Below are 55,286 nucleotides of genomic sequence, written 5' to 3' on the forward strand. Positions count from 1 at the left end.
GCACCAGCTATTACGCCCTGAAGGACCGGGCCCTGCTGCAGCCGGGCGAGACCCTGCTGGTGCTGGGCGCGGCCGGCGGTGTCGGTGCTGCGGCAGTGGAACTGGGCAAGGCGATGGGAGCCCGGGTCGTGGCCGCGGCCTCGACCAATGACAAGGTCGAATTCGCGCTGGAACTGGGGGCCGACAACGGACTGATCTATCCGTCCGGCAAGATGGATCGCGAGGCGCAGAAGCAGCTGTCGGGCGAGTTCAAACTGGCCACGGGCCGGGACGGGGCCGACGTCGTCTATGACGCGGTCGGCGGCGACTATGCCGAGCCGGCCTTGCGGGCGATGGACTGGAACGGCCGCTATCTGGTGGTCGGCTTCCCGGCCGGCATCCCCTCCCTGCCGCTGAATCTGACCCTGCTGAAGTCGGTGTCGGTGGTCGGGGTGTTCTGGGGCGCGGCGGTAATGCGCGATCCGGCCGCCCACGCCGCCAACATGGCCGATCTGATGCGGCTGTGGAGCGAGGGCAAGATCAAGCCGCGGGTCAGCCGCACCTTCCCGCTGGAACAGGCCCATCTGGCAATCCAGGCCCTGGGTGATCGCAGCGCCATGGGCAAGGTCGTGGTGACGGTCGAGTCCTGACCGCGGGCGACCGCTCAGTCGGCCTTGAGCCGGTCCAGGGCGGCGGCGGCGGCGTCGTGGTGCCGACGTTTGATGTTGGCCCCCAGCATGGCGATCATGGCCGCGATGACGGCCGCGTCGTCGGTAAAACCGATACCGGCGAAGACGTCGGGTATCGCGTCGATCGGCATGACGAAATAGGCCAGTGCGCCCAGCATCAGTCCCTTGGCGGCCGCCGGGGTCTCGGGGTCGCGGGCCGCGAACCAGACGCTGAGCGCCTGGTCGGCGAACGGGATGCGGGCGGCGGTACGCCGGATCTTGGGCCAGAAGCCGCGCGCCACTCGGGACTCATTGACGCGCTGCACCGACGGAATCAGGGCGCGGGACGGGTCCAGCGCGGCTTCGGGGTCGGCAGGTTTGGCATTGTCGGTCATGGCGGCTAAAGCCCCGCGATACGCATTCGTTCATTCCAACATAGGACCTCCCGCCATGAAACTCGACAGTTCGATCGCCGCAGTCGTCACCGGCGGGGCCTCCGGTCTCGGTGAGGGCACGGCCCGCGCCATCGCCGCCACCGGCGCGAAGGTCGCCCTGTTCGATCTCAATGAGGAAAAGGGCGAGGCCATCGCCAAAGAGATCGGCGGGGTGTTCTGCAAGGTCGACGTGACCTCCGATGAGGATGTCGCCGCCGCCTTCGCCAGGGCCCGTGCCGCCCACGGCCAGGAGCGGCTGACGGTCAACTGCGCCGGTATCGCCATCGGCCAGAAAACAGTCTCGCGCAAACGCGACACCGGTGAGATCCGCGCCCACGACATGGCGGCGTTCGAGCGCACGGTGCGTATCAACCTGTTCGGCACCTTCCGGGTGCTGAGCCAGTCTGCGGCCGGTATGATGACGCTGGAGCCGATGGCCGACGGGGAGCGAGGCCTGGTGGTCAACACGGCCTCGGTGGCCGCCCAGGATGGCCAGATCGGCCAAGCCGCCTATGCGGCCTCCAAGGGCGGCGTCTATGCCATGACCCTGCCGGTCGCCCGCGACCTGGCCCAGGAAGGCATCCGGGTGAACACCATCCTGCCCGGTATCATGTGGACGCCGATGATGGCGGGTATGGACCAGAAGGTTCAGGACGCCCTCGCTGCCGCCATCCCCTTCCCCAGCCGCCTGGGCACGCCCGCCGACTATGCGTCGCTGGTGCTGGAGCTGGTGCGCAACGTCTATATCAACGGCGAATGCATCCGTCTGGACGGAGCGATCCGGTTGGCCCCGCGCTGATCGCCAGAGGCGATCAGCTTCTCCTTTGGGCGCTATGGTCGCGACGCGGTCGCTCCCGACCTGAGCGCATGCGCGAAGCGCCACGCCGTGTCGGGTCGAGACGGCGGAGCCGTCTGATCACGGCGAAAGGAATGGTCGGGTCGGGAAGGCGGAGCCTTCTGATCACGGCGAAACGAATAAAGGGGCTTGCGAGGGGGCGGGGGTGTCCGCTATACGCCCGCCTCTCGACGAGACGGATCGCCCGTGCAGGGCCCGTCGCGGAGTGCGGGCGTAGCTCAGTGGTAGAGCACAACCTTGCCAAGGTTGGGGTCGAGAGTTCGAATCTCTTCGCCCGCTCCAGTCGAGACCTTCCTTTTGGGGCACCAGCGCCCGCGACGTGGTCGCGCGCGGCTTGAGCGCCGCAACCCCATAGGCGGTTTGAGTTTGCCAGGGTTGGGGTGGAGAGTTCGAATCTCTTTGCCCGGCGCAGCGCGGTTTCCCGTGCCCTTCGCCCGAGACTTAGACAGCCCGCCCAGACCTGTCGTGGCGATCCATTTTACCCGGACCAATCGCCGCGTTTGGTGCCTCATTCCGTTGAAGGCTGCGGCCGGGACGGCGACTCGCTCCATAGGCGTGTCACAATCCTGCGGTTCGCCTCTTGCAAGGTGTCGCGGGCGAGGCGCGCAGGGCGCCACTTTGGGACGGATCGCGCATGTTCATGGAAGGTGAGGTGAACTGGGTTCTGCTGTTGGGCGGCACATGTGCCGTGCTGGCCGCGATTACCCTGGTCTCCCTCTGGTTCGCTCTGAGCCACCGCGTGCAGCACGTCAGCACCAGTGATCAGCTGGACATGGTCCAGAAGGTCGCCGACGCGGCTGACCGGAGGTTGCTGGAAACCCTGAATGCCATCCCCGTCGCCCTGGTCGAGACCGACCGGGCCGGCAAATTCATCTTTGCCAACCGGGCCGCTCACCAATTGCTGGGACGGCGCGACGCCGAACTTATCGGCCTGCGCTTCCACTCCGCCACCTGGGGCATTACCTATCCGGACGGCCGCCCGGTGCCGCCGGACCTGTTGCCCAGCGCCCGGGCCTTGCGCGGTCAAACGGTCAAGGGCTTCCAGCATCTGATGGCTAACCCCGCGACCCGTCGCAAGATGCTGGTCTCGGTCACTGCCATGCCGATCGAGGATGCGCGCGGCGATGTCACAGGCTCGATCGCCGCCATCGTCGAGACCGAAAGCCTGACCCAGCCCGAGCCAGCCCCGGTCGAGATGATCGAGGTTCCGGTCGCGTCGTCGGACCCGCTGACCCGCCGGGTGTTCGAGGCCGCCTCCAGCGCCCTGGTGGTGATCGACGCCGACGGCCGCATTCGCGAAGCCAACCGGACCGCTCTCGGCGTGCTCGACGTGGCCGACGACCTGACGGGGCGACCCTTTATCGACGTCTTTATGGATGCAGAGGAACGGTCCGCCGCGCGCGACGTGCTGCAGGCGGCGCTGACGCCCGGCAGCGAGGTCAATGAACAGATCCTGTCCGGCGTGGCTTCGGATCGTCCGATCCGCTGGTCCCTGCTGCCGCTGCTCGATGAGTCCGGCATGCCGGATGCGGTGCTGCTGGCCGGCGAGCGCGCCGACGGCAACGGGACGGCGGATGCGGCGGATGCGGCGGCTGAAGCGGCGGCAACGGTCGAGATCGTCACGGCCGAGGCCGCCGATCGCGAGGCGACACTGGTTGCCGAGGCTGCGGCGGCACGGCATGAAGCCGAACAGGCGCGCGCTGAGGCCGAAACTGCCCGTGCCGCGGCCCTCAAGGCCGAGACGGACGCCCGGGCCGAACTGGAAGGGGGTCGCCGCATGGAGAGCGTCGGCCGGCTAACCGGCGGTGTGGCGCATGATTTCAACGCCCTGCTCGGCGTCATGACCGGCGCGCTGGACATGATGCTGCGCCAGGCGGACGATCCGGGCCGCATCCGGCGTCTGGGCCAGGCGGCGCTTGCCGCAGGCCGCAAGGGTGAATTGCTGACGCGGCGACTCACCGCCTTCTCCCAAGGCGACGATTCGCCCGTCCTGCAGGTCCTGGACCCGGGCGTGCTGCTGCGCGGTCTCGAGGGCAAGCTGCGCGATCAGGCCGGTTCGGGTATCGACCTGATGATCGAAGGACCTTCGGAAGAGGTTCAGGTCCGGTTGGACCCGGTCGCCTTCGACGGCGCGGTCCGGGCCCTGCTGGCCAATGCGATCGAGGCGCTCGACGGCCAGGGGTCAGTGGCGGTCCGGTTGGAGGCCCTGATGGAGGGCGGGGTCAAGCTGAGCGTACGGGATTCCGGTCCCGGCATGGACGCCGAACTGGCGGCCCGCGCGGTCGAACCCTTCTTCACCACTAAGGACGGGGCCGCCGGTCTGGGTCTGTCCCAAGCCTATGCCTTCGCGCGTCAGTCGGGTGGGGTCCTGTCGATCGACAGCCGGCCCGGTGACGGGGCCGAGGTGGCCATCACCCTGCCGGCCGCCACCTGAGGTCGGGGCGACCGGGGTCTGGTCTCGACCCCGAAACAGTGGTTAGCCTTGTCCCGAAACGGGAGGGTCAACCATGAAACTGCTGCGCTTCATCCTCGTCCTGGTCGTCATCGCCTACGCCGGCTGGCTGGTCTGGCCGATCGTGTCCCCCTTCCTTGAAGGCGCGTCGCCCGGAGCCGCCTCGATGCGGGCCGGAGCCGAGGCCGGTGCCGGGGGCCTGCCCACGGCGGTTCTGTGGATCGCGGCCGCCGTCCTGTATCTGGTCGCCGCCCTGATGCTGGGCTCGGGCAACCCCAAGGCGGCGATCGCCTATTTCCTTGGCTTCATCGCCGATGCGGCCCTGCGTCTGGCGCTCGACAGCGGCAGCGCGGGGGGCGAGATTGCCGCCCGGTCGGCCGAGGCCGTGGGGCCGGCGACAGCCAGCCTGGGCATCGACCCGACCTGGCTGGTTCTGGGGGGCCTGCTGGTGCTGGGCGGGCTGGTCGCTGTCGTGAGCCGTCGCCGACGGCGGCACCGGACGCCGGGTCAGCTGACGATCTGAACCGCCCGCGCGGTCTTTTGCGCGCTGCAACCCTGTTTGATCGCTGAAGACGCCCCTATATCGGTGGCGACGGTTGACGCCGACAGGGCGGAGGCTAGTTTCCGCGCGCTCTCCCCGCGCCCGTTCGAGACCCAGAGGATTTTATGGCTGAAGCCCCTTCGTATGACGTCATCATCATCGGTGGCGGGCCGGGTGGCTACAATGCCGCGATCCGGGCCGGCCAGCTGGGCATGAAGGCCGCCTGCATCGAGATGCGCGACACGCTCGGCGGCACCTGCCTCAATGTCGGCTGCATGCCGTCCAAGGCTCTGCTTCACGCCTCGGAGATGTACGACGCCGCCAATACCGAATTCGCCACCCTGGGCATCGAGGTCAGCCCGAAGCTGAACCTGGTCCAGATGATGAAGCAGAAGGCCGAGAGTGTGGAGGCCCTGACCAAGGGCATCGAATTCCTGTTCAAGAAGAACAAGGTCGACTGGGTCCGGGGTCGTGGCCGCATCACCGGACCCGGCCAGGTCGAGGTGACCGCCGCCGACGGCAAGACCAGCACCTTGTCCGCGAAGAATATCGTCATCGCCACCGGCTCCGAGCCGACCCCGTTGCCGGGCGTGGCCTTTGAGGCGGACAAGGTCATCGATTCCACCGGCGGCCTGTCGCTGTCGGTGGTGCCGAAACACCTGATCGTTATCGGGGCCGGCATCATCGGCCTGGAGCTGGGGTCTGTGTGGCGTCGCCTCGGAGCCCAGGTGACGGTCGTCGAATATCTGCCGCGCATCAGCCCCGGCATGGATAGCGACCTGGCCAAGGCCTTCCAGCGTGTCCTGACCAAACAGGGCATGACCTTCAAGCTGGGCTCCAAGGTCACCGCCGCCAAATCGGGCAAGGACGGCGTCGAACTGACCGTCGAACCGGCGGCAGGCGGCGACGCTGAGACGCTGAAGGGCGATGTCGTCCTGGTCGCCATCGGACGTCGTCCGTACACGGAAGGTCTCGGTCTTGAGGCGGTTGGCATCGAACCCGACAAGCGCGGCGTCATCGGCAATGACCATCTCCGCACCGGCAAGGACGGGGTCTGGGTTATCGGCGACGTCACCACCGGTCCGATGCTGGCCCACAAGGCCGAGGAGGACGCCGTCGCGGTTATCGAACTGATCGCCGGCAAGGCCGGGCACGTCGACTACAATCTGGTGCCCAGCGTGGTCTACACCTATCCGGAAGTGGCCTGGGTCGGTCAGAGCGAGGACCAGCTCAAGGCCGACGGTGTCGCCTACAAGGTCGGCAAATTCCCGTTCAGCGCCAACAGCCGCGCCAAGATCAACCATGAGACCGAGGGCTATGCCAAGGTGCTGGCCGACGCGACCACCGACCGGATTCTGGGGGTTCACATCCTGGGGCCCCAGGCCGGCGAAATGATCGCCGAGGCCTGCATCGCGATGGCCTTCGGCGGCGCGTCGGAAGACATCGCCCGCACCTGCCACGCCCACCCGACCCGGTCCGAGGCGGTCAAACAGGCGGCCATGGGCGTCGAGAACTGGACCATGCAGGCCTGACCGTCGGAGCCTAGCCTTCCGGTCGGTTCAGCGCCCGGGTCGAGGGCGGGCGGCGGCCCGTGAAGGCTACGGCATTGTCCGGGAAGTCCAGCGTCACCTCGCGGAAGCGACTCAGCACATCGGCCCCGAGCAGCAGGGCCGGCCGGTCCGCCATCTCCAGGGTCTCGAAGGCGTGGAGATCGGCGAACAGCAGCGGGGTCGGGCCCAGCCGGGTCAGGCCCAGCCTCAGGTCGTCGACCTGCAGCAGTTCAGCGTTCAGACGCTGTCCCGTTACGCCATAGACCGGCACCGGCCGGGGCGCGCGTCGTCGGTTCGGATTACGGGCCGAGATCGCATCGCGCAGCGCCAGATTGCCGATTGAATACTGGGCCCCGCTGTCGACGAAGGCGGACGTTGTCTGGCCGTCGACCTGCACCTGGGTCAGGACCAGCTGGCCATAGCGCCCCCGGACGGTATTCATGCGGCCCCGGCGGATGCGTGAGCCGGTCTGGACGTCCCCGCCCAAGACAATGCGAACCCCGCGCAGGGTCAGGGTAGCCGTGCGGCTCGCGACATCGAACCTCAGGCGGAAACGGCTCAGCACATCGAGGCCGATCAGGCCGTCCGCGCCCAGCTGGTCGCGCTGGAACACCGGGCATCGGAGCTGCGAGAAGCCCATGCCATTGAGCTCGAGACGCTCGACCAGGACGGTATTGGCCATCGCCGCCTCGGTGATGCCGTGGACCAGGACCGGATCGCCGGCGGGCAGACCCAGTCGATCGGCGACGGTATCGGCAATCGAGGTCGTGCCCGCCCCGGTGTCGATGACGAAGACGAAAGGGCCCTGTCCATCCAGATAGACCCGGGCCCCGACCCGGTTGAACAGATTGGTCAGCAGTCGGATCTCGGCGACATCCGGTCCGGGCGCGAGGGGCACCGTGTCCTGGGTGTTGTTGTCCCTGGCGGCTACGGGTGAACTGCTGAACCCTCCCAATGTCGCGCCGAGCCCGGCGAGCAGGAGTCTGCGATCAGGGTCGGACGGTCGATCAGCGGTCAGAGCGGGCTCCCCGTCAGTTTCGATCGTTATGTTAGGCCGGGTTCTGACGGCTTGGCGAATCGGCGGCGGTCAGCGACGCGGGTGGGCGGCCGAATAGGCTCCCAGCAGGCGTTCCGCGTCGACGGCCGTGTATTTCTGGGTCGTCGACAGGCTGGCATGGCCCAGCAGTTCCTGGATGATACGCAGATCGGTCCCGGCCCCCAGCAGATGGGTGGCGAAGCTGTGGCGCAGGGCGTGCGGCGTGGTGCTGTCGGGCAGGCCCAGCCGGCCGCGCAGGATCTGGACCGTGGCCTGGACCTGGCGCGGGCTCAGCGGCCCGCCGCGGCGCGCCCGGAACAGGGCGTCGGACGGCTGAAGCGGAAACGGCAGCAGGGCCAGATAGGCGTCCACCGCCGTGCGCACGACCGGCAGGACCGGCACCAGTCGCGTCTTGCCGCCCTTGCCGGTGATGCGCAGGGTCTCGGGCACCGGGGCATCGGCACGGCTCAGCGACAGGCCTTCGGAAATTCGCAGGCCGCAGCCGTACAGCAGGGTCAGCACCGCCCGGTCACGCGCCGCCTCCCATGGGGGCAGGTCGGGATCAGCTTCGGGCTCATGCAGCAGGCCGCGGGCCTGGTCCTCGGTGATCGGGCGCGGCAGGGTTGGCTTGACCCGCGGGCCACGTACCAGCGCCACCATCGGCGACGGTGTGTCGAGCCGCCGGTCGAGGAAGCCGTGAAAGGTGCGGATCGCCGACAGGGTCTGGCTCAGTGAGCGGGCGTTCAGTGGATGGCCACCGCTGCGTCGCTCGGCCAGATGGGCGCGAACCTCGGCGGCGCTGACCGTGCCCAGGTCGACGAGCCGCTGGGGCTCGCCGCGGTGGCGCTCCAGAAAAGTCAGATAGTGCCGCCCGATGTGGCCATAGGCCTCCAGCGTCCGGGGCGACAGCCGGCGTTCGTGGGCGAGGTGCTCGAGCCAGGCCGACAGGGCGGCAGCGGCGGTCAGTTCAGGATGGGCCATCGTTCGGCCGTGCGTTCGACGACCCGGGCGATGAAGGCCACCAGCTCGCAGCCCATCTCCGGCGTGAAGCCATCCGCCTCGGGCGAGGCAAAGGCACACAGGGCCGGGCGGCTGGCGGCGTCGGCCCCGGGGAAATGGGGGGTCATGCGGATCAGGGCGACCGACTTGACCGTGTTCTCCGGGGTATTGAACAGGTCGAGGCCGTCGAAATCGGGGCCCAGCCAAGTCAGGCCGTGTTCGCCGAGCAGACCGTCGACGCCGCCGGCCTCGAGGCTGCGCCAGCCGAACGGCACCCCGCCCGGCTTTTCAACGGCAATCACGGCCCCGGTCAGGCCAAAGCGGCCCTGGGCCACGGCATCAAGGCGGCGCGCGAGGTCCGACGGGTTGCGCGCCTCCAGCAGGTCGAGCGCCGCGACATGAGTCTGGGTCTGGGCGGCGAAATTGGCACGGGCCACAGCCTCGATGCGTTTGCGGGCGTCGGCCTCGCGCTCGGCGGCGGCCTCCAGCCGGGTCAAGGCGGCGCGACCGAACTCGACGACGTTGCGGCCATGCGGCTTCAGCCCGATTTCTTCCAGCAGGGAACGGTCGTCGAGCAGGAATTGCGGATGGGTCTGCAGCCAGGCGCGAATCTCGGGCCAGTGCGGCGCATCGGTCTCGACGTCGGGGAAAAGATCAGGCGTACCGTTCAACAAGATCTCTCCAGGACCCCGTCAGGGGCGAGACTACAGAATCGACTGACCGGTCTTGCCCCAGTCTGCCAGAAAGGCATCAAGACCCTTGTCGGTTAACGGGTGCTTGATCAGGGCCTTGAAGGTGTCGGCGGGCAGGGTCGCGGCGTCGGCCCCGGCCAGGGCAGCGGCGGTCACCTGCTCGGGATTGCGCAGCGAGGCCGCCAGGATTTCGGTGTCGAAATCGTGGATGTCGAACAGGGTGCGGATATCGTCCAGCAGACCGATGCCGTCGGCCCCGACGTCTTCCAGCCGGCCCACGAAGGGCGACACGAAAGTGGCCCCGGCCTTGGCGGCCAGCATGGCCTGGGCGGCCGAGAAACACAGGGTGACGTTGGTCCTGATTCCCTTGTCGGCGAAGACGCGCGTGGCCCGAAGCCCGTCCCAGGTCAGGGGTAGCTTCACCACGACATTTTTGGCGATCGCGGCCAGCTTGTCGCCCTCGCGGACCATGGTCTCGAAATCGGTCGCCACGGCCTCGGCCGAGATCGGCCCCTCGACGAGGGCGCAAATCTCGGCGATGACCTCGGCGATGTTGCGACCGGATTTGGCGATCAACGAAGGATTGGTGGTAACGCCGTCCACCATGCCCGTGGGGACCATGTCCTTGATGACGGCGACGTCGGCTGTGTCGAGGAAGAGTTTCATGCCGGTGGTTCTAGCCGAGGGGGACAAACAGTGAAAGTCGCCTCGGTGCTCATCCCCCTGCCGGTGGCCGAAGCCTTTGACTACGAGGTTCCTGAGGGGCTGGACGTCGAGCGCGGGGACCAGGTCACCGTGCCGCTGGGACCGCGCCTGATCCGCGGCATCATCGCCGAGGTGCGCGAAACCACGGGATCGAACCGTCGCCTGAAGGCGGTGGAGGGCGTGATCGATGAACCGCGCCTTCCGCCCCGGACCGTCGACTTCGTCGAATGGGCCGCGCGCTGGACCCTGAGCCCGCCCGGCGAGATGGCCGCCGCCGCCCTGAAGGGGCTGCGCGCGCCTCGGCCACGGCCGGAGCGCCGAGTGCAGAGAGTCGAAAACCGGATGCCGGGTCGGGCCACCCCGGCGCGGAGCGCGGTGCTGGAGGCGCTGGGCGGACGCATGCTTGCGGCCGCCGACCTGGCCCGCGCCGCAGGGGTCTCGGCCGGTGTCGTCAAGGGGTTGGTCGACGAGGGGGTGCTGGAGGCCGTCGAGATCACGACTGAAACTGCCTTCGACGCGCCCGACCCCGATCATGCCCCGGCGACGCTGAACCCGGATCAGGCGGCGGCGGCCGACGCCATTGCCGCGGCCACGGCCGAGGGCGGCTTTGTCCCCTTCCTGCTGGACGGAGTCACCGGCTCGGGCAAGACCGAAGCCTATCTGGAGGCTGTGGCCCGGACCCTGCGGTGGGATCCGACGGCCCAGGTGCTGATCCTGCTGCCCGAGATCGCCCTGACCCAGGACTTGATCGCCCGGATCACCGCCCGCTTCGGCTCGGCCCCGGCCGAATGGCATTCGGGCGTGACCCCGCCGCGCCGTCGTCGGGTGTGGGAGGCAGTCGCCGCCGGGGCCTGCCCGATCGTGGTCGGCGCGCGCTCGGCCCTGTTCCTGCCCTATCCGAACCTGAAGCTGATCGTCATCGACGAGGAGCACGACGGCTCGTTCAAACAGGAGGACGGTCTGGTCTACCACGGCCGCGATCTGGCCGTGGCCCGGGCCCGGATCGAGGGGGCGACGGTGGTGCTGGCCTCGGCCACCCCGTCACTGGAGACGCTGTGGAACGCCCAGGGCGGGCGCTACGGTTGGCTGAAGCTGGCAGCGCGGCACGGGACAGCGGTCCTGCCCGACATTTCCCTGCTGGACCTGCGCCAGAGCCCGCCCGACCCCCAGACCTGGCTGTCGCAGCCCCTGCGCGAGGCGATCGGCGAAACCTTCGCCCGGGGTGAGCAGTCCCTGCTGTTCCTCAATCGTCGCGGCTATGCGCCCGTGGTGCTGTGCCGGGCCTGCGGACACCGGCTGACGGCCCCGGACACCGACAGCTGGCTGGTTGAGCATCGCTATACCGGGCGGCTGGTCTGTCACCTGACCGGCTTCACCATGGCCCGGCCCAAGGCCTGTCCATCCTGCGGGGCGGTCGACTCCCTGGTCGCTGTCGGCCCCGGCGTCGAGCGGGTCGAGGAGGAGGTGCGCGCCCTGTTCCCCGAGGCCCGCACCGCCGTGTTCAGCTCGGACACCGTGCCCGATGCGAAATCGGCGCGGGCCCTTATCCAGAGTATGGTCGTCGGCGAGATCGATATTCTGGTCGCCACCCAGGCTGCGGCCAAGGGTCACAACTTCCCCAACCTGACCCTGGTCGGGGTGGTCGACGCCGACCTGGGCCTGCGCGGCGGTGATCTGCGCGCGGCGGAACGGACCTTCCAGCTGCTGACCCAGGCCACGGGCCGCGCCGGACGGGCTGACCGGCCCGGTCGGGCCCTGTTGCAGACCTGGACGCCCGACCACCCTGTGCTGCAGGCGCTGGCAGCGGGGGATCGTGACGGCTTCGTCGCCGCCGAACTGGCCGAACGCGAGGCTGCGTCCCTGCCGCCCTATGGCCGGCTGGCGGCCCTGATCCTGTCAGGTGAGAACGCCGTGGCGGTCGAGGCGACGGCCCAGGCCCTGGCCCAGGCCATTCCCAATGCCGAACGGCTCGAGGTCTATGGCCCCGCCGACGCGCCGCTGGGCCTGATCCGCGGGCGGCGACGCAAGCGGCTGCTGGTGCGGGCCGATCGCGATGTCGACCTGCAGGCTTTCCTCCGCGCCTGGCTGGCGCGGGTCAAGGTGCCGGGCTCGGTGCGCCTGACCGTCGACGTCGATCCCTACAGCTTCCTGTAGGGGCCGCCACGTCGCGGGATATCAAACGCCGGGTTCGGCAGTCTCGGTCCGGTTCAGCGCCGCCTGTTGTTCCGCCTGCGCCGCGTGCTTTTTCTCGGCGGACCGGCGACTCATCATGTTGAGTCCCTCGACCAGACCCGAGAAGGCCATGGCGGCATAGATGTAGCCCTTGGGCACATGGACACCAAAGCCGTCGGCGATCAGCACCATGCCGATCATCAGCAGGAAGCCCAGGGCCAGCATGACCACGGTCGGGTTCTTCTCGATGAAGTTGGCCAGGGGTGTCGCGGCCAGAAGCATGACGCTGACCGCGACGATCACGGCGGCCATCATGATCGGCACATGATCGGTCATGCCGACGGCGGTCAGGATGGAATCGATCGAAAAGACCAGGTCGAGCAGGATGATCTGGACGATGGCCGATCCGACGTTGTTGATGACCACGTCCTTCTTGTCGAGCATGCCCGGTGTCGGGGCCGGATCGACCGTATGGTGGATTTCCTTGGTGGCCTTCCACAGCAGGAACAGGCCGCCCGCGATCAGGATCAGGTCGCGCCAGCTGAAGGCGGTCTCGAACAGGGGCGCACCATGTTCGATCGGGCCGGTGATGCCGAGATCGAACACCGGCTGGGTCAGGGCGACGATGAAACCGATCGTCGCCAGCAGACCCAGGCGCATGATCAGGGCCAGGCTGATACCGATGCGACGCACGCGGCCGCGATCCTTCTCCGGGAGTTTGTTCGACAGGATCGAGATGAAGACCAGATTGTCGATCCCCAGCACCACCTCCATGACGATCAGGGTGGCCAGAGCCAACCAGGCGGCCGGATCGGTGAGCAGGGGCGTGATGCTGTCGAACATGAAAAGTTCCTGAAAAGGGCAGGGCGCTAGGTAGCGAGCCGACGTTCGTCCAGCAAGTCGGGATGCCGCCCTCGACAACGAGCTGGATATCCGGCTGTTCCGGAGTGGGTGCGGCCGCGACGATCCGATTGCGTCGGTTGCGAGCGGGAAAAGCCCATGCTATCAGGCGCCCGGCTTCCACGGGGCGTTTCTCACGAAACGGCCCTTGGCGTGCTTTCCTAAGCATTTCAAGCCTTTGACCGGCACGCACCCCGTCGCCGGTCGCGACCCGAACGCTTCGATCTACGCTTTCCCTTGGGCGGACCTTATAAGTGGCTGACGAATTCAGAACGACAGAAGTCGGCGAGCGCTATGCAAGAGCGCTGTTCGACCTCGCTGGTGAGACCGGGCGTCTCGATGCTGTGCGCGCCGATCTGGCCGCCCTGCGCGCCGCCTGGGGCGAGAGCGCGGACCTGCGCCGTCTGGCCAGTTCGCCGGTCATCTCGGCCGAGGACCAGCGTCGCGGCCTGGTCGCCGTGGCCGAGAAGGCCAAATTCGACGCCACCACCGTGAAATTCCTCGGCCTGCTGGGCCAGAACCATCGCGCCGGCGACCTGCCGGCCGTGATCGCAGGCTTTGACGCCCTGTATGCGCAACAGGCCGGCATCGTCGCCGCCGAGGTCGTTTCGGCCTCCGCCCTGGATGCCGGGCAGCTGCGCACCATCAAGTCCGCCCTGGCCAAGGCCCTGGGCAAGGACCCCGAAATGACCGCCCGCGTCGATCCGTCGCTGCTGGGTGGACTGAAGGTGAAGGTCGGCTCGCGCCTGTTCGACGCCTCGCTGAAAACCAAGCTCGACCAGATGAAGTTCGCCCTGAAACGGGCCTGATCCAACACCAATTGACGACCGGACCCGAGGGTCCGGACCCAAGAGACGAAAGCCAGAGAGCCCACCATGGACATCCGCGCCGCCGAAATTTCGGCCATCCTCAAGTCGCAGATCGCCAATTTCGGCGTGGAAGCGGACGTGTCCGACGTTGGACAGGTTCTGTCCGTCGGTGACGGCATCGCCCGCATCCACGGTCTGGACAATGTCCAGGCCGGCGAGATGATCGAATTCCCCAAGGCCGGGGTTAAGGGCATGGCCCTGAACCTAGAGCGCGACAACGTCGGCGCCGTGATCTTCGGCCAGGACAACCAGATCGCCGAGGGCGACGAGGTTCGTCGTCTGGGCGAGATCGTGGACGTTCCGGTCGGCAAGGGGCTGCTGGGCCGTGTCGTCAACCCGCTGGGCGAGCCGATCGACGGCAAGGGCCCGATCGAGTTCACCGAGCGTCGCCGCGTCGACGTCAAGGCACCGGGCATCATCCCGCGCAAATCGGTGCATGAGCCGATGCAGACCGGCCTCAAGGCCATCGACACCCTGATCCCGATCGGCCGCGGCCAGCGCGAGTTGATCATCGGTGACCGTCAGGTCGGCAAGACCGCCGTGGCCATCGACGCCATCCTTAACCAGAAGAGCACCAACGCCGCCGCCAAGGGCGAGGGCGAGAAGCTGTACTGCATCTATGTTGCCATCGGGCAGAAGCGCTCGACCGTGGCCCAGATCGTCAAGACGCTCGAGGAGCGTGGCGCGCTGGAATACACGATCGTCGTCGCCGCCACGGCGTCCGAGCCGGCCCCGCTGCAGTTCCTTGCCCCGTTCTCGGGCACGGCCATGGGCGAGTTCTTCCGCGACAATGGCATGCACGCCCTGATCGTTTATGACGATCTGTCGAAACAGGCCGTTGCGTATCGTCAGATGTCCCTGCTGCTGCGCCGCCCGCCGGGCCGCGAAGCCTATCCGGGCGACGTTTTCTATCTGCACAGCCGCCTGCTGGAGCGTTCGGCCAAGCTGAATGCCGACTATGGCTCGGGCTCGATGACCGCCCTGCCGCTGATCGAGACCCAGGCCAACGACGTGTCGGCCTATATCCCGACCAACGTCATCTCCATCACCGACGGCCAGATTTTCCTGGAATCGGACCTGTTCTACCAGGGCATCCGCCCCGCCGTGAACGTCGGCATCTCGGTGTCGCGCGTGGGTTCCTCGGCCCAGACCAAGGCGATGAAGAAGGTCGCCGGTTCGATCAAGGGCGAGCTGGCCCAGTATCGTGAGATGGCCGCCTTCGCCAAATTCGGTTCGGACCTCGACGCCTCGACCCAGAAGCTTCTGGCCCGCGGTGCCCGCCTGACGGAACTCCTGAAGCAGCCGCAGTACTCGCCGCTGACCATGGAGGAGCAGGTCGTCTCGGTCTACGCCGGTACGCGTGGCTATCTGGACGGTATCGCCGTCGGCGACATCGGCCGTTTCGAGACCGAACTGCTGGCCCGCATCAAGTCGTCGAACGCCGGCCTGCTGGACGGCATCCGCGCCAAGAAGGATCTGACCGCCGAGCTCGAAGCCGAGCTGAAGTCGGTGCTGGACGCCTTCCTCAAGACCTTCGCCTGAGCCTGGTCGGATAGCGAGAAAGTAGCGCCGGATGGCCAGCCTCAAGGAAATGCGCAATCGGATCGGAAGCGTGAAGTCCACGCAGAAGATCACGAAAGCCCTGAACATGGTCGCCGCGGCCAAGCTGAAGCGTGCCCAGGATCAGGCTGAAAGCGCCCGCCCCTATGCCCGCAAGATGGCCGCGGTCATCGCCAACCTCGCCGCCGGCGTGTCCGGTGACGGGGCCCCGAAACTGCTGGCCGGCACGGGTTCGGACCAGAAGCACCTGATCGTCGTCGCCACTGGCGACAAGGGTCTGGCGGGTGGTTTCAACACCAACGTCATCCGCGCCGCGCGCGAGCGCATCAAGACCCTGATCGACTCCGGCAAGGACGTTCGCATCATCGCTGTGGGCCGCAAGGTTCGCGATGGCCTTGGCCGTCTCTACGGCGACCGGATCGTCCGCACCTTCGAGATGAGCGATCACAAGATCGTCGGCCTGCCCGCCGCCGAGCCGATCGCCGCCCTTATCGCCGAGGAGTTCGAGACCGGCAACGCCGATGTCGTGACCCTGATCTACAGCCGCTTCCAGTCGGTGATCTCCCAGGTGCCGACGCCGAAACAATTGATCCCGGCCGTCGTCGACGGTGACGCGCCGCCGATCAATCTGAACGGCGCGGCCTATGAGTATGAACCGTCGGAAGAGGAAATCCTCGAGACCCTCCTGCCGCGCAACATCACGACCCAGGTGCTGGCCGCCCTGTACGAGAACCAGGCCAGCTTCTTCGCGGCCCAGATGGCCGCCATGGACAACGCCACGCGCAATGCGGGCGACCTCATCAATGCCCTGACGCTGAGCTACAACCGCAAGCGTCAAGCCCAGATCACCACCGAACTGATCGAGATCATCGCCGGCGCCGAAGCCCTCTGATCCGATTCCCGCCCTGATACGCCACGCACGACCTTCCGAACGGAACGAACCGATGACCGACACCACCAAGAAACCCGCCGCCAAGAAGCCCGCCACCAAGGCCGCTCCGAAGGCTTCCAAGGCCGCCGCGACCGGTAACACCGCCTTCACGGCCGGAACCGGCACGGGCAAGATCGTCCAGGTCATCGGCGCCGTCGTCGACGTCGAGTTCACCGGTCAGCTGCCGGCGATCCTCAACGCCCTGGAAACCCAGAACGTCGACCAGAAGACCGGCAAGCCCTTCACCCTGGTTCTGGAAGTCGCCCAGCATCTCGGCGAGAACATGGTCCGCACCATCGCCATGGACACCTCGGAAGGCCTGACCCGTGGTCAGGCCGTGGTCGACACCGGCACCTCGATCCTGGCTCCGGTCGGCCCCGGCACCCTCGGCCGCATCATGAACGTGGTCGGCGCGCCGATCGACGAACAGGGCCCGATCAAGACCACCATGTACCGTCCGATCCACCGCGAGGCCCCGAGCTTCGAGGAGCAGTCGACGTCGTCGGAAATCCTCGTCACGGGCATCAAGGTCATCGACCTGATGTGCCCCTATACCAAGGGCGGCAAGGTCGGCCTGTTCGGCGGTGCCGGCGTGGGCAAGACCGTGACCATGCAGGAACTGATCAACAACATCGCCAAGGCCTACGGCGGTTATTCGGTTCTGGCCGGCGTGGGTGAGCGCACCCGCGAAGGCAACGACCTGTATCACGAGATGATCGAGTCCAACGTCAACGTGGACCCGGCCAAGAACGGCGGCTCGACCGAAGGCTCCAAATGCGCCCTCGTCTACGGCCAGATGAATGAGCCTCCCGGTGCCCGTGCCCGCGTCGCCCTGACCGGTCTGGCCCAGGCCGAGTATTTCCGCGACGAAGAAGGCAAGGACGTCCTGCTGTTCGTCGACAACATCTTCCGCTTCACGCAGGCCGGCTCGGAAGTGTCGGCCCTGCTGGGCCGTATTCCGTCCGCCGTGGGCTATCAGCCGACACTGGCCACCGAGATGGGCAACCTGCAGGAGCGCATTACCTCGACCAAGAAGGGCTCGATCACCTCGGTCCAGGCTATCTACGTCCCCGCCGACGACCTGACCGACCCGGCCCCGGCCGCCTCGTTCGCCCACCTCGACGCGACGACCGTGCTGAACCGCGACATCGCCGCCCAGGCCATCTTCCCGGCCGTCGACCCGCTCGACTCGACCTCACGCATCATGGACCCGCTGGTCATTGGCGAGGAGCACTACCGCGTGGCCCGTTCGGTCCAGGAAGTGCTGCAGCAGTACAAGTCGCTGAAGGACATCATCGCCATCCTCGGCATGGATGAGCTGTCGGAAGACGACAAGCTGATCGTTTCGCGGGCCCGCAAGATCAGCCGCTTCCTGTCGCAGCCGTTCTTCGTGGCCGAGCAGTTCACCAACGCGCCGGGTAAATTCGTGTCGCTGGAAGACACGATCCGTTCGTTCAAGGGCATCGTCGCCGGCGAATACGACCACCTGCCGGAAGCCGCCTTCTACATGGTCGGCGCCATCGAGGAAGCCGTCGAGAAAGCCCAGAAGCTCGCTGCCGAGGCGGCCTGATCCATGGCCGGCAAGCTGCAGTTTTCGCTGGTTTCGCCTGAGCGCGAGGTCTTCAACGGCCTCGTCGATCAGGTCGACGCCGCCGGCGTCGAGGGCGATTTCGGTGTCCTGCCGGATCACGCCCCATTCATGACCGCCCTGCGCGAAGGCCGGGTCACGGTCATCGACGGCAATACGCGCCGTGCGTTTGACGTTCAGGGCGGCTTCGCCGACGTCAACGCCGAAGGCCTGACCATCCTGGCCGAGCACGCCGTGGAAGTCGCCGCGGCTTGACCCCGGCCGACGCCCTCGGCGTCGTTGGCGTCCTGTTGATCCTGATCGCTTATGCCGGGGCCACGAGCGGCAGGCTCGACGCCCGGCGCGCGCCCGCCCTGCTGCTGAACCTGGCCGGGGCCCTGCTGATCCTCGTGTCGCTGTATTTCGACTTCAACCTGTCGGCGGTGCTGATGGAGGGGGCCTGGGCATTGGTGGCCATCATCGGCCTGGTCCGGCTGGCGATTGGCGCGGTGCAGAAGGCGGATTAATCTCGGAGACCCGATTCGGAGCTCTCCATGCTTGAACTGCGCCCCAACTGCGAATGCTGCGACCGCGACCTGCCGTTCGACAGTGCTGACGCCCGAATCTGCTCGTTTGAATGCACCTTCTGCGTCGCTTGTTGCGACGGTGCCCTGAAGGGCGTCTGTCCAGAATGCCACGGCGGTCTCGTGGCCCGGCCCATCCGGCCGGCGCGACTGATTGAAAAATATCCGGCGTCGACCAAGCGGGTGCCCCTGCCCAGTGGCACTTAGCGACCTAGGCGATCAGCGGCGCGAAGGCGGCCACGACCTTTTCGTAGGTCGCGCGCTTGAACGGCACGATCAGGTCGCAGGCCTCGTCCAGCCGGCCCCAACGCCAAGCGTCGAACTCGATCTCGCCATGGGCCTCCAGATCGATCTCTGAGTCCGGGCCGGTGAAGCGATAGGCGAACCATTTCTGCTTCTGGCCCAGCCAGCCGCGCGCCTGTTTGGTGCCGCCGTATCCGTCGGGAAAATCATAGGCGATCCAGCCGTCGGTGGCCCCCAGCGGCACGACCGAGAGGACGCCGGTCTCCTCGAACAGCTCGCGCCGGGCGGCGACCTCGAACGCCTCGCCGTCGTCGACGCCGCCCTGTGGGAATTGCCAGCAGTGAGGGGTCTGGTTGCCGGCGCGCCGCCCGTACCAGACGCGCCCGTCCGGGTGGAATAGGACCACCCCGACATTCGGACGATAGCGGGACAGGTCGCGGTCGGAAGCGGTCATGCCCTCCCCCTTAGCCTGTCGGTGGAGATGCGGTCGAGCGTGTTAGCGCCCCGGACGCTGGGCCATGGCCGAAGCGGGGGCCAGTTGCAGGCCGCGCGCCTCGAGCCCGGCGCTCCAGCGGGCCACGGCCTCGACCGTCACCGGATAGCTGAAACCGGTGCCCAGCGCCTGGCCGCGGGCCTTGGCCAGGGCCTCGATGGCATTCAGCTGGCCGACGATGGCGGTCGGCGACTGGGTCTGGTCGATGACCCGGTCGGCACTGGCGCGGGACCAGGCCCCGGGTTTGCGATTGGCCGAGCCGTCATCGAGGAAGGCCACGCCGCGACGGCGCAGCACGCTCATGAACTCCGTCATGCCGGTGTCCGAGGTCATGAAGCGGTCGCCCAGATAGTTGGTGACGCCGAAATAGCCGGTCGCCCGACCCAGCAGCCAGGCCATCCGGGCCTGGACGTCACTGGCGTCGGCATCGGCCAGCAGGGTGTAGGGGCCCGGATCGTTGTCCGGATAGCCGGTCGGCTCCATCGGGATCTCGATCATCACCTCATGGCCCTGGGCCCGGGCCAGGTCGATCCAGCCCTGCAGGCCCTCGGCATAGGGGACGAAACTCAGGGTGACCTCGGCCGGCAGGCGTTCGATGGCGGCGCGGGTGGTCACGGCGTTGAGGCCGAGGCCGCCGACGATCACCGCCACGCGCGGCTTGCCGTTGGGGCGGAACGGGCGGGCATAGGCCTGGGCGGGCACCTGGCCGTCGGTGGCGATCATCGGCAGGGGCCCGCTGGGGCCCGGCTGGCTGAGCCCGGCGATCGGGGCGGCGGCGAGGGGCTGCGCCTCGCGTCGCGGCGCTGTGATGTTGGATCCGCCCGAAACGGTGGCCCCGTCGGGCAGGGTGATCAGGGCCTCGCCGCCGGCCGCGCCGGTCGGGTCGAGGGTCGCCTCGGCCAGGGTCAGGTCCTGATACAGGTCCATGGCCCCGGACGAAAAGGCGTCGAGACCGGTCGGAACCGGCGGCGGCGCGACGGCTTCGCGGGTCAGGGACACGCGGGCCGACGGCGTCCCGGCGCGCGGGTCACCGAGCACAGTCAGGAACAGGGCCGCGGCCCCCAGCAGTAGCAGCCCCGCGCCCGCCACGGCGGCCGGGGGCTTCTTCATCACGGTCAGGACCGGCCGAGCCCGTTCACGCAGGCTGCGGCGCGCCGGTGGCGTTCCGGCGGCGGCAGCAAGGGCGGATTGGCGTTTGGCGAATAGGGACAAGTCGGTACGCTCGGGTCAGGGACCGTGCGCACGGTCCTCATCGCGAGTCAGAGTGCCTGACGCCGGTTAAGAAACCCTAACGCGGCGTTCACCATGCGGTCGCGGCTCAGTCGGACGGGGCCGCTGCGGTGACGGCACCGGCCGCTCCGGCGGGCAGGGTGACCACGACCCCGGCCGGCGCGGCCGCCAGACGGTCCAGATGCCCACCGGCCCGCAGCACGTCAAAGGCCCGCTGCAGCTGGTAGTCGGTGTCCTCGTCGAAGTCTTCGCCGGGCGCTTCATAGGGCGTGTGGGCCCCCTTGCGTTCGGCCCCGATCGAGGCGTCCAGCGCCGTGGCATAGGCGGCTTCGGAATAGATGAAGCTGGAACGCGACACGATCCGCGCCTCGGCGGCCGAGCGGGCCACTTCAAGGTCGGGTTCGATGCCGATCTTCTGGATCGAGCGTCCCGACGGCGTGAAGTAGCGCGCCGTCGTGATCGACAGCGCCCCGTCCGCGCCGCCGCGCAGCGGGATCACGGTCTGGACCGATCCCTTGCCGAAGCTGGTCAGGCCGACCAGCGTGGCCCGCTCCTGGTCCTTCAGCGCCCCGGCGACGATTTCCGAGGCCGAGGCCGAGCCGTAGTTGATCAGCACCACCACCGGCAGACCGCCGGTCAGGTCGCCCGGACGGGCGGCATAGCGTTCGATCTGGTCCGGCTTGCGCCCGCGCTGGCTGACGATCTCGCCGCGCTCGAGGAAGGCGTCCGACACGTCGATGGCCGCGGTCAGCAGACCGCCGCCGTTGTTGCGCAGGTCCAGGACATAGCCCTTCAGGGCCGGATTCTCGCGTTTGAGGCGCGAAATGGTCTCGGTCAGTTCGCGCCCGGTATTTTCGTTGAAGGTGGCGATCCGCAGATAGCCGAAATCACCCTCGACCCGGCCGGTGACCGATTCCACCTTGATGACCTCGCGGGTCAACGTGACCTCGAGCGGGTCTTCGCCGTCGCGCAGGAAGGTGACGTCGACCGAGGTGCCGATGGCTCCGCGCAGCTTTTCCGACACCTGGGTCACAGTCAGGCCGGCCGCGTTCTGGCCGTTGATCGACTGGATCACATCCCCCGCCTGGACACCGGCGCGGGCAGCCGGTCCGTCATCCATCGGCGAGATGATCTTCACCAGTCCGCCCTCGGAGGTGATGGTCAGGCCGACGCCGGAATACTGGCCCTCGGTGCGCTCGCGTAGGTCGCCGTAGCCGGCGGGCGGCAAATAGTTGGAGTGGGGGTCCAGCGCCGTCATCATGCCGGCCAGGGCCGCTTCAATCAGCTTCTTGTTGTCGACCGGCACCACATAGGCCTGCTCGGTCAGGGCCAGAACGTCGCCGAACAGCTCGACCATCCGGAAGGTTTCGTTGCGCGGGGTCTGGGACACGGTCGCGGCGCTGACACCCACCAGGGTGAGAACGGCACAGCCGACGAGAAGCAATTTACGCATTCGGTCTTTATCCAGTGGGCCTGCGATGGCCCGTTCGTCACTCACAAGCGATGTCGTCGCGACCAAATCGTGGCCGTGTCGGGTTAAGGGCGATAAAATCAGCGTCATCGCCCGTTGGGAAGCGGTTTCGCCTGCCCCGGACCTGAGCCGTCCCGGTCATTGCAGCCAGGGGGCCGGATCGATTGACCGTTCGTCGCGCCTCAGACCGAAATAGACCTCGCCGTTCTCGCCGCTGCGCCCCAGGGTCTGGCCGTCGCTGACCCGGTCCCCGGTCGTCACCGACAGGTCCTCGAGCCCGGCTACTACCGCGCGCCAGCCCGGACCCAGGTCGAGGATGACCACCTGACCCCAGTCGTCCAGCGGGCCGGCATAGGCGATCCGACCGGTGGCGGGGGCCGCCACCTCGGCACTGTCGGCCCGCCAGCGCCAGCCGTCACTTCCGGCACCGAAGCGTTCGGACGGACGGCCACTGACCGGAGCGGTCAGCCGGCTCCTCCCGGCCGGCAGCCGTGCTGTGCGACTGACCGATTCGGGTTCGCCGGTCGGGACGACCCCGCCGAGACTGCGGATGCGGGCCTGCAATACACCGGCCGCGCGTTCGGCCTGCTGGGCCTCGCTGCGCAATATGGCCTGCAGGGCGCGCTTGCGGGCCGACAGGCTCTCGATCTCGGCCCGGCGGTCGCCCTGGGCACTCTCGACGGTGAACAGTCGTTCGCTGGACAAAACCGCCAGCCGCCGTACCCGGGCGATTTCGGTCTGCTGGTCGGTCAGGACCTGGACCCGGGCCCGCATCTCGGGAGCCATGGCCTTGAGCAGGATGGCGGCCCGCACCGTGTCGGTCGCACGCGACGCCGGGATCAGCAGTGGCGGCGGCGGGCGACGACTCATCATCTGCAGGGCCGACAGCAGGCGCGACTGCCGCCCCCGGACGCGCGACAGGTCGGCGGTCAGGGCGGCTTCCCGCGTGCCCAGTTCGCGCAGTCGGGTCCGCTGGGCGGCGATCTGACGGTCGTCGGTGTCGACGGTCGTCCGCAATCGGGTCAGTTGGCGGTCCAGATCGGTGATTTCGGCTGCGGCCTCGGCGGCCTCGGCGCGCAGGCGGCGGGCGCGGGCCTGTTCGTCGCGGAATTCGGCCTGCAGGCGTGGCACCTCACCGACGGGCGCGGGCTGGCTGACGGCCGGGGCGGCGACGATCAAGCCGAGGACAGTGAGGATGAGGGCGCGACGCATCAGTCGCGATGATAGGGCGAACCCGCCAGGATGGTCACGGCCCGATACAGCTGTTCGGCCAGCATGGCCCGGGCCAGGGCGTGGGGCCAGGTCTGGGGCCCGAAGGCCAGGGTCGAGGCGGCGGCGTCCAGCACGCTGCGGTCAAGGCCGTCGGCCCCGCCGATGGCGAACACCAGTCGTCGCTCGCCGCGATCGCGAAGCTCGGCGACATGGTCGGCGAAGGCGCGTGAGTGCCAGGTGCGGCCGCGTTCATCGCAGGCGATCAGATGGGAGCCCTCGGCGGCCTTGAGGATCAGCTCGGCCTCGGAGGCCTTGCCGGCCTTGCGCGGTTCCAGATCGACCAGCTCCATCGGTCCCAGACCGAGGGCGCGCCCGGCCAGACTGGCGCGGTCGGCATAGTCGGCGGCCAGAGTCGCCTCCGGCCCGCGTCCGGGCTTGCCGATCGCGAGGATGGCCAGCTTCATTCAGATGAACTCAGGTGGAGGAGACGCGGTGACCGCTGTCGACCGACCAGATCTTCTCGATGTTGTAGAAGGTCCGTACCTCGGGCCGGAACAGGTGGACGATGACGTCACCGGCATCGATCAGCACCCAGTCGCAATGCGGCATGCCCTCGATCTTGGCCTTGCCGAGCCCGAATTCCTTGACCGTGCGCTGGAGGTGGTCGGCCAGGGCACCGACGTGCCGGTGCGATCGCCCGGAGGCGACGATCATGGTGTCGGCCATCGGGCTCTTGCCCTTGAGGTCGATCAGAACAATGTCTTGGGCCTTGTCCTCGTCGAGCCTGGACAGGATTGCCTGTTCCAGGGGAGTCGAGCCGACGGGAAGGGGAGCCTGCAGACCGTCTTCGGAATGGATGGATTCGATCGGGTCCATCTCATGCGCCGCGTTCGAGGTGGCGCTGTCTTGCGCATCGTGCGCGGGCGAGGGGGTCAGCGGAGGGCTCCGGGGAGGTTCAATAAAGGGGCCTTCTAGCACGAACCGCGGCCGCCGTCACGCGGTCGGCAACTGCAGGCGTTCGGCCCGGATCGCGGTCGAGGATCGCGGGTTCAGCGGGGCCGGCAGATAGGTCCAGGCCGGGGTCGTGGCGGTTGCCAGCAGACGCGCCTGTTCGGCCGGCAGCCGAAACGCGGCGAAGCGCCGCGCCGCCGGGGCGGTGCGGCTGTTCAGCAGGCTGCCCGGACGGGCGATCACCGCCACCGGCATCAGTCGCATGATGTCGGTCCAGCCCCGCCACAGGTGGAAGGTGGCCAGGTTGTCCGATCCCATCAACCAGACAAAATGAACGCCCGGATGTCGGGCGGACAGGGCGCGCAATGTGTCGACGGTCCAGCCGGTGCGGATGCGGCTTTCGACGTCCGAGACCACCATCGCGTGGCCTGAGGCCGCCGTGGCCGCCGCGGCCCGGGCCGAGGCCATGCGCTCGGCCAGCGGGGCGGTGTCGGCGCTGTCCTTCAGGGGATTTTGCTTCGACACCATCCAGATGACGCGGTCGAGATCAAGCCGCCGCATGGCGGTTTCGGCGACGTGGGCGTGGCCGTCGTGGGCCGGGTTGAACGACCCGCCGAACAGTCCGACGCGCATGCCCGGAGCCAGGTTGAGCCCGTCTCTCAGCGCCCCCGGACGGGGACCGAAGGCCTGTGCGGCCGGACCGGCATGAAAGAAGGACAAGGCGGGCTCGCGCGGACTTATGCTCACAGATGAGCTAACACGCGCCCGCCCCCCTGTCGCGCCTCTATCTTCGTCTCCCCGTCATTGCCGGGAAGGCCGGGTTCAGGGCCGGGTCTGGCCCTTGCCGCGGATGGCATATTTGAAGCTGGTCAGCTGCTCGGCACCGACCGGGCCACGGGCGTGCAGCCGGTCGGTCGAGATGCCGATCTCGCCGCCGAAGCCGAACTCGCCGCCGTCGGCGAACTGGGTCGAGGCATTGGCCAGGATGATGCCTGCATCGGCCTCGGCCAGAAAACGTTCGATGGCCTTGTCGTCGGTGGCGATGATTGATTCCGTGTGGCCCGAGCCGAAGCGCGCCACATGGTCTAGGGCCGCGTCGATGTCATCGACGACCCGGATGGCGATGATGGCCGCCAGAAACTCGGTGCTCCAGTCCGCCTCGCTGGCGGCAATCGCATCCGGCACCAGGGCGCGGGTCGCTTCGTCGCCACGCAGCTCACAGCCGGCGGCGGTCAGGTCGGCGGCGATCAGCGGCAGCAGACTGTCGGCGACGGCCTTGTCGATCAGCAGGGTCTCGGCCGCACCGCACACCGAGACGCGGCGCATCTTGGCGTTGACGGCGATGGCGCGGGCCGTGGCCGGATCGGCGCTTTCGTGGACATAGACGTGGTTGACGCCTTCCAGATGGCCCAGCACCGATACCCGGGCGTCGGCCTTGACCCGCTCGACCAGCGAGCGTCCGCCGCGTGGGATCAACAGGTCGATCGACCCGTCCAGTCCGGTCAGGATGTGGCCGACGGCGGCGCGGTCGCGCGTGGTGACGATCTGCACCGTGTCGGGCGACAGGCCGGCTCCCTCCAGTCCTTCGACGAGGGCGGCGTGGATCGCCAGGTTGGAGCGCAGGCATTCGGACCCGCCACGCAGGATCACGGCATTGCCGGCCCGCACGGCCAGGGCGGCGGCATCGGCGGTGACGTTGGGGCGGCTCTCGTAGATGATGGCCAGCACCCCGATCGGGGTGCGGACCCGGGCGATATCGAGCCCGTTCTCGGGCGTCCAGCGCGCGGTTTCGACCCCGACGGGATCGGGAATGGCGGCGATCGATTCCAGCGCCCCGATGACCCCGTCCAGACGGGTTGCGTCCAGTGCCAGCCGGTCCATCATGGCCGTGGCCATACCCTTGGTCTTGGCGGCGTCCAGGTCGGCGGCATTGGCGGCCAGCACCTGATCGGCCCGCTTGCGCAGGGCCTTGGCCATGCCGGCGATGGCGCGGGTGCGAACCTCGGGCCCGGCCAGGGCCAGGGCGCGGGCGGCCTTGCGGGCCTTCTGCCCCATGGCGGACATTTCGGCGGCGAGGGCGTCTTCGGGCGGGGTCGGGGCGGTGGCGGCGGCGGCGATCTGTGTCATTGTCATGCCTCTAAGGTTGTCTCTTTTGCCCCGAATTCAAGGGTTGAACGCCCTGGAGAGAAATCGGTTGAGTTGGACAAAGTCCAACTCGGCTCAGATTTCTCTCCGGCTAGAATCTGGACCATTTTTTGGATTCAGGTCGGTTCGACCTGAAACAAAAATGGTCTAGCGCAGGGCCAGATCAGCCGTGTGCACGACCTCCGGTCCGGCCTCATAGCCCAGGGCGGCCTTAAGTCCTGCCGAGCGGATGCCGATGATTTTCGACAGATCGTTGGCGTCGAAACGCACCAGGCCGCGGGCGATCTCGACGCCCTTTTCGTCGAGGATTTCGACCGGGTCGCCCTTGCCGAAATCGCCGGTCGCCGACTGCACACCGACGGCCAGCAGGGACTTGCCGCGCGCCAGGGCCCGGGCGCAGCCCTTGTCGACCACCAGTTCACCGCGCGTCGCCAGCGAACCGCCGATCCACTGCTTGTAGGCCGCCTTCACCGTGGTCGAGGCGGCGATCAGCGTGCATTTGCGCCCTTCTTCCAGCGTCAGTGACCCCTTGGCCTTGGGTCGGCCTGCGGCGATCAGGGTCGCGCAACCGGCCTCGGCGGCGATGCGCGCGGCCATCAGCTTGGTCGCCATGCCGCCGGTGCCGACGCCGGCATCGGCATTGGCCCCGGTGGCCATCGCCTCGATCTCGGGCGTCAGGACATCAATATAGGGGATGTGGGTCGCATCCGGATCGACGCGCGGATCGGCGGTGTACAGGCCGTCGACGTCGGACAGCAGGATCAGCAGGTCGGCGCTGATCATCTGCGCCACCCGGGCCGCCAGCCGGTCATTGTCGCCATATTTGATCTGTTCGGTGACGACGGTGTCGTTCTCGTTGAGAATCGGCACGGCCCCCATGTCGAGCAGGGCCCCGACCGTGGCGCGGGCGTTGAGCCAGCGACGGCGGGTCTCGGTGTCGTCCCGCGTCAGCAGGATCTGGGCGGTGATGATGTCGTACGGATCGAACACCGACTCCCAGGCGTGCATCAGCATTGACTGTCCGGCGGCGGCCGAAGCCTGTTTCTTGTCGAGGCCGGCTCCGCGGGCCTTGGAGCCGAGACGGCGACGGCCGAGGGCCACGGCCCCGGACGAGACCACCATCACCTGCTTGCCTTCGGCCTTCCAGCCGGCGATGTCGGCGGCCAGACCCTTGAGACGCACCATGTCGACCGCATTGGTCTTCTTGTCGACCAGCAGGGATGAGCCGATCTTGACCACGATGCGGTCGGCGGCGGCGATGGCGGTGGCGGCCAGCGGCGGATCAGACAGGGTCAAGGGGCCCACTCCTCAGGCGCGGCGACAATGACGTCGCCCAGTGAATCGATCTCGCCGCGGGTCTTGCGAACCTCGGCCCAGGCGGCGCGCAGCAGTTCGGTGACCCCTTCGCCGGATACGCCCGAGACCAGCATGGGTCGGCGACCGGCGACGGCCTCCAGCTCATCGGCCTTCTGTTCGCGCATTTCCGGGGTCAGGGCGTCGATCTTGTTCAGCGCCAGGATCTCGTTCTTTTCGGCCAGGCCCTCGCCATAGGCGTCCAGCTCGGTGCGGATGATCTGCCAGGCCGCGGCGACATCGTCCTGGGTGCCGTCGACCAGATGGATCAGCGAGGCACTGCGCTCGACATGGCCGAGGAAGCGGGTGCCCAGACCCGCACCGTCACTGGCCCCGGCGATCAGGCCGGGGATGTCGGCGATGACGAACCGTTCGGACGGCGAAAGGTCGACCATGCCCAGATTGGGCACCAGTGTGGTGAACGGATAGTCGGCGATCTTGGGCCGGGCCTCCGAGGCGGCGGCCAGGAAGGTCGACTTGCCGGCATTGGGCAGTCCGGCCAGGCCGATGTCGGCGATCAGCTTCAGCCGCAGCCAGATCCAGCGTTCCTGGCCCTCCTGGCCCGGATTGGCGTGGCGCGGGGCCTGGTTGACCGGGCCCTTGAACCGGGTGTTGCCCCAGCCGCCGTTGCCGCCGCGCAACAGGCATTCACTCTTGCCGACCTCGTCCATGTCCAGCAGGACGGTTTCCTTGTCGTCATCCAGCACCTGGGTGCCGACCGGGACCTTGAGCACCAGGTCCTCGCCCTTGGCCCCGTGCATCTGCCGGCCCTGGCCGTGGGTGCCGGTCGGGGCCTTGAAATGCTGCTGATAGCGATAGTCGATCAGGGTGTTCAGGCCCTCGACGGCCTCGATCCAGACACTGCCGCCATTGCCACCGTCACCGCCGTCGGGACCGCCGTTGGGAATGAATTTCTCGCGCCGGAACGAGACGGAGCCCGCGCCCCCGTTGCCGGAACGAATATAGATCTTGGCCTGATCGAGAAACTTCATGCGCGGCTTATGCCGCAACTGCGAGGCAATTTACAGGCAGGTTACGGGCAGGCCGTCCGCAAGGGGGTCTCCCGCCCCGACCCGGGGCGGGAGACCGGGAGGGCCTAGCCCTGCGGCCATACCCCGAACGGGTCGGACCAGGGCATGTCCAGGGCCTCGGCCACGGCCGGATAGGTGATCTCGCCCTTCAGCACATTCAGGCCGCGCGCCAGATGCGGGTCCTTCTTCAGCGCTTCCAGCCCATGGTTGGCCAGGGCCAGGCCGAACGGCAGGGTCGCGTTGTTCAGGGCTTCCGAACTGGTGCGCGGGGCCGCGCCCGGCATGTTGGCGACGCAATAGTGGACCACGCCGTCGATGACATAGGTCGGGTCCTCGTGGGTGGTGGCCTTCGAGGTCTCGAAACAGCCGCCCTGGTCGATGGCCACGTCGACCAGCACCGAGCCGTTCTTCATCGCCTTCAGGTCTTCCCGCTTGATCAGCTTGGGGGCCGAGGCCCCCGGGACCAGCACGGCCCCGATGATCACGTCGGCCTTGACCATCTCCTCGTCGATCGCGTTGATCGAGGAATAGCGGGTGATGACGCGACCCTGGGTGACCTCGTCGATATAGGCCATGCGCGGGATCGAGCGTTCCAGCACCACCACCTCGGCCCCCAGGCCCATGGCCATGCGCGCCGCGTTCAGGCCGACGACGCCGCCGCCCAGCACCAGCACGCGGGCCGGGGCCACGCCGGGGACGCCACAGAACAGCAGGCCCATGCCGCCGTTGTGCTTCAGCAGGGTCTCGGCGGCCGAGAACACGGCGATGCGGCCGGCGACTTCGGACATGGGGGCCAGCAGCGGCAGGCCGCCCTTGGCGTCGGTCACGGTCTCATAGGCAATGGCGGCGCATTTCGAAGCCAGCAGACCCTTGGTCTGGGCCGGGTCGGGGGCGAGGTGCAGGTAGGTGAACAGGATCTGGTCCTCGCGGAGCATCTCCCACTCGACCTTCTGCGGCTCCTTGACCTTCACGATCATGTCGTTGCCGGCAAAGATCTCGGCGGCGGTGGCGACGATCTTGGCACCGGCCTTCTTGTAGTCGGCGTCGGTGAAACCGGCCCCAAGGCCCGCCCCCTGCTGGACCGAGACGGCGTGGCCGTGGGCGACGTATTCACGCACCGCGGTCGGCGTCAGGCCGATCCGGTGTTCATTGTTCTTGATCTCGGTGGGGACGCCGACGCGCATGATCGTTTCCTCTGGTTGGACACGCGCGTCCAGTGCCGGACGGTCACGTTTCAGGCGACACACTATCGTCCTATGGCGCGCAGGTTCCTGTTCTTTTTATCGCGTGAACACCGTACATTCGTGGAATCTGCGAAGGAATGCCGAAATTGAAGACTATTTCTGCCGTCACCCTGGATGACACCGACCGCCGAATGATCCGCGCCCTTCAGGAGGATGGCCGTATCACCAACACCGACTTGGCCCGTATCGTGAATCTGTCCGAGAGCGCCTGCCTGCGCCGGTTGCGGGCGCTGGAGAGCGCCGGGGTCATCAGTCGCTACGCCGCCATCATCAACGAGCGGGCGGTCGGCCTGCCGATCAGCGTCTTCGTCACCGTGACCCTGTCGTCCCAGTCGGAGGCCATGCTGACGGCGTTCGAGACCGCCGTCGCCACCGTACCGGCGGTGGTCGAATGCTATCTGATGACCGGCGGTTCGGACTATCTGCTGCGACTGGTGGTGCGCGACGTCGACGATCTGGAGCGTGTCCATTCGCGCGAGCTGACGCGCATCCCCGGCGTCACCCGGGTCTCGTCCAGCGTGGCCATGCGCACCGTGGTCAAACGTGGGGCGGTGCCCGAGTAAATCTTGTCCCGGACCCCTCGGTTGCCCATGTCGGTAGGCGGACCGCCGGGGGACAGATGGATTACCGACAAATGATCGTGTGGCTGGGGCTTGGCCTGCTGGCGGGACTGGCCGCCGCGCCCGGCCTTGCCGCGGGCGGTGCGCCGCTGCTGCCGCTGTTTCTGTCCGGTCTGTGTTTGGCCTGCGCTGCACATGAGCCGACGCGGACGCGGGTCATGAAGTGGATTATGGAGGCCGTGTCGGGTCACGTTGCGCGCACGATGGTCATCGTGGCGGGGGCGACGCTGCTGATCCAGGTCCTGCCGCTGGAACTGGCCCTGCTGATGGCGGGCGACGTTCTGGCCTATGTCGAGGTTCTGGCTGCGGTCAGTCTGATCGCGGCCAATACGCGGCTCGCCCCGATACGGGCGCGGGCCGTTCAGCGAATCCAGGCGATCAGGACCGGACTGCTTTCCCGGCGGGCCGGCATCGGTCGTTCGATCCGGGCCGTGCGCCGTCCCCGTCGCAAGCCGCCCCGGTCCGACGATGCCGAAGGCCGAGCGGTCTGGGCCTTTGCTTGACCGCCCCGCCCGTCAGTCTCCGATGGTGGTCAGGTCCCGGCCGCGGGTCTCGGGCAGCCAGATCCAGGCCACGACCACGGCGATGGCCGTGAAGACGATGGAATACCACAGGCCGAAATAGATATTCCCCGACCAGGCCACCAGGGCGAAACTGGCCGCCGGCAGCAGGCCGCCGACCCATCCGGTGCCGATATTGTAGGGCAGGCTCATCGCCGTATAGCGCACCCGGGTCGGGAACAGTTCGACCAGGGCCGCCGCCTGCGGCCCGTACAGGGCGGTCGCGGCGATCATGAAGATCATCAATATCCCGAACACCAGCGGCAGGTTCATCCGCTCCCGATCCGCCTTTTCGGGATAGCCGGCGGCAACCAGGGCGGCATGGACGCGACCCTCGACATCGGTGCGGGCCGCCGTCAGGGCCGCCTTGTCCAGACCGGTTCCGTCGACCGAGGCGATCGTGACGTCGCCGATGCGCACGACTGACAGGCTGCCGGCGGGGGCGTCGGCATTGTCATAGGAGATGCCCGCATTGGCCAGCACCCCCTTGGCCATGTCGCACGACGAGGCGAAGGCGGTCTTGCCGATCGGGTCGAACTGCACCGCACAGGTGGCGGGGTCGGCGACCACGGTCACCGGCGCGCTGATCTGGGCCTCGGCCAGGGCCGGGTTGGCGGCGCGGGTCAGGGCGTGGAAACCGGGGAAGAAGGCGACCAGAGCCAGGATCATGCCGAACAGCATCACCGGCTTGCGCCCCACCCTGTCCGACAGCCAGCCGAAGAAGACATACAGGCCGGCCGAGGCCACGGTGATGGCCAGCACCAGTTGGTCGACGAGAGCGACATCGACCCGCAGCACCCGCTCCATGAAAAACCGGGTGTAGAAATAGCCGCAGTACCAGACAGCCCCCTGGGCCACCATGATGCCGAACAGGGCGATCAGCACGAAGCGGCCGTTCTTCCACGTCATGAAGGCTTCACGATACGGGGCCCGGCGCGCGCCGCCCTCGGCCTCCATCTGCACATAGGCCGGGCTCTCGTTCAGCTTCAACCGGATCCACAGCGACACGCCCAGCAGCAGAGCCGAGATCACGAACGGAATGCGCCAGCCCCAGTCGTCGAAAGCCTCTGTGCCGACGATGGCCCGGGTCACCAGAATGACGACCAGCGCCCCGATCAGGCCGAAGGCGGCGGTGGTCTGGATCCAGCCGGTCAGGGCACCGCGCCGCTTCCGCGGTGCGTGTTCGGCGACATAGATGGCGGCTCCGCCATATTCCCCACCCAGGGCGAAGCCCTGCAGCACCCGCATCAACAGCAGTAGGATCGGCGCGGCGATACCGATGCTGGCATAACCGGGCAGAAGACCGATCGCCACGGTCGCCACGCCCATCAGGGTGATGGTGACGAGAAAGGTGGTCTTGCGCCCGGTCTTGTCGCCGAACCAGCCGAACACGAGCGCGCCGAGCGGCCGCACGACAAAGCCGACCCCGAAGGTCAGCAGGGCCAGGATGTAGCCGGTGGCCTCGCCGACGTCGGCGTAAAAATGCCGGGCGATGACGGTGGCCAGCGAACCGAAGATAAAGAAGTCATACCACTCGAAGGCGGTGCCGGCGGCCGAGGCCACCACCACCGTGCGCAGGTTCGGCGCGGTTTTACCGGCCGTCGCGGTTCCGTCTGTGGTCATCAATCGTCCCCCCGGAGTGTCGTTTCGACGGCATCGTCTGGCGGATGCCTGTGCGACGGATGCTAACCCTCCGTCCCGCCGGCGCAAGAGCCGGAACGCCGGTCGGCGGCAGGACGTAGAAAACCCCGCCGGCAGGGGGACCGGCGGGGCTCTCTTGAACCGGTCGCGTCGTCAGGGACGATGCGTGACCGGGCAGTTGTTGGGCTGGCGAAGCGTCCCTAGCAGGAACGGCCTTCGGCACAGTTTTCGACGGCGGTACCGGCAGCCTGGGCATCTTCACCGACCCCGGCAATCGTGTTGCAGGCGGCGGTGGTCATGGCGGCGGCGGCGGCGAAAAGAATGAAAAGCTTGCGCATAAAATGACTCCTGAAAGACCCACTGGCCTCTTGCCGGAAATCAACGCCGTGACGGGCGCGGGGTTCCCAGGTCGGACGGATCGACCGGCGTGACGGCCTCGGGGGTGGCAAACACCATCCGGGCAATGGAGCCGCCGGTAGGGGAGGGCACGATTTCTGCGGTGCCGCGCAGCTGTTTGGCAAAGGCCCCCATCAGGGTGCGTCCCACGCCGGCCTGCCGGGTTTCGTCGACGCCGGGGCCGTCGTCCTCGACCTCGAGCACACTGGAGTCGCCCCGGACGTGGAAGCGGACCTTGAGGTCGCCGCCGCGCCCGGCGAAGGCGTGTTTCTGGGCGTTGGTCACCGCCTCGACCAGCCACAGGGCCAGAGGTGCCAGTTTGTCCGGATCCACGACCAGGGAGTCGGCCTCGACCGAACTGGTGATCACCGGGCCGTGCCCGGTTCCGCTGGCCACAAGCTGGCCGACGAGGTCGTTCAGGAAGATACGGGCGTCAGCGTAGCGCAGATCGTCGCTCTGGTAGAGGGTGCGATAGATCAGGGCCAGGGCAGAGATCCGCTGGCGGGTATCGCCCACCGCCGCCCGGGCGGGGCCGTCGGTCAGGGCCCGCTGCTGCATCGACAGCAGGGACGAAATGATCTGCAGGTTGTTCTTCACCCGGTGATGGATCTCGCGCATCAGCGCGTCCTTCTCCGACAGGGAGTCGGTCAGGGCCTTGTCGCGGGCGATGATGGTCTCGGCCAGGGTATCGAGGGTCGAGGCCAGCAGGCGGATTTCCGACGGCGCGTTGACCGCCTGCAGGGGACGCACCGAGAACCGGCCTCGTGCATAGATGGCCGCCACCCGCTCCAGATAATCCAGCCAGCGGATGATGATCCGTTCGGACACCAGCATCACTGCGGCGAAGGCGGTCAGCCAGGCGGCCAGCGGCAGGATCAGCACACCGACCGGATTGAGTCGGGCCCAGGACAGCAGGCCAGGCGCGGGGGCCGACAGGACGACGTAGACGTCCCGTCCCGCCAGGGCCGCCCCGGCATAGTCCCGGTTCCGTCCCTGCAGGTCGTCGCCCGCGAACACCGCTGAGGATCCGTCACGGGCGCGTTTGACCCAGCCCTGCAGCGACTCGCCCCCGCCGAGGGCGAAGGCCCCGGTGTCGGTCGCGGTCAGGATATTGCCCTCGCCGTCGGTCAGGGCCGCCTCTGACCCCTCGGGCAGGGCGCGGTCGGCGGTGTCCGGCTGCAGGCTCGACAACGGGATCATGGCGATCATGGCACCGTCGAACGTGCCCATGGGCCGCTCCAGCCGAATGGCGACGATCAGATTCGGCTCGGCGGTTGTCGATCCCGGGGCCCGGGCCAGCACCATGGACTCGCCGGCACGCAGCCGCTTGAACCAGTCGCTGTTGCGCACCGCGGCACCCCGATCGGCATTGGGGGTGGCGGCGCGCGAGGCGCACACCTGCTGACCGGTCGCACTGATCCGGGCCAGTCCATCGAGGCTCTCGAGCCGGTCGACGAGAACCGTCAGGCGGGGTTCGCAGAAGAATTGCAGGGATTCCGGACGCAACGCCTGGAGCAGAACGGCGGTGCTGTCGAGGCGCGACTTGGCACCGGCCGCGCTGCGTTCGGCTGCCAGCTGCAGGTCCGAGCGTCGCGCCTCGGCCTGGTCGCGGAAATCGGACTGGGCCTGGAATACGCCGAGCAGCAGGATTGGCAGCAGGGCCAGCGCCATGGCCATGCCGATGCGGAAACGGATGCCCTGGAACGGTCGGGCCGAGGCTCCCTGGCCTAGCGAGCGCCCCAGCCTGACCATCGCCTAGCCTTGCCGGGCGCCGCTCAGGCGATCAGCATCCGCCAGGATGGAGCGCATGGCATCGCCGGCGGACCGTCCGTCACGGGCGTAGCCGCCGCGCTCCAGGGTCGCCTGCAGGGCCTTGCGGGCCCGGCTGACCCGGCTCTTCACCGTGCCGACCGCGCACTGGCAGATCGCGGCGGCTTCTTCGTAGGCGAAGCCGCCGGCCCCGACGAGAATCAGCGCCTCGCGCTGCTCCTCCGGCAGGGTGGCCAAGGCCAGGCGCAACTCGTCGAGCGCCACCGGGGCCTCGGGGTCGTCGACGGCGACCAGCGTGCGTTCGGCGGCCTCCTGGTCAAGCTGGGACTGGCGCCAGGAACGGCGCTTCTCGGAATAGAACTGATTGCGCAGGATCATGAAGGTCCAGGCCTTCATGTTCGTGCCCATCTGATAGCTGGCGCGCGCGTCCCAGGCCTTCATCATGGCGTCCTGGGCCAGGTCGTCGGCCGCGGTCGGATCACCGGCCAGCGTGCGGGCGAAAGCGCGCAGGTGCGGGATCAGCGAGACGAGTTCCCGTTTGAAGGCAGGATCGTCGGCCGAGGGCGGTTTGGGGGGGGCGGACATCGGGCCGGATCCGCTCATGCGCCGCTACCGCCCGACGATTTCTCGTCAGCGCGCCGCAGGATATCGAGGAATTCGTCGGGCACAGGTTCATTCACGACCTCGTCAAACATGTGCCGCAGCTTGACGCCGATCGCCTGCTGGCGAAGACGTGCCTCCTCCAGCCCCGCCTCGCCTTGCGTTGAAGGCGGGTTGCGCCGGGAAGGATTGGAATTTTCATTCATCGAATAAACGGCCGCCACCCAGACATGTATTTGCTTCCAGGATGCCGACAACGCCAGCCCTGCCAAGGAGTTCCTAGATGGATGTATATTAATGCTCAAGCTTCTGAGCGAAGTTGGGAACCGTTGCCGATTGGATACGTTGCAATCAACTGTCGCGCTTTGGAAATGCCGAAGCGCCTCAACACTGTCGGGGATTACGAATGAGCCTACTGGCCAGACTGGCACCGCATCTGCCCTACGTTCGCCGCTACGCGCGCGCACTTACCGGCGACCAGACCACCGGCGACAACTATGTCCGGGTGGCGCTGGAGGCGCTCGCGGCCGGTGAGCGACAGCTGCCGCCAGAGATGTCGCCCCGGGTCGCCCTGTACCATGTGTTCCATGCCATCTGGGTCTCGACCGGAGCCCGGCTGGAGGACGGCAGTGGCATGGACAATGGCGACGACGCGTCGCAGCGGCTGATGCGGATCGCACCGCGCTCGCGTCAGGCCTTCCTGCTCACGGCCCTTGAAGGCTTCACGCCCTCCGAGGCGGCCCAGGTCCTCGGCTCCGACGCGCATGACGTCGAGCGTCTGATCAGCGACGCCCAGGCCGAGATCGACGCCGAACTGGCCACTGACGTCCTGATCATCGAGGACGAGGCCATCATCTCTGCCGACATTGAAAGCCTAGTCACCGAACTGGGCCATCGGGTCACCGGCATCGCCACCACTCATGATGAGGCCGTCGACGCCGTCGCCCGTCATCGTCCGGGTCTGGTTCTCGCCGATATCCAGCTGGCCGACGGTTCGTCCGGCATCGATGCGGTCAAGGACATCCTGAAGCGGGTCGATGTGCCGGTGATTTTCATCACCGCCTTCCCCGAGCGTCTGCTGACCGGCGAACGCCCCGAGCCGACCTTCCTGATTACCAAGCCGTTCCAGCCGGAAACCGTCAAGGCGGCGATCAGCCAGGCCCTGTTCTTCCATCCGTCGCGCCAGGCTGCGGACGCCTGACCGGGACCGGCGCTCATCGGGGCAGAATTTACGCCTGTCGCGGGAACTTTCGCGCTGGCCGAACATTGAAATCGTGCGGAGACGGCGACGCCCCCCAAACTTGGGGCCGGCGGAAGCCGGCCTCCCGTCTCCGCACCTCATTCTTGATGATGCCAACTGGGCGAACCCGACAGGGTTCGTCCTTTTTCTTTGCTGGATTGCCGATCGGGTGGTCGTCGGCCCTCGACATGGGTGCCGCCTTCGCCACAATGCAGCCTGCTGAACATATCGCCTCGTGAGCGAACAGGGAGAACTGTGATGACGCAGGTGAACCGTCAGTGGGTCCTCCGCCAGCGGCCCAAGGGTCTGGTCAAGGCCGGGGATCTGGAACTGGTCGAGAGCCCGATTCCGGACCTGAAGGAAAACGAGGTGCTGGTCCGCACCATCTATCTGTCGCTCGATCCGACCAACCGCACCTGGATGAACGACGCCGAGGGTTATCTGCCGGCGGTCGGTATCGGCGACGTGATGCGCGGCCTGACCCTGGGCGTGGTCGAACAGAGCCGGTCAAACCGGTTCCGGCTGGGTGACATCGTCTCGCCGGTCTCGGGCGGCTGGGCCGACTATGCCGCCGTGCACGAACAGGGCCTGCGCCAGGTCCACCGCGCCGCCGGCCTGCCCCTGACCGCCAATCTTTCGGTCATCGGCATGACCGGCATGACCGCCTATTTCGGCGTCACCGACGTGCTCAAGGCCAAGGCCGGTGAGACCCTGGTGATTTCGGCAGCAGCCGGAGCGGTCGGCTCCATCGCCGGCCAGATCGCCAAATTGCGCGGGGCCCGGGTCATCGGCATCGCCGGTGGCTCGGACAAATGCCGCTGGCTGACCGAAGAGCTCGGCTTCGACGCGGCCATCGATTACAAGAACGAGGACGTCGGCGAGGCGCTGGATCGCCTCGCGCCCGACGGCATAGATCTCAATTTCGAGAACGTCGGCGGCGATATCATGATCGCGGTCTGGAACCGGCTGAAGCCCCATGCACGCATGGCTGTCTGCGGCCTGATCTCGGCCTACAACGCCACCAAGATGCCCCCCTCACCGAATTTCTCGCGTATCATCACCCATCGTCTCAATGTCCAGGGCTTCCTGGTCCTCGACTATGCGCCGCGCGCCCGGGAAATGGTCGCCGAGATGGGGCCATGGCTGGTCGACGGCGCGATCAAATGGAAGGTCCACGTCGACGACGGGCTGGAAGGAGCGGTCGATTCGCTGAACCGGCTGTTCACCGGCGATCACGACGGCAAGCTGCTGGTCCGGGTTTCCGAAGAACCGGCCAGCTAAACGGAGACAGGCTGATGAGCGATCCGCTGCACATCCATTATGAGGACATGGCCGTCGGCGAGGTCGTGCCGCTTGGAGCCTGTGCAGTGGATCAGGGGGCGATGGACCTGTTCGTCGAGCGTTTCGCACCGGGCTGGGACACCGCCTACGGTGCGCCCGACGCGATGGTTTATGCGCTGTGGAGCCGGTTGGCGGCCGACAAGTCCGCCGGCTGGGCCCAGAGCAAGGTGCTGGCCGTCGACGGCCTGCGTTTCATGCGCAATCCGCCCTCGGGTGAACTGATGCGCGGCCGGATGACCGTCATGGGCAAGGACCCGGTCGGCGACGACAAGGGCATCGTCATCGCCCAGCACGATCTGCTGGACGAGGCGGGCCGGCTGGTCTTTTCCTGTTTGACGCGGGCCCTGTTTGCCCGCCGCTAGGACGAAATCTTTGAGGCGGCGGGTCGCAGAAAAACGCCCCGCCCGGCGAACCGGACGGGGCGTCTGTCATTTTGGCTGTAACGCCGGCTCCGGATCAGGTCCGGGCACCGGCGGCACGGTCTCAGGCGTTGGCGGCAGCCGGCGTCTTGGCCGCGCGCTGGAAGGTCATGGCGATCAGACGATCCCAGCCCAGCAGCGACACCAGGTGGGCATAGATCTGGCCCAGGGCACCGTTGTCGCGCAGTTCGGCCAGCTTCTTGGCCGGGAGGGTCTTCAGCTTCTCTTCCGAGACAGCGTAGTAGTCGGCCAGCTTCTGCGGCTCGCCGGCTGTGCCGTCGGCGTTGCGGGGTGTGAAAACCGCGTCGCGCGTTTCCAGTAGATCCAGGTCCTTGAGCAGGGTGACGAACGCTTCGGTCCGCAACCGCTCCTGTTCGAAATTGTTGCAGAACTCCATCGCCTGCTGCGTGTAGGCGCTCGGCTTGCCGTCCTCGAACAGCTTGGCGGCCCCGCCCTCCTTGACGAATTCAGCGGCGCGATCGATGCACAGGATCATGCGCTTCTGTGCGTCGTCATTGGCGAAGACGAACGGATAGCGACGAACGTAGCCCGGGATATAGGCCTCGGCGCGGAACTCGCCGTTCGGCTCGATGAACAGGTTCTCGGTCGGGCGCAGGCCCATGACCGCGACGGGCTGGCGCGTTTCGCCGACGAAGATCACCGGATAGGACAGGGCGGCCGGCGCGAACTCGGTCACGGTCAGCGGCACGACATGGCTCTTGGCCACGAAGGCATAGGGGTGGTCGACCGGGTCGACGCCCAGCGTGCCGTGATGTTCGGCCGAGAGCGGCTCGGGCTTCTCATAGAACAGGACGCTACCGGCCAGCCCTTCTTCAGAGGTATTTGCAGTTGTGTCAGTCATTGACGCGATCAGGCCCCGGAATTGAAAGAAGGACGGGTTCTAACCCAGACATGCCCGGGCGGCAAACGGGGTCTCCCCGGTGGCGAGCATCGTGGTAAATACCCGCCCGTAAAAGGGTTCTGGCCGCGCGCTCAATCTAAAAACGGTAGGTGAGTCCAACCCGCAAATTGCGGCCGGGCAACGGGGCGATGTCCTTGAGGAATGAGGCGTGCTCGCGAGCCTCGACATTGGTCACGTTGTGCAGCTCGCCGAAGAGCGTGAGGTTGTGGTCGGCGAACGGATGCAGCGCCCCGGACAGATTGACCATCGTATAGCTGCTGGTCCGCAGTTCAAACGCCGGAACCCGCGCCTGCTCGCCGACATGGCGCACTTCCAGGGCCGCATCGATGATCTGCGACGACCAGGCCAGTCGGGTACCGGCAGACCACGGCGGGATGCGGGCGGCCGGACCGAAGTCAGTCTGGGCCCGCACCATGTCCGCCGTGCCGGACAGGGTCAGGCTGCGGTCGCCGTCGACCCAGAGATCATAGCTGGCCTCGGCCTCGAAGCCGCGGAAATCGGCATTGGTCTGGACATAGTTGAAGATGGGCAGGCCGGAATCGACGTCATCGATCCCGGTCGGGCGCAGGTCGATGAAGCCGTCATAGCGGGCCGCATAGACGTGCAGGTCGGCGGTCAGCCGGCCGGAGGCGAAATGCATCGTCCCCTCGATCGAGGTGGCGACCTCGCTGTCGAACGTCGGGTCGCCATGCTCGTAGGCGGCCGTGGCGATGTGGGCCCCGTCGGCGAACAGTTCCACCTCGCTCGGCGCGCGGGCGTTGCGAGCGATGGTCAGGCCCAGGAACAGCGGCTGCGACGGGCGCACAAACAGGCCGGCCGAGGCCGAGACATTGTCGAACGACCGGTCGATGGTGGGGCTTTCGACCCGACGGCTGTCGAAGCGGATACCGCCCTCGACGCCGAAGGCGTCCCGGTCGAGGCGTTGCACGGTATAGAGGCCGTGTTCGCGGGTCGTCGTGCGGGGCACATAGGCCTCGGTTCCGACGGAGTCGAAGTCACGGTCCAGGACCTGCACCCCGACCACGCCCTGCCAGCCGTCGCGGGCGCGCTGGATCAGTTCCAGCCGACCTTCATAACCGCTGGAATAGAAGAGCGTACCGGGATCCGGACCCTCGAACTCGGTGTGGGTATAGTCGGCATAGGCCGCGCCCAGCCGGACCTTGTCGAACCAGCCGGTATCCAGCGTGTGTTCGCCGCGCACGTCATAGCGGGTTTGTTCCAGCTGGATCGTCACGTCGGGCTCGGCGACGGTGCCGTAGGTCGAACGGGTCGTCTTCACCGAACCGCCGAAATAGCCGCCGTCGCCGATCCACGACAGGCCGGCCCCGGCCTGATCGATTTCGGCGGCACTGTTGGCGACGGTCGACGGCCCGCTGCGCGGCACGCTCAGCGCATCGGACAGGCGCTGCGACATGGCCGGGCCGGCGATCCCGTAGTCGTCGCTCTGACGGCTGTAGCCGTCGATGGTGAAGACCATGGGGCCGAGGTTGGCCTTCAGGCTGGCACCGCCACCGCGCCCGTTGTCGATGCTCGATACCTGGGTCGAGACGTGGCCATCGAAACCGTCCTCGGCCCGGGTCGTGGGCACACGTTCGTCGATGATGTTGACCACCCCGCCGATGGCTGAACCGCCGAACACCAGGGTCGACGGACCGCGCACGATCTCGATGCGACTGGCCTCGGCCGGGTCGACCGCGACCTGGTGGTCCGGCGATACCGAACTGGCGTCGATCAGGCCCAGGCCGTTGGTCAGTACCTGGACCCGCGGACCGGACAGGCCCCGGATCACCGGCCGGCTGGCCCCGGGAGCGAAGCTGGAGCTGCGCACGCCCGGCTGGCCGTTGACCAGATCGCCCAGCGTCGCGGCCGGGGCCACCGCCAGCTGTTCCGCGCCCAGAACCTCGACCGCCAGCAGGCTGGCGCGGTCGGTGACCCCGAATGGCGTGCCGGTGATGATCACGTCCTCCAGCCTGACCGTGTCCTGCGGGGTCTCCGGTGCCGCGACCGGCGGCGTCTGCGCCAGGGCGGTGCCACACAGGGCAGCCCAGCCGGTGGCAGTCAGCAGCAGAATCCGGGGGGAACAGGTCATACGCATGGAGACTCTCGGGGAGGGAACGTCTCCTGTTATGAGATAACATCACAATAGGTCAAGGTCCGGACATTGCGGGATCGGGTCCGACCGACTAGCTGTGAGCCATGGGTGACGCCTGCCAACATGATCATGCCGTCAGTGGGCCGGGACCCACGGCCGTAAGCGCGGCCGTGGCCCGGGCGACGACACGCTGCCAGGCCGATGGCGAACGGATGACGGCCCCGCGCCGCCGGGTGCTGGAACTGCTGCTGGCCGCGGGCGAACCAATGAAGGCCTATGATCTGATCGCCGGCTATGGCGAGGACGGCCAGGCTGCCAAGCCGCCCACTGTCTATCGCGCCCTGGAATTCCTGGAACGGCGCGGCCTGGCGCACCGCATCGCCTCGATCAGCGCCTACGTGGCCTGCAGCGGTGGCGATCAGGTCCATGCCGCCGCCTTCCTGATCTGCGACTGCTGCGGCGCAACCGAGGAGGTCACGCCCGGTGCCGCTGACGGCCTGACCCGCGCCGCCGCCGCCGCGGGCTACCGGATCGAGCGCACCACCATCGAGGCCCACGGCCGCTGCCCGGGCTGCAGCGCCACGGCCTGACGCCCGAGCTGACGGCGGGGGAACTGGCGCGGCGAGCGGCGAAGGCTTAACTGCAAGGGATGGATGCCATTCGTCTTTCCCCGCCTCGTCGTCTCAGCCTGCCGCTGGCCAAAAGCCGGGGCGCGGGCCGGATGGCGGTGCTGGATTTCGGAGACGTCAACCGGCCGGTCGACCTGGTCTTCGTCCATGCCAACGGCTTCAACGCCCTGACCTATCGCAGCCTGCTGGCCCCGCTGTCGGGATCCCTGCGCCTGTGGGCCCCGGACTTGCGCGGGCATGGCGGTACCACCCTGCCGGCCGAGCCGCACGGTCGCCGCAGCTGGGCCGATCATCGCGACGATCTGATCGCCCTGCTTGATGCCATCGACGGGCCACCGGTGGTGCTGGCCGGACATTCCATGGGGGCCACCAGCGCCCTGCTGGCCGCGGCCGAACGCCCGGACCGGGTCTCGCGGCTGGTCCTGTTCGACCCGGTTATTCTCGACCGGTGGGCAGTGGCCGCCTTTCAACTGCCACTGCTGGGCAGACTGGCCTCGCGGATTCCGATGGTGAAGTCCGCCCGTCGCCGTCGCGCCGTATTCGACAGCCGCGAACAGGCCATGGCCGCCTATACGGGCCGGGGGGCCTTCAAGGGCTGGCCCGAGATGATGCTGGCCGACTATCTGGTCCACGGTCTGGTCGAGACCGACGCCGGCTTCACCCTGGCCTGTACTCCGGAATGGGAGGCCTCCAACTACGGGGCCCAGAGCCACAACCCTTGGCGGGCCCTGCGACAATATGACCAGCCGGTCCGGATTATCCGGGGTGAGATCGGCACGACGTGCCGGATGCCGGCAAGACCCGGCGGTTTACCCCACGTCGTGGTCGAAACTTTAGCCGGTGCGACCCATTTCCTGCCGATGCTTCGACCGGACGTCGCTCGCGACGCCCTGTTTGAGGCCGCCGTCTAGGCTGGTGTCGGTCGGCACCTGGGGCTAAACCGCCTCCAAGCACGAACGCAACGCTTCCAGGGAAACGCTCATCATGCGCGATATCAACCACTTCATCGACGGTGCCGCCTTTACCGGTACCTCCGGTCGCTTCGGCGATGTGTTCAATCCGAACACCGGTGAGGTGCAGGCGCGGGTGCAGCTGGCCACGGTCGCCGAGATGGATCGGGCGGTCCAGTCCGCCCAGGCCGCCTTCGAGGGCTGGTCCGCGACCAATCCCCAGCGCCGCGCCCGGGTGATGTTCGAGTTCAAACGGCTGGTCGAGGCCAATATGCAGGAGCTGGCGGAACTGCTGTCCAGCGAGCACGGCAAGGTCGTCGCCGACTCCAAGGGCGATGTGCAGCGTGGCCTCGAGGTCATCGAATTCGCCTGCGGCATCCCGCACGTCCTGAAGGGCGAGTACACCCACGGGGCCGGCCCCGGCATCGACGTCTATTCGATGCGCCAGCCGCTCGGCGTGGTCGCCGGCATCACCCCGTTCAACTTCCCGGCCATGATCCCGATGTGGATGTTCGGCGTGGCTATCGCCGTCGGCAACACCTTCATCCTCAAGCCGTCCGAACGCGATCCGTCCCTGCCGGTGCGTCTGGCCGAGCTGATGATGGAGGCGGGGGCCCCCAAGGGCGTGCTCAACGTCGTGCACGGCGACAAGGTGGCGGTCGACGCCATCCTGACCCACGAACTGGTCCACGCCGTCAGCTTCGTCGGCTCGTCCGACATCGCCCACTATGTCTACCAGACCGGTGCCGCCAACCATAAGCGGGTCCAGGCCATGGGCGGGGCCAAGAACCACGGCATCGTCCTGCCCGACGCCGACATGGACCAGGTCATCAAGGACCTGTCCGGGGCCGCCTACGGCTCGGCCGGCGAGCGCTGTATGGCCCTGCCGGTGGTGGTGCCGGTCGGCAAGAAGACCGCCGACGAACTGCGCGAGCGTATGGTCGCCGAGATCCCGACCATGCGCGTCGGTGTCTCGACCGACGAGGGGGCGCACTACGGCCCGGTGGTCTCGTCCCAGCACCGCGATCGGATCGCCAACTGGATTGCCACCGGCGTCAAGGAAGGGGCTGAACTGGTCGTCGACGGCCGCGATTTCAGCCTGCAGGGCCACGAGAAGGGCTTCTTCATCGGCCCGTCGCTGTTCGACCATGTCACCCCCGACATGAGCGCCTACAAGGAAGAGATCTTCGGCCCGGTGCTGCAGATCGTCCGTGCCGCCAGCTTCGAGGAGGCGCTCGCCCTGCCGTCCAAGCACCAGTATGGCAATGGCGTCGCCATCTTCACCCAGAACGGCCGCGCCGCCCGCGACTTCGCCAGCCGCGTCAACGTCGGCATGGTCGGCATCAACGTCCCGATCCCGGTCCCGGTCGCCTATCACACCTTCGGCGGCTGGAAGCGCTCGGCCTTCGGCGATACCAACCAGCACGGCATGGAAGGGGTGAAATTCTGGACCAAGGTCAAGACGGTCACCGCCCGCTGGCCCGACAGCGAGCTGGAGCACGCGGATTCCAGCTTCGTCATCCCGACCATGGGGTGACAGCCATGCGGCCGGTCCGGCCTCCGGGGGCGCAATCCCCCGGGGTTCGGAGCCGGCCCATTCGGTGCTAAGGATGGGCGGGCCTGAACCGTGAAGCTGGAGTGCTCCCCGTATGCGTCGCTTTTTTATCTGGTCGGCGCTTGCCGCCCTGATCGGCCTGCTCCTCGCCGGCGGTGGCTACTGGGCCTACTGGAACTACTATGCCCGCTTCCAGCCGGTGGTGATCGCCACCCATCAGGCCGAGATCCAGCGCCTGCTGGATGAGGCGTCCTGGCTGACCGGCGGCGGCGGCGGCGAACCCCTCTACATCATCGGCTATCGCGACTCGGCCGCCATGCAGCGCTATGAGCGCGACGAGGTGGCCAAGCTGCGCGCCGCCGGGATCGAGGCGCGGATCATCGTCTTTGCCCGCAATGATCGCGAGGGCCTGGCCCAGTCCACGGCCGCCGAACGCGCCACTGTGGCCGAGCTGTGGCTGACCCGGGACTGGTCCCTGTATCAACGCTGGACCGCCACCCCGACCAGCGCCTGGAGCGCCGCGGGCATTCCGGCCGCCGACGGCAATCTGGCGCGCGCGGCGGTGGTCGAGGCCGGTCGGTCCTTCGTCTCCCGGCTGACGGATGCGCTGAAGTCGGAAGGTCTGGGCACCGGCTATCCGGTGATCGTCTGGCGCGACCGCGAGGGCTTCATGAAGGCCTGCGCCTGCAATGACAGCCGCTCCTGGGCCTTTATTCGCGACGACCTCAATGCGCCCGACCGGGTCGCTGCCCCCGGGTCTGACGCGCCCACACCGGTGACGCCGGGTGTCGCGCCCGAGAGCCTGCCCTATCCGACCCTGCCGCCGCTGGATCCGGCCGGGAGCGAGACCCCGGCGGCCACCACGCCGACCCCGGCCGCCCCGGTCAGTCCGCCGACCCCGCGGGCACCGCCCCAGGCCACCAAACAGGACGACACCACCTTTTTCTGACCAGCCTCAGAGCACCCGCTTGCAGACGGCGATCAGCCGTTCGACGTCGTCGAGGTCCTGATAGAGGCCGAAGCCGAAGCGCAGGGTGTCGTCGCGCACATCGGTGACCACATTGGCCTCCAGCAACCGCGCCCGCCACGCCGGGGCGTCGGGGTGGCGGAAGGCCAGGAACCGGGCTCGACTGATGTCATTGTTCAGGGGATTGATCGCCTCGGCTTCGGACAGGCCTCCGGCCTCCCCGGCGATCACGGCGGCCGCGAACCGCTGCATCAGGCCGCGAGCGTGGTCGGCGATCATCGCCGTGGTCAGCCCCTGTGCGTCCAGCATCCGGCGCACGCCGTTGAAGCGGTACAGGGGGGTGGAGTCGAAGGTCGCGCCCCAGAAGCGTCCGGCGTCGGCGCGATACTGCACCCCGTCCGGCGGCCCCATAAGATTGCCGAACTCGGCGAACCAGCCGGTGCTGACCGGCCGTTCGCAATAGCCGTCCGGCGCGTGCAGGATGCCCGCCCCCTCGCCCGACATCGCGTATTTGTAGCCGCCGGTGACATAGAAGACCCGGTCCGCCACCGCCGACAGGTCGGTCGGGGTGGCCATGAAACCGTGATAGCCGTCGACCACCACCCAGGGCCCGGCCGGGTCGGCCAGCGCGGCCAGATCGGCGATACCGCCGAACACCTGTCCGGTCTTGAAGAACACCTGGCTGATCACGATCAGGTCGAATTCGCCGGTCCCTGCAGCCGTCACGAAACGTGCGTCGAAGGTGTCGAACGGGGCCAGCGGGATCCGGGTCACCTCGGCCTCACCGGCCTCCTGCCAGCGGTCGGCCTGACGCCGGAAGGCGTGGAATTCACCATCGGTGGTCAGCACCCGCACCGGCTTTCGCGCGATCCCGGAGAACAGCCGCAACAGGAAGTCGTGGGTGTTGGTGGCAAAGACGACCGTGTCCGGCGACGGCAGGTTCAGCTCGGCCGCCACATGGCGCTGGGCCTCGGGCACGACCTCACCGAAGATCGTGTCCCATTTGCGATCCGCGTGCTGGTTGGCTTCCAGCCACGCCTGGATATGGCCGTCAAACGAGGCATCCGGCCACAGGTGATGACTGTGGGCCGCGAAATGCAGGCGCTCGGGGTCCAGCGACAGCGCGCGGGAGAACAGGGGCTTGTGCGACATGCTCCGGATGTCGCACGGGTCCGCCCGCTGCGCCAGTGGCCGCCTTGCCGGACGGGTCACTTGCCTTGCCTTATGGTTAACGCTGACCTAACACTGGTTGATCAGTTCCGGCGGTTTGTCGGGGCATCTCAAGAGGATGATCATGATCAAACTCACCGTAGTTGCAGCCGCCGGTGCCCTGTTGGCCCTGCCCGGGGCGGCCTTGGCACAGCAGTCCAGCCAGTATGGTCAGTCATCCTCTCCCCGGGACTGTCGGGAACATGCCCATCACCCCAACGACCCCTGCGCCTGTCAGCATGAAGCGGTCTTTTACCATCCCGTTGCGCCCTGGAACGTGACTCATTCCGGCGGGCCAGGTGTCCGGGTCTATGGCCGCCCGATATATGTCCCGTCAGGGCGCGTCGACATTCAGGCCCCGCCAGTCTGGGTCGAGGCCCCGCCGATCCGCATCGCCGCCCCGCAGATTTATCTGCGAGCCCCCGACGTTCATGTGCGGCCGTCGGAAGTTACCGTCGAACCGCCCGAAATCCACTACGTGGGTTGTGAAAGTGGAGGCTGCCCGCCCGCCCGCTGATCATCCAGCCCGACACAGCAATAACCCCGGTCAGATCAGCTCTGGCCGGGGTTATTCGTGGTCGACCACGGCAGAATTGGCCGAGGTCCCGGCGGCGCAGAAGGCCCGGGCTTCCCGCGCCAGATCCAGATCGCCGCCCCGCAGGGCAGTCCTCACCGCTGCATCGCATTGCTGTTCGCTGAGCAGGCGGGTGACGTCCCGGCGCAGGGCTTCCCGCAGGTTGGCAGCGTCCCTCAGCAGGCGAGCCTGGCGCCGTTCTCCCGGCGTGCACAGCGACAGCCACGAGGCCTCGGCGCAGCGTCGGATCAGCCGACTCTCCTCCAGCGCGATCGGATCGATCGACGGTGCGGGCAGGGACATCGTCGACGGCGGGACGGACATTCCCATTTCAGGGGCCACCTCGGCGACGGCCGAGCCGCGTTCTGGCACGGCCGTGATCGGAGGGATCCGATAGACACAGATCCAGCCGTCCGGTGTCATCTCGCAGGAGCGCAGCAGGGCCTGCTCGCTCTGGGGCGGTGATCCTGCGAGCAGACTCAGGAACACGATCATCATCATCGCGGGCCTCCATCGTGGCGAACGCGCTGACTGACCCTAAAGGGTATCCGGCATATCGAATACCCTTGGTCGCCCAGACCGGGGCGTGTCCCTAGACCAGGGCCCCGTGGCAGTGTTTGAACTTGCGTCCGGAGCCGCAGGGACAGTCGGCGTTGCGGCCGGTTCGTTCCCAGCCGGCGGGCAGCATCTCGACCGGCATACGGGCGCGATCGTCGCCGTCCAGCCGGCCTTCCGGCAACTGGGCGTTGGGATTGCCCATCTGGTTTTCACCCGAACCCGGGCTCAGGTGGATCTCCTGGAATTCCGGCATCTCCATTTCCGGCGGCGGCTGGAAGCGGAATTCGACGGTCATCAGCCAGCGGGTCACGCTGTGGCGCAGTTCGCTGAGCAGGGTCTCGAACAGCGAGAAGGCCTCGGTCTTGTATTCGTTCAGCGGGTCACGCTGGCCGTAGCCGCGCAGGCCGATGATGCCGCGCAGGTGGTCCAGATGGACCAGATGCTCGCGCCAGGCCATGTCGATCATCTGCATCAGGAACTGGCGTTCCAGTCCGCGGGTCTGGTCAGCCCCGATCAGCTCCAGCCGCTCGGCGGCACGGGCCTCGGCCGCGGCCTGCAGGCGCTCCTCGAACTCCTCGTTCGAGACGCCTTCCTCGGCGGCCCAGTCGTGCAGCGGCAGCTCCAGGCCCAGGGTCGAGCGGACCTTCTCGTCCAGGCCGTCGATGTCCCACTGTTCGGCATAGGCCTTGGGCGGCAGATAGCGATCGACCAGATCGGTGACCACGTCCTGACGGAATTCACCGACCAGTTCCGACAGATCGGTCGAGTCCATGAACTCCTGGCGCTGCTCGAATACGGCCTTGCGCTGGTCGTTGACGACGTCGTCGTATTTCAGAAGGTTCTTGCGGATGTCGTAGTTGCGGGTCTCGACGCGCTTCTGGGCGGTCTCAACAGCGCGGTTCAGCCACGGGTGGCTGATGGCCTCGCCCTCGGCCACGCCGAAGCTGCGCATGATCGAGTCCAGACGGTCGCCAGCGAAGATGCGCAGCAGATCGTCCTCGCAGCACAGGAAGAATTTCGACGTGCCCGGGTCACCCTGACGGCCGGTCCGGCCGCGCAGCTGGTTGTCGATCCGGCGGCTTTCGTGGCGTTCGGTGCCCAGCACGAACAGGCCGCCGGCGGCCAGGGCCGTGGCCCTGTGCACGGCGATGTCGGCCTTCAGCCGGGCCTCCTCGGTGGTCTCCATCTCGGGCGTGATCTCGATGGCCAGGTTGCGCTGGTCCTGACGCCATTTCTGCAGGCGCATTTCCAGGTTGCCGCCCAGCTGGATGTCGGTGCCGCGACCGGCCATGTTGGTGGCGATGGTCACCGCGCCGGGCAGACCCGCGTCGGCGACGATGAAGGCTTCCTGCTCGTGCTGACGGGCGTTCAGCACGCTGTGCGGAATGCCCTTGCCGGTGGCGTACTGGATGTCGAAAGCCTCGTCGCCGGCCTTGGCGGCGTCCTTTTCGCGCCCGGCGTATTCGGCCTTGGGCGTACGCGAGGTCTCGACCTTGTAGTCGTAGGCATTGAGCATGTCCGAGAGCTGCTCGGACTTCTCAATGGACACCGTGCCGACCAGGATCGGCTGGCCCTTCACATGGCATTCGGCGATCTGGTGGGCGATCGCCTGGTTCTTCTCGTCATAGGTCCGGTAGACCTCGTCGTCATAATCGATGCGCAGGACCGGCCGATTGGTCGGCACCTCGAGCACGTCCATTTTATAGATGTCGAGGAATTCCTGGGCCTCGGTCGCCGCCGTGCCGGTCATGCCCGACAGCTTGGCATAGAGGCGGAAATAGTTCTGGATGGTCACCGAGGCCAGGGTCTGGTTCTCGGGCAGGATCTTGACGTCTTCCTTGGCCTCGATGGCCTGGTGCAGGCCCTCGGACAGGCGGCGACCGCTCATCATCCGGCCGGTGAACTCATCGATCAGCACGACCTCGCCGTTCTTGACGATATAGTCCTTGTCCCGCTGGTACAGAGTATTGGCGCGCAGGGCCTGGTTGATGTGGTGAACTAGGGTGACGTTGGCGGCGTCGTACAGGCCGGTGGTGTCCTCGGCGAAATGGCCGCCGGCCTCCATCAGATCCTCGATCTTCTCGGAACCCTCCTCGGTCAGCAGGGCCTGACGCTGTTTCTCGTCCAGGTCGAAGGTGGTCGGGTCCTTGACCAGTTCCTTGATGATGGCGTCGACGATCTTGTAGAGGTCCGAACGGTCTTCGGTCGGACCCGAGATGATCAGCGGCGTGCGCGCCTCGTCGATCAGGATGGAGTCGACCTCGTCGACGATCGCGAAATTGTGCGGACGCTGCACCATTTCGGCCCGGTCATAGACCAGGTTGTCGCGCAGATAATCGAAGCCGAACTCGTTGTTGGTGCCGTAGGTGATGTCGGAATTATAGGCCGTCTGACGCTGACCCTGGCTCAGGCCGTTGACGATGACGCCGACCTCCATGCCCAGGAAGCGATAGACACGGCCCATCCATTCGGCGTCGCGCTTGGCCAGATAGTCGTTGACGGTAATGACGTGGACGCCCTTGCCCCCCAGCGCGTTCAGATAGACCGGGGCCACGGCCACGAGGGTCTTGCCCTCGCCGGTGCGCATTTCGGCGATCCCGCCCTCGTGCAGGATCATGCCGCCGGCCAGCTGAACGTCATACTGGCGCTGGCCCAGAACCCGCTTCGATGCCTCGCGGGACACGGCGAAGGCCTCGTTCATGATCTTGTCGAGCGTCTCGCCCCCTTCGATCCGGTCGCGGAACGTCTGGGTCATCATCCGCAGCTCATCGTCACTGAACGCGGCGAACTTGTCTTCCAGGGCGTTGATGCGCTGAACGCGCGTCGTGAAATCCTTGACCTTGCGGTCGTTGGAAGAGCCGAAAAATTTCTTGGCGAAGCCGAGCATGGGCGATCCGAAGGCGGTCGAGCGTCTGAAGGCTCTGAACAGTGCCCGAGAGGGGCGGCGGTGGACGACGCGAGAGACGTCCTGACCGATGACGACCCCGGCACCTGTACAAGGTGCCCGCGGGGGGCCGCACGAACGATCGAAAACCCCTCGACTTGGGCGCAGCCGGGACTTAAGCACCGACCTTATCCCTGTCAACGCGAGGGGCTTTGCGCCCATACTGGATTCGCCCCGCAACAGCAGGACGGAGCGGCCTCAATGCGAATTTCGCGCAAGCTTCTGATTATCGTCGTCATGGCCTCGGCCCTGGCCGTTGCCGGCTGTTCGGGTGGCGGCAGTGACGAGCGACCGCCCCAGCCCGGTGACCGCGCCGTGGCCCGGGTGCAGGACGGCACCATCTGGGCCTCTGACGTCAAACGCGAGGCCGTGGCCCAGGGACTGGTGGGCGAGGGCGAACCGCTGGACATCACCTCGGACCTGTTCCGCCGGGTGCTGGACGAGGTCATCGACCAGAAATTGCTGGCCCGCGAGGCCGAACACCGCGGTCTGGACAACTCGGTCCTGGCCCAGCGCCGCCTCGACGCGACCCGGGAACGGATCCTCGGCGACATGCTGGTCGAGAATGTCGTCAACGGCCAGATTTCGGATCAGGCGGTCCAGCGCCTGTACCAGGAACAGCTGCGTCTGGCCCGGACCTCCGAGGAGATCCGCGTCCGCCTGATCCTGTCCCGCACGCGTGAGGAGGCCGACGCCGTAATCGGCATCCTCGGTCAGGGCTCGTCGTTCGAGGCCGTGGCCATGGAACGTTCGGCCGACGAGGCCACACGCTTCTCCGGCGGTGATCTCGGCTATTCGACCCTCGATGTCATGCCCCGGACCTATGCCGACGCTTTGCGGGACAAGCCCGCCGGTTCGACCGTCGGCCCGTTCCAGACCGAGGGCGGCTGGGCCGTGCTGCGGGTCGAGGATCGGCGCAAGGAAAGCCCGCCGACGCTGGACCAGGCGCGCCCGCAGATCGTGCGCTACCTGACCTATGAGGGGGTCAGGCAGTTGCTCGAGGAACTGCGCGGCAAGGCCGAGATTGATAATCTGCTGCCCGCCGACACAGCCCGCCCGGCCGAGGAGCCCGCCTCTGCGACTGCCGCCCCGGCGACCACGACCCCATGAGCCGTTCGCCCAGAACGCCCCGTTCCGGTACTGGCCAGAAGATCGAGACCGTCCTCGAAAAGGCGTTCGATCCCCTGTCCGCAGCGATCAAGCGCGCCACCCGCGCGCCCGTCGCAGCCGGGACCACGGCCCCGCTGCCGTCTGGCGGCAAGCCGGGTCTGGCGATTTCGCCCCTGGCCGTGCCCTTTCCGGACATCCCCCCGATCGGCGGCGTCAGGATCGCCACGGCCCGGGCCGGCTTCTACAAACATGAGCGCGACGATCTGGTCGTCTTCAATTTCGCCCGCGGGACCACCTGTGCCGGGGTCTTTACCCGTCACAAGATCGGCTCGGCCCCGGTCGACTGGTGCAAGCGTCAGCTCGGCACCCAGGGCGGTGGCGAGGATGTGCGCGCCCTGGTGGTCAATGCCGGCTGCGCCAACGCCTTCACCGGCAAGGCCGGGGCCGACGCCGCCCGGCGCACTGCCTCGGAAGTCGCCAAACGCTTCGTCTGTCGCCAGCGCGACGTGATGCTGGCCTCGACCGGCGTGATCGGCGTGGTGCTGGACGATCGCAAGATCAACGCCCGCCTGCACCAGATCGAAGAGACACTGTCGGACGACGCCTGGGTCGAGGCTGCGCGCGGCATCATGACGACGGACACCTTTGCCAAGGGCAGCTACGCCGAGTGCGAGATCGACGGCCATCCGGTCCGCATCGCCGGCATCGCCAAGGGATCGGGCATGATCGCCCCCGACATGGCCACCATGCTGGCCTTCATCGTCACCGACGCGGCCATCGCCCCGCCGGTGCTGCGGGCCCTGCTGGGCCTGCATGTGCGCACCACCTTCAACAGCGTCACCATCGACGGCGACACCTCGACCAATGACACCTGCCTGCTGTTCGCCACCGGTGCCTCGGGCGCGCCCCGCATCGGCCGGGTCGGCGACCGCCGCCTGAAGGGCTTTGGGGCCGCGCTGGACAAGGTCATGCTGGACCTCGCGCACCAACTGGTCCGTGACGGCGAGGGGGCCTCTAAATTCGTCAAGATCACCGTCGAGGGCGCGGAATCTCCGGCCTCGGCCCGCAAGCTGGCCAAGTCGATCGCCGACAGCCCGCTGGTCAAGACCGCCATCGCCGGCGAGGATGCCAACTGGGGCCGGGTGGTCATGGCTGTCGGCAAGACCGAGGAGGCGGTAGACCGCGATCATCTGGCCATCCGCTTCGGAGCCAATGTCGCCGCCGTCGACGGGGCCCCGTCGCCCAACTACGATGAGGCGGCCATGAGCGCCTATATGAAGAATCCCGAGATCGAGATCACCGTCGACGTCGGCTCCGGGCGGGCCTCGGCCACCGTCTGGACCTGCGATCTGACCAAGGGCTACATCGAGATCAACGGCGATTATCGCAGCTGATTGTGGTAGGGTTTGAAGATGAGCGCCAAGCCGAAAACCTCGAACCGGTATGCCAATGAGGTCTCGCCCTTCGTCAGTGCCGAACTGAACGCCGATCTCGATAGCGAAACGCCGTCGCACGATGCTTTGGAATGGCTCGAACAGTCGATAACGCGCGCGGAAGCCGATCCGCGGCAACGCCTCACGTCTGACGAGCTGGGCCAGCGACTCCGGGGTCACCATGAGGCCCGCATGAGACGCGACGCCCGGTGACGTTGCGGCTGATATTCCTCCCGACTGCGGAAGAAAACCTTCAGGCTATCTATAATCTGATCGCGGAAGACTCGCCGCGTGCGGGGCTAGCGTTCGTTGAGGACATCCGTCGGCGGTGCGAGCCCCTGGCCGAATTTCCCGGCATGGGAAGGACGCACAACGGTCGCATCTTCCGCATCACCTTCGACCGAAAAGTCCGGGTGATCTATCGGGTCTCATCTTCAGCAGTGATTGTGGGCCGTATCCAGTATCTGGGACAGCAATGACCACACTCCCCACCGTCCTCGTCGTCGCCGTGGCCCTGATTGATACCGACGGCCGGGTGCTCATCGCCCAGCGGCCGCAGGGCAAGCAGCTGGCCGGTCTGTGGGAGTTTCCAGGCGGCAAGGTCGAGCCGGGCGAGCGGCCCGAGGCGGCCCTGATCCGGGAGCTGGACGAGGAACTGGGCATTGATGTCAACGAAGCCTGCCTGGCCCCGTTCGTCTTCGCCAGCCACGCTTACGAATCTTTTCACCTCCTGATGCCACTGTATCTGTGCCGTCGCTGGTCCGGGACGGTGCAGAACCGCGAGCATGCGGCGCTGAAATGGGTGCGGCCGAACCAGCTTTCGGACTATCCGATGCCCCCGGCCGACGAACCCCTGGTCGCCTGGTTGCGCGACCTGCTCTGAAACCGCCCGTCGATGGAGGGGCTGATGCGACGATTTATCTCCCGCTTCCGCCACGACGAGGACGGCGCGACCTCGCTCGAATACGGCCTGATCATCTCGCTGATGTTCCTGGTGATCCTGTCGGCCCTGATCGCCTTCGGCAGCACGAGCAGCGGTATCTTCAACGGCGCGATGAACGCGATCCGTGCCGCGATGGGCGGCTAGACGGACTCCTCGCCCGTCTGCTCCCTCACCCCCAGCGCATCCGCCAGCCGCATTTTCGCTGACCCGCGCTTGAGCGGCTTCTGCTGGCTCTCGTGCGGGGCCCAGCCGGCCAGATGCACGATCTCGAAGGTCGCCGGAATCCGCCCGTCGGCCTCACCGTGGCGTTCGGCATACAGCTGCGCCGCCCGCGCCGCGATGGTCCGGGTCAGCGGCCGGGTCACCCCCGCCAGCACATTGGTCTCCCCCATCGCCCTCAGGTCGCGGATCAGCGCGAACAGATCCGGATAGCGCACCGTCACCCGGTCCACGTCCGTCACCGGCAGGGCAAACCCCGCCCGTTGCAACAGGGCTGCCCCGTCGAAGCCGTCGGCGAAGGGCGAGACCCGGGCCTGGGCCCCGTCGCGGCTCTCCAGCTCGGCCTCGGTCAGCACGCCGCGCAGTTCCTTCAGCGTCCCGGCCCCCAGCAGCGTCCCAAGGAACAGGCCGTCGGGCTTCAGCGCGCGCCGGATCTGGCTCAGGGCCCCCGGCAGGTCATTGGCCCAGTGCAGACTCATCAGCGACACCGCCAGGTCGGCTGACTGGTCGGCGACCGCCAGCGGTCCCGATCCGGGCGCGGCGCGGCTGGCCGCATCGCCGATCACCCGCACGGGCCCGACCCGGTCGGCGGCGATGCTGTCCTTCAGCAGGGCGGCGAACGGGTCGGGGTGGGCGGACAGGTCGACGACCCCGGTAAAGTCGCGCAGGATGACCTCCAGGCTGGCCACGGCGTTGTCAGCGGCCCGCATGTGCAAAAAGTCGGCC

At 67.4% G+C, this 55,286-nt stretch carries 57 protein-coding genes and 1 tRNA gene (2 of these 58 cut by a window edge); 30 read left to right on the forward strand and 28 right to left on the reverse strand.

Features of this window, described 5'->3' with window-relative positions; genetic code table 11:
• On the forward strand, window positions 1–629 hold the 3' portion of the coding sequence (locus AAC067_RS12195; RefSeq protein WP_339932888.1) for an NADPH:quinone oxidoreductase family protein. It extends 373 nt beyond the left edge of the window; 629 of the gene's 1,002 nt are visible here — the last part of the coding sequence; the start codon falls outside the window, past its left edge; the stop codon is at window positions 627–629.
• Window positions 630–643: 14 nt separating this feature from the next.
• On the opposite strand, the gene AAC067_RS12200 is transcribed toward AAC067_RS12195, so the two are convergent.
• A complete protein-coding gene (locus AAC067_RS12200; protein WP_339932890.1) occupies window positions 644–1,042 on the reverse strand; it encodes a YkvA family protein in 399 nt (132 codons plus the stop codon).
• A 55-nt stretch (window positions 1,043–1,097) separates the two neighbouring features.
• On the opposite strand from AAC067_RS12200, the gene AAC067_RS12205 reads away from it, so the two are divergent.
• From AAC067_RS12205 to lpdA, 5 genes are all read left to right on the forward strand, one after another.
• Window positions 1,098–1,880 (forward strand): SDR family NAD(P)-dependent oxidoreductase, encoded by a 783-nt coding sequence (locus AAC067_RS12205; protein ID WP_339932892.1) that lies wholly within the window; start codon window positions 1,098–1,100, stop codon window positions 1,878–1,880.
• Window positions 1,881–2,144: 264 nt separating this feature from the next.
• Window positions 2,145–2,219 (forward strand) — tRNA-Gly (locus AAC067_RS12210).
• A gap of 352 nt (window positions 2,220–2,571) precedes the next feature.
• Complete coding sequence (locus AAC067_RS12215; RefSeq protein ID WP_339932894.1) at window positions 2,572–4,371, forward strand: PAS domain-containing protein; 1,800 nt, start codon at window positions 2,572–2,574, stop codon at window positions 4,369–4,371.
• 73 nt (window positions 4,372–4,444) lie between these two features.
• A complete protein-coding gene (locus AAC067_RS12220; protein ID WP_339932896.1) occupies window positions 4,445–4,912 on the forward strand; it encodes an LPXTG cell wall anchor domain-containing protein in 468 nt (155 codons plus the stop codon).
• A gap of 143 nt (window positions 4,913–5,055) precedes the next feature.
• A complete protein-coding gene (lpdA, locus tag AAC067_RS12225) occupies window positions 5,056–6,462 on the forward strand; it encodes a dihydrolipoyl dehydrogenase (protein WP_339932898.1) in 1,407 nt (468 codons plus the stop codon).
• A gap of 10 nt (window positions 6,463–6,472) precedes the next feature.
• Here lpdA and AAC067_RS12230 read toward each other — a convergent pair whose 3' ends face one another.
• From AAC067_RS12230 to fsa, 4 genes are all read right to left on the reverse strand, one after another.
• The gene (locus AAC067_RS12230) at window positions 6,473–7,378 is read right to left on the reverse strand and encodes a retropepsin-like aspartic protease (protein ID WP_339932899.1); all 906 of its coding nucleotides are present in this window, start codon (window positions 7,376–7,378) and stop codon (window positions 6,473–6,475) included.
• Between the two features lie 189 nt (window positions 7,379–7,567).
• Window positions 7,568–8,497 (reverse strand): tyrosine recombinase XerC, encoded by a 930-nt coding sequence (locus AAC067_RS12235; RefSeq protein ID WP_339932901.1) that lies wholly within the window; start codon window positions 8,495–8,497, stop codon window positions 7,568–7,570.
• Window positions 8,479–9,186 (reverse strand): DUF484 family protein, encoded by a 708-nt coding sequence (locus tag AAC067_RS12240; protein ID WP_339932903.1) that lies wholly within the window; start codon window positions 9,184–9,186, stop codon window positions 8,479–8,481. The genes AAC067_RS12235 and AAC067_RS12240 overlap by 19 nt, the downstream gene beginning before the upstream one ends.
• A gap of 33 nt (window positions 9,187–9,219) precedes the next feature.
• Window positions 9,220–9,873 (reverse strand): fructose-6-phosphate aldolase, encoded by a 654-nt coding sequence (fsa, locus tag AAC067_RS12245; protein ID WP_339932905.1) that lies wholly within the window; start codon window positions 9,871–9,873, stop codon window positions 9,220–9,222.
• Window positions 9,874–9,903: 30 nt separating this feature from the next.
• Between fsa and AAC067_RS12250 the strand changes: the two genes are divergently transcribed.
• The gene (locus AAC067_RS12250) at window positions 9,904–12,066 is read left to right on the forward strand and encodes a primosomal protein N' (protein ID WP_339932907.1); all 2,163 of its coding nucleotides are present in this window, start codon (window positions 9,904–9,906) and stop codon (window positions 12,064–12,066) included.
• Window positions 12,067–12,087: 21 nt separating this feature from the next.
• On the opposite strand, the gene AAC067_RS12255 is transcribed toward AAC067_RS12250, so the two are convergent.
• Complete coding sequence (locus tag AAC067_RS12255; protein ID WP_339932909.1) at window positions 12,088–12,927, reverse strand: TerC family protein; 840 nt, start codon at window positions 12,925–12,927, stop codon at window positions 12,088–12,090.
• 311 nt (window positions 12,928–13,238) lie between these two features.
• On the opposite strand from AAC067_RS12255, the gene AAC067_RS12260 reads away from it, so the two are divergent.
• The 7 genes from AAC067_RS12260 (at window position 13,239) to AAC067_RS12290 (ending at window position 18,702) form a co-directional block, all read left to right on the forward strand.
• Window positions 13,239–13,793 (forward strand): F0F1 ATP synthase subunit delta, encoded by a 555-nt coding sequence (locus AAC067_RS12260; RefSeq protein ID WP_339932911.1) that lies wholly within the window; start codon window positions 13,239–13,241, stop codon window positions 13,791–13,793.
• A gap of 66 nt (window positions 13,794–13,859) precedes the next feature.
• Window positions 13,860–15,395: a F0F1 ATP synthase subunit alpha gene (atpA, locus tag AAC067_RS12265; protein ID WP_339932913.1), complete on the forward strand. Its 1,536-nt coding sequence runs from the start codon at window positions 13,860–13,862 to the stop codon at window positions 15,393–15,395.
• A gap of 31 nt (window positions 15,396–15,426) precedes the next feature.
• Complete coding sequence (locus AAC067_RS12270; protein ID WP_339932915.1) at window positions 15,427–16,305, forward strand: F0F1 ATP synthase subunit gamma; 879 nt, start codon at window positions 15,427–15,429, stop codon at window positions 16,303–16,305.
• Window positions 16,306–16,357: 52 nt separating this feature from the next.
• Complete coding sequence (atpD, locus tag AAC067_RS12275) at window positions 16,358–17,914, forward strand: F0F1 ATP synthase subunit beta (RefSeq protein ID WP_339932917.1); 1,557 nt, start codon at window positions 16,358–16,360, stop codon at window positions 17,912–17,914.
• Window positions 17,915–17,917: 3 nt separating this feature from the next.
• Window positions 17,918–18,187 carry an ATP synthase F1 subunit epsilon gene (locus AAC067_RS12280; RefSeq protein WP_339932919.1) on the forward strand — a complete coding sequence of 90 codons (270 nt, stop codon included), beginning with the start codon at window positions 17,918–17,920 and terminating at the stop codon, window positions 18,185–18,187.
• Window positions 18,184–18,438, forward strand: a complete 255-nt coding sequence (locus tag AAC067_RS12285; protein WP_339932921.1) for a hypothetical protein — start codon at window positions 18,184–18,186, stop codon at window positions 18,436–18,438. The genes AAC067_RS12280 and AAC067_RS12285 overlap by 4 nt, the downstream gene beginning before the upstream one ends.
• Before the next feature lie 27 nt (window positions 18,439–18,465).
• A complete protein-coding gene (locus AAC067_RS12290) occupies window positions 18,466–18,702 on the forward strand; it encodes a DUF1272 domain-containing protein (protein ID WP_339932923.1) in 237 nt (78 codons plus the stop codon).
• 4 nt (window positions 18,703–18,706) lie between these two features.
• On the opposite strand, the gene AAC067_RS12295 is transcribed toward AAC067_RS12290, so the two are convergent.
• The 11 genes from AAC067_RS12295 to ald all read right to left on the reverse strand — a co-directional run bounded on the left by AAC067_RS12295 (window position 18,707) and on the right by ald (window position 29,808).
• A complete protein-coding gene (locus tag AAC067_RS12295) occupies window positions 18,707–19,192 on the reverse strand; it encodes an RNA pyrophosphohydrolase (RefSeq protein WP_339932925.1) in 486 nt (161 codons plus the stop codon).
• 42 nt (window positions 19,193–19,234) lie between these two features.
• On the reverse strand, window positions 19,235–20,443 hold the full coding sequence (locus tag AAC067_RS12300) for a divergent polysaccharide deacetylase family protein (RefSeq protein ID WP_339932927.1): 1,209 nt from the start codon (window positions 20,441–20,443) through the stop codon (window positions 19,235–19,237).
• A 106-nt stretch (window positions 20,444–20,549) separates the two neighbouring features.
• Entirely contained in the window at window positions 20,550–21,914 is a 1,365-nt protein-coding gene (locus AAC067_RS12305) for a S41 family peptidase (protein ID WP_339932929.1), read from the reverse strand.
• A gap of 156 nt (window positions 21,915–22,070) precedes the next feature.
• Window positions 22,071–23,144, reverse strand: a complete 1,074-nt coding sequence (locus AAC067_RS12310) for a peptidoglycan DD-metalloendopeptidase family protein (protein ID WP_339932931.1) — start codon at window positions 23,142–23,144, stop codon at window positions 22,071–22,073.
• Complete coding sequence (gene rlmH, locus AAC067_RS12315; RefSeq protein WP_339932933.1) at window positions 23,144–23,608, reverse strand: 23S rRNA (pseudouridine(1915)-N(3))-methyltransferase RlmH; 465 nt, start codon at window positions 23,606–23,608, stop codon at window positions 23,144–23,146. The genes AAC067_RS12310 and rlmH overlap by 1 nt, the downstream gene beginning before the upstream one ends.
• Before the next feature lie 10 nt (window positions 23,609–23,618).
• Window positions 23,619–24,020, reverse strand: coding sequence for a ribosome silencing factor (gene rsfS / locus AAC067_RS12320; RefSeq protein WP_339932935.1), 402 nt, complete (start codon window positions 24,018–24,020; stop codon window positions 23,619–23,621).
• A 117-nt stretch (window positions 24,021–24,137) separates the two neighbouring features.
• Window positions 24,138–24,815, reverse strand: a complete 678-nt coding sequence (locus tag AAC067_RS12325; RefSeq protein WP_339932937.1) for a nicotinate-nucleotide adenylyltransferase — start codon at window positions 24,813–24,815, stop codon at window positions 24,138–24,140.
• Window positions 24,816–24,917: 102 nt separating this feature from the next.
• Window positions 24,918–26,222: a glutamate-5-semialdehyde dehydrogenase gene (locus AAC067_RS12330; RefSeq protein ID WP_339932939.1), complete on the reverse strand. Its 1,305-nt coding sequence runs from the start codon at window positions 26,220–26,222 to the stop codon at window positions 24,918–24,920.
• Between the two features lie 165 nt (window positions 26,223–26,387).
• Window positions 26,388–27,515 (reverse strand): glutamate 5-kinase, encoded by a 1,128-nt coding sequence (proB, locus tag AAC067_RS12335; protein ID WP_339933199.1) that lies wholly within the window; start codon window positions 27,513–27,515, stop codon window positions 26,388–26,390.
• 17 nt (window positions 27,516–27,532) lie between these two features.
• A complete protein-coding gene (gene obgE / locus AAC067_RS12340) occupies window positions 27,533–28,585 on the reverse strand; it encodes a GTPase ObgE (RefSeq protein WP_339932941.1) in 1,053 nt (350 codons plus the stop codon).
• 104 nt (window positions 28,586–28,689) lie between these two features.
• Complete coding sequence (gene ald, locus AAC067_RS12345) at window positions 28,690–29,808, reverse strand: alanine dehydrogenase (RefSeq protein WP_339932943.1); 1,119 nt, start codon at window positions 29,806–29,808, stop codon at window positions 28,690–28,692.
• Window positions 29,809–29,954: 146 nt separating this feature from the next.
• Here ald and AAC067_RS12350 point away from each other — a divergent pair, with 146 nt between their 5' ends.
• Both AAC067_RS12350 and AAC067_RS12355 read left to right on the forward strand, forming a co-directional pair.
• On the forward strand, window positions 29,955–30,431 hold the full coding sequence (locus AAC067_RS12350; RefSeq protein ID WP_339932945.1) for an Lrp/AsnC family transcriptional regulator: 477 nt from the start codon (window positions 29,955–29,957) through the stop codon (window positions 30,429–30,431).
• A gap of 71 nt (window positions 30,432–30,502) precedes the next feature.
• The gene (locus AAC067_RS12355) at window positions 30,503–30,991 is read left to right on the forward strand and encodes a hypothetical protein (protein ID WP_339932947.1); all 489 of its coding nucleotides are present in this window, start codon (window positions 30,503–30,505) and stop codon (window positions 30,989–30,991) included.
• A gap of 12 nt (window positions 30,992–31,003) precedes the next feature.
• Here the strand turns inward: AAC067_RS12355 and AAC067_RS12360 are convergent, their stop codons facing one another.
• From AAC067_RS12360 to AAC067_RS12380, 5 genes are all read right to left on the reverse strand, one after another.
• Window positions 31,004–32,671, reverse strand: a complete 1,668-nt coding sequence (locus AAC067_RS12360) for an MFS transporter (protein WP_339932949.1) — start codon at window positions 32,669–32,671, stop codon at window positions 31,004–31,006.
• Window positions 32,672–32,889: 218 nt separating this feature from the next.
• Window positions 32,890–33,027: an entericidin EcnA/B family protein gene (locus tag AAC067_RS12365; RefSeq protein ID WP_300445021.1), complete on the reverse strand. Its 138-nt coding sequence runs from the start codon at window positions 33,025–33,027 to the stop codon at window positions 32,890–32,892.
• Window positions 33,028–33,067: 40 nt separating this feature from the next.
• Window positions 33,068–34,837 carry a sensor histidine kinase gene (locus AAC067_RS12370; protein WP_339932953.1) on the reverse strand — a complete coding sequence of 590 codons (1,770 nt, stop codon included), beginning with the start codon at window positions 34,835–34,837 and terminating at the stop codon, window positions 33,068–33,070.
• 3 nt (window positions 34,838–34,840) lie between these two features.
• Window positions 34,841–35,440 (reverse strand): sigma-70 family RNA polymerase sigma factor, encoded by a 600-nt coding sequence (locus tag AAC067_RS12375; protein WP_339932955.1) that lies wholly within the window; start codon window positions 35,438–35,440, stop codon window positions 34,841–34,843.
• Window positions 35,441–35,454: 14 nt separating this feature from the next.
• Window positions 35,455–35,661 carry a NepR family anti-sigma factor gene (locus AAC067_RS12380; RefSeq protein ID WP_339933201.1) on the reverse strand — a complete coding sequence of 69 codons (207 nt, stop codon included), beginning with the start codon at window positions 35,659–35,661 and terminating at the stop codon, window positions 35,455–35,457.
• Window positions 35,662–35,861: 200 nt separating this feature from the next.
• On the opposite strand from AAC067_RS12380, the gene AAC067_RS12385 reads away from it, so the two are divergent.
• The 3 genes from AAC067_RS12385 to AAC067_RS12395 all read left to right on the forward strand — a co-directional run bounded on the left by AAC067_RS12385 (window position 35,862) and on the right by AAC067_RS12395 (window position 38,398).
• Window positions 35,862–36,656 (forward strand): response regulator, encoded by a 795-nt coding sequence (locus tag AAC067_RS12385; RefSeq protein ID WP_339932957.1) that lies wholly within the window; start codon window positions 35,862–35,864, stop codon window positions 36,654–36,656.
• A gap of 297 nt (window positions 36,657–36,953) precedes the next feature.
• Window positions 36,954–37,976: an NADP-dependent oxidoreductase gene (locus AAC067_RS12390; RefSeq protein WP_339932959.1), complete on the forward strand. Its 1,023-nt coding sequence runs from the start codon at window positions 36,954–36,956 to the stop codon at window positions 37,974–37,976.
• Between the two features lie 14 nt (window positions 37,977–37,990).
• The gene (locus AAC067_RS12395) at window positions 37,991–38,398 is read left to right on the forward strand and encodes an acyl dehydratase (protein WP_339932961.1); all 408 of its coding nucleotides are present in this window, start codon (window positions 37,991–37,993) and stop codon (window positions 38,396–38,398) included.
• 121 nt (window positions 38,399–38,519) lie between these two features.
• Here AAC067_RS12395 and AAC067_RS12400 read toward each other — a convergent pair whose 3' ends face one another.
• Together AAC067_RS12400 and AAC067_RS12405 are read right to left on the reverse strand one after the other, a co-directional pair.
• Window positions 38,520–39,317 (reverse strand): SapC family protein, encoded by a 798-nt coding sequence (locus tag AAC067_RS12400; RefSeq protein WP_339932963.1) that lies wholly within the window; start codon window positions 39,315–39,317, stop codon window positions 38,520–38,522.
• A gap of 136 nt (window positions 39,318–39,453) precedes the next feature.
• A complete protein-coding gene (locus AAC067_RS12405; protein ID WP_339932965.1) occupies window positions 39,454–41,466 on the reverse strand; it encodes a TonB-dependent receptor in 2,013 nt (670 codons plus the stop codon).
• Between the two features lie 107 nt (window positions 41,467–41,573).
• On the opposite strand from AAC067_RS12405, the gene AAC067_RS12410 reads away from it, so the two are divergent.
• The 4 genes from AAC067_RS12410 (at window position 41,574) to AAC067_RS12425 (ending at window position 45,552) form a co-directional block, all read left to right on the forward strand.
• Entirely contained in the window at window positions 41,574–42,059 is a 486-nt protein-coding gene (locus tag AAC067_RS12410) for a Fur family transcriptional regulator (protein ID WP_339932967.1), read from the forward strand.
• A 59-nt stretch (window positions 42,060–42,118) separates the two neighbouring features.
• Window positions 42,119–43,009, forward strand: coding sequence for an alpha/beta hydrolase (locus AAC067_RS12415; protein ID WP_339932969.1), 891 nt, complete (start codon window positions 42,119–42,121; stop codon window positions 43,007–43,009).
• A gap of 73 nt (window positions 43,010–43,082) precedes the next feature.
• A complete protein-coding gene (locus AAC067_RS12420) occupies window positions 43,083–44,585 on the forward strand; it encodes a CoA-acylating methylmalonate-semialdehyde dehydrogenase (protein ID WP_339932971.1) in 1,503 nt (500 codons plus the stop codon).
• Between the two features lie 112 nt (window positions 44,586–44,697).
• Complete coding sequence (locus tag AAC067_RS12425) at window positions 44,698–45,552, forward strand: hypothetical protein (protein ID WP_339932973.1); 855 nt, start codon at window positions 44,698–44,700, stop codon at window positions 45,550–45,552.
• A 6-nt stretch (window positions 45,553–45,558) separates the two neighbouring features.
• Here the strand turns inward: AAC067_RS12425 and AAC067_RS12430 are convergent, their stop codons facing one another.
• Window positions 45,559–46,722 (reverse strand): aminotransferase class V-fold PLP-dependent enzyme, encoded by a 1,164-nt coding sequence (locus AAC067_RS12430; RefSeq protein WP_339932975.1) that lies wholly within the window; start codon window positions 46,720–46,722, stop codon window positions 45,559–45,561.
• 142 nt (window positions 46,723–46,864) lie between these two features.
• On the opposite strand from AAC067_RS12430, the gene AAC067_RS12435 reads away from it, so the two are divergent.
• Window positions 46,865–47,296: a hypothetical protein gene (locus tag AAC067_RS12435; protein WP_339932977.1), complete on the forward strand. Its 432-nt coding sequence runs from the start codon at window positions 46,865–46,867 to the stop codon at window positions 47,294–47,296.
• A 51-nt stretch (window positions 47,297–47,347) separates the two neighbouring features.
• Here the strand turns inward: AAC067_RS12435 and AAC067_RS12440 are convergent, their stop codons facing one another.
• Window positions 47,348–47,854, reverse strand: coding sequence for a hypothetical protein (locus AAC067_RS12440; RefSeq protein ID WP_339932979.1), 507 nt, complete (start codon window positions 47,852–47,854; stop codon window positions 47,348–47,350).
• Between the two features lie 91 nt (window positions 47,855–47,945).
• Entirely contained in the window at window positions 47,946–50,798 is a 2,853-nt protein-coding gene (gene secA / locus AAC067_RS12445; protein ID WP_339932981.1) for a preprotein translocase subunit SecA, read from the reverse strand.
• 258 nt (window positions 50,799–51,056) lie between these two features.
• Between secA and AAC067_RS12450 the strand changes: the two genes are divergently transcribed.
• From AAC067_RS12450 to AAC067_RS12475, 6 genes are read left to right on the forward strand one after another with little or no spacing between them, the layout of a single operon-like run.
• A complete protein-coding gene (locus AAC067_RS12450; protein WP_339932983.1) occupies window positions 51,057–51,965 on the forward strand; it encodes a peptidylprolyl isomerase in 909 nt (302 codons plus the stop codon).
• Window positions 51,962–53,359 (forward strand): bifunctional glutamate N-acetyltransferase/amino-acid acetyltransferase ArgJ, encoded by a 1,398-nt coding sequence (gene argJ / locus AAC067_RS12455; protein ID WP_339932985.1) that lies wholly within the window; start codon window positions 51,962–51,964, stop codon window positions 53,357–53,359. Before AAC067_RS12450 ends, argJ begins: the two co-directional genes overlap by 4 nt.
• 18 nt (window positions 53,360–53,377) lie before the next feature.
• Window positions 53,378–53,611, forward strand: a complete 234-nt coding sequence (locus AAC067_RS12460) for a hypothetical protein (protein ID WP_339932987.1) — start codon at window positions 53,378–53,380, stop codon at window positions 53,609–53,611.
• Window positions 53,608–53,877 (forward strand): type II toxin-antitoxin system RelE/ParE family toxin, encoded by a 270-nt coding sequence (locus AAC067_RS12465; protein WP_339932989.1) that lies wholly within the window; start codon window positions 53,608–53,610, stop codon window positions 53,875–53,877. Before AAC067_RS12460 ends, AAC067_RS12465 begins: the two co-directional genes overlap by 4 nt.
• Window positions 53,874–54,281, forward strand: coding sequence for a (deoxy)nucleoside triphosphate pyrophosphohydrolase (locus AAC067_RS12470; protein WP_339932991.1), 408 nt, complete (start codon window positions 53,874–53,876; stop codon window positions 54,279–54,281). The genes AAC067_RS12465 and AAC067_RS12470 overlap by 4 nt, the downstream gene beginning before the upstream one ends.
• 24 nt (window positions 54,282–54,305) lie before the next feature.
• The gene (locus tag AAC067_RS12475; protein WP_339932993.1) at window positions 54,306–54,485 is read left to right on the forward strand and encodes a Flp family type IVb pilin; all 180 of its coding nucleotides are present in this window, start codon (window positions 54,306–54,308) and stop codon (window positions 54,483–54,485) included.
• Here AAC067_RS12475 and AAC067_RS12480 read toward each other — a convergent pair.
• Window positions 54,482–55,286, reverse strand: partial view of a methyltransferase domain-containing protein gene (locus tag AAC067_RS12480; protein ID WP_339932995.1) — the 3' portion only. Its footprint extends 86 nt past the window's final position; 805 of the gene's 891 nt are visible here — the last part of the coding sequence; its start codon lies beyond the right edge, outside the window; it ends in the stop codon at window positions 54,482–54,484. The two genes, AAC067_RS12475 and AAC067_RS12480, sit on opposite strands and share 4 nt — an antisense overlap.

Origin of the sequence: uncultured Brevundimonas sp., assembly GCF_963977465.1 — a bacterium.
Lineage (GTDB): Bacteria > Pseudomonadota > Alphaproteobacteria > Caulobacterales > Caulobacteraceae > Brevundimonas.

Coding starts and splice junctions, on each gene's coding strand:
- AAC067_RS12295 (WP_339932925.1), bottom strand. CDS start 19,192: ATGACCGCTTCCGACCGCGACCTGTCCCGCTATCGTCCGAATGTCGGG.
- AAC067_RS12420 (WP_339932971.1), top strand. CDS start 43,083: ATGCGCGATATCAACCACTTCATCGACGGTGCCGCCTTTACCGGTACC.
- lpdA (WP_339932898.1), top strand. CDS start 5,056: ATGGCTGAAGCCCCTTCGTATGACGTCATCATCATCGGTGGCGGGCCG.
- rlmH (WP_339932933.1), bottom strand. CDS start 23,608: ATGAAGCTGGCCATCCTCGCGATCGGCAAGCCCGGACGCGGGCCGGAG.
- AAC067_RS12290 (WP_339932923.1), top strand. CDS start 18,466: ATGCTTGAACTGCGCCCCAACTGCGAATGCTGCGACCGCGACCTGCCG.
- AAC067_RS12370 (WP_339932953.1), bottom strand. CDS start 34,837: ATGGTCAGGCTGGGGCGCTCGCTAGGCCAGGGAGCCTCGGCCCGACCG.
- AAC067_RS12360 (WP_339932949.1), bottom strand. CDS start 32,671: ATGACCACAGACGGAACCGCGACGGCCGGTAAAACCGCGCCGAACCTG.
- AAC067_RS12205 (WP_339932892.1), top strand. CDS start 1,098: ATGAAACTCGACAGTTCGATCGCCGCAGTCGTCACCGGCGGGGCCTCC.
- AAC067_RS12305 (WP_339932929.1), bottom strand. CDS start 21,914: ATGCGTAAATTGCTTCTCGTCGGCTGTGCCGTTCTCACCCTGGTGGGT.
- AAC067_RS12405 (WP_339932965.1), bottom strand. CDS start 41,466: ATGACCTGTTCCCCCCGGATTCTGCTGCTGACTGCCACCGGCTGGGCT.
- AAC067_RS12390 (WP_339932959.1), top strand. CDS start 36,954: ATGACGCAGGTGAACCGTCAGTGGGTCCTCCGCCAGCGGCCCAAGGGT.
- AAC067_RS12365 (WP_300445021.1), bottom strand. CDS start 33,027: ATGCGCAAGCTTTTCATTCTTTTCGCCGCCGCCGCCGCCATGACCACC.
- AAC067_RS12380 (WP_339933201.1), bottom strand. CDS start 35,661: ATGAATGAAAATTCCAATCCTTCCCGGCGCAACCCGCCTTCAACGCAA.
- AAC067_RS12235 (WP_339932901.1), bottom strand. CDS start 8,497: ATGGCCCATCCTGAACTGACCGCCGCTGCCGCCCTGTCGGCCTGGCTC.
- AAC067_RS12200 (WP_339932890.1), bottom strand. CDS start 1,042: ATGACCGACAATGCCAAACCTGCCGACCCCGAAGCCGCGCTGGACCCG.
- atpD (WP_339932917.1), top strand. CDS start 16,358: ATGACCGACACCACCAAGAAACCCGCCGCCAAGAAGCCCGCCACCAAG.
- AAC067_RS12395 (WP_339932961.1), top strand. CDS start 37,991: ATGAGCGATCCGCTGCACATCCATTATGAGGACATGGCCGTCGGCGAG.
- fsa (WP_339932905.1), bottom strand. CDS start 9,873: ATGAAACTCTTCCTCGACACAGCCGACGTCGCCGTCATCAAGGACATG.
- AAC067_RS12415 (WP_339932969.1), top strand. CDS start 42,119: ATGGATGCCATTCGTCTTTCCCCGCCTCGTCGTCTCAGCCTGCCGCTG.
- argJ (WP_339932985.1), top strand. CDS start 51,962: ATGAGCCGTTCGCCCAGAACGCCCCGTTCCGGTACTGGCCAGAAGATC.
- secA (WP_339932981.1), bottom strand. CDS start 50,798: ATGCTCGGCTTCGCCAAGAAATTTTTCGGCTCTTCCAACGACCGCAAG.
- AAC067_RS12255 (WP_339932909.1), bottom strand. CDS start 12,927: ATGTTCGACAGCATCACGCCCCTGCTCACCGATCCGGCCGCCTGGTTG.
- AAC067_RS12400 (WP_339932963.1), bottom strand. CDS start 39,317: ATGACTGACACAACTGCAAATACCTCTGAAGAAGGGCTGGCCGGTAGC.
- AAC067_RS12215 (WP_339932894.1), top strand. CDS start 2,572: ATGTTCATGGAAGGTGAGGTGAACTGGGTTCTGCTGTTGGGCGGCACA.
- ald (WP_339932943.1), bottom strand. CDS start 29,808: ATGCGCGTCGGCGTCCCCACCGAGATCAAGAACAATGAACACCGGATC.
- AAC067_RS12440 (WP_339932979.1), bottom strand. CDS start 47,854: ATGATGATGATCGTGTTCCTGAGTCTGCTCGCAGGATCACCGCCCCAG.
- AAC067_RS12385 (WP_339932957.1), top strand. CDS start 35,862: ATGAGCCTACTGGCCAGACTGGCACCGCATCTGCCCTACGTTCGCCGC.
- AAC067_RS12310 (WP_339932931.1), bottom strand. CDS start 23,144: ATGCGTCGCGCCCTCATCCTCACTGTCCTCGGCTTGATCGTCGCCGCC.
- AAC067_RS12220 (WP_339932896.1), top strand. CDS start 4,445: ATGAAACTGCTGCGCTTCATCCTCGTCCTGGTCGTCATCGCCTACGCC.
- AAC067_RS12430 (WP_339932975.1), bottom strand. CDS start 46,722: ATGTCGCACAAGCCCCTGTTCTCCCGCGCGCTGTCGCTGGACCCCGAG.
- AAC067_RS12475 (WP_339932993.1), top strand. CDS start 54,306: ATGCGACGATTTATCTCCCGCTTCCGCCACGACGAGGACGGCGCGACC.
- AAC067_RS12435 (WP_339932977.1), top strand. CDS start 46,865: ATGATCAAACTCACCGTAGTTGCAGCCGCCGGTGCCCTGTTGGCCCTG.
- AAC067_RS12410 (WP_339932967.1), top strand. CDS start 41,574: ATGGGTGACGCCTGCCAACATGATCATGCCGTCAGTGGGCCGGGACCC.
- AAC067_RS12355 (WP_339932947.1), top strand. CDS start 30,503: ATGATCGTGTGGCTGGGGCTTGGCCTGCTGGCGGGACTGGCCGCCGCG.
- atpA (WP_339932913.1), top strand. CDS start 13,860: ATGGACATCCGCGCCGCCGAAATTTCGGCCATCCTCAAGTCGCAGATC.
- AAC067_RS12460 (WP_339932987.1), top strand. CDS start 53,378: ATGAGCGCCAAGCCGAAAACCTCGAACCGGTATGCCAATGAGGTCTCG.
- AAC067_RS12330 (WP_339932939.1), bottom strand. CDS start 26,222: ATGACACAGATCGCCGCCGCCGCCACCGCCCCGACCCCGCCCGAAGAC.
- AAC067_RS12450 (WP_339932983.1), top strand. CDS start 51,057: ATGCGAATTTCGCGCAAGCTTCTGATTATCGTCGTCATGGCCTCGGCC.
- rsfS (WP_339932935.1), bottom strand. CDS start 24,020: ATGGACCCGATCGAATCCATCCATTCCGAAGACGGTCTGCAGGCTCCC.
- AAC067_RS12425 (WP_339932973.1), top strand. CDS start 44,698: ATGCGTCGCTTTTTTATCTGGTCGGCGCTTGCCGCCCTGATCGGCCTG.
- AAC067_RS12375 (WP_339932955.1), bottom strand. CDS start 35,440: ATGTCCGCCCCCCCCAAACCGCCCTCGGCCGACGATCCTGCCTTCAAA.
- obgE (WP_339932941.1), bottom strand. CDS start 28,585: ATGAAGTTTCTCGATCAGGCCAAGATCTATATTCGTTCCGGCAACGGG.
- AAC067_RS12280 (WP_339932919.1), top strand. CDS start 17,918: ATGGCCGGCAAGCTGCAGTTTTCGCTGGTTTCGCCTGAGCGCGAGGTC.
- AAC067_RS12270 (WP_339932915.1), top strand. CDS start 15,427: ATGGCCAGCCTCAAGGAAATGCGCAATCGGATCGGAAGCGTGAAGTCC.
- AAC067_RS12470 (WP_339932991.1), top strand. CDS start 53,874: ATGACCACACTCCCCACCGTCCTCGTCGTCGCCGTGGCCCTGATTGAT.